We start from the raw sequence: 55,149 nt of genomic DNA, 5'->3' as shown, positions 1-55,149 counted from the left end.
CTGATCGAGATGCTGGGCAAGCCGATCGAAGAATCCGATGCCCTGTTCATTCCGACGGCGCAATGGGGGCAGCCGATGTGCTCGCCCCAGACGGTCTGGCAGTCGACGGCCGACCGATGGCCGGGCGCGACCGGACTCTGCGGCCTCGGGTGGAAGTCCGTGGGCGTGCTCGAGCTCACCGCGCTGCCGACCATCGACCGGGCGCGCTGGGAGGCGTGGGTGCGGGACGCCGACGTACTCCTCGTCGACGGCGGCGAGGCGGTGTATCTCGCGCGGTGGATGCGGGAATCCGGCCTCGCCGACCTGCTGCCCTCGCTCACCGACACCGTCTGGGTGGGGGTCAGCGCGGGCAGCATGGTGATGACGCCGCGGATCGGCGATCACTTCGTCGACTGGCGCCCGGGCGAAGGCGACGAGACGCTGGGCGTCGTCGACTTCTCGATCTTCCCGCACCTGGATTACCCGGGCTGGACGTCCAACACCGCCGAAGCCGCCCGCCGGTGGGCGGCGACGATTCCCGGCCCGTCGTACGCGATCGACGAGCAGACCGCGATCGCGGTCGTCGGCGACGAGGTGCGGGTGATCTCCGAGGGCAGCTGGGAGCACTTCCCCCGTCCGTGACCCGGGGCGCACACCCCGGGGCACAGACAGGGGGCGGCGGATGCTTCGACCCGGCCGGAACCGGCGGGCCGAGGCATCCGTCATTCCTTGTTCATGGCGTCCTGAATCTTGCCCGCCGCCTTCTCCACGACGTTCGGCAGCTCGGTCGTGCCGTAGAAGCGGGAATCGGGATGCGTCGGCGGAGGCACCGGCACGCCGGCCGGAGGCTCAGGCACATACGAGAACTCGCCCTTGCCGTCCGGGGTCGGCCCGCTCGCCCATCGGCCGTCCGCCGCCTTCGGCCCGTTCGAGAAGTTGATGTATTGGTAGGACACGTCGCGGTCCTCCTTGTCGAGCGCGAAGTTGCTCGGCACCGGAAGCGCCTCGACACCCTCCTCCATGAGTTCCGCCGAGGCGGCCAGCCACTGGTTCTGGTGCATCGTGTCGCGCGCGAGCAGGAAGGCGAGCAGATCGCGCACGCCGTGGTCGTCGGTCATGTGGTACAGCCGGGCGACCTGGACGCGTCCCTGCATCTCGGCGTTCGCGTTCGCCTGGAAGTCGGCGAGCAGGTTTCCGCTTGCCGTGATGTAGGAGCCCTGCCACGGGTTGCCCATGCTGTCGACCGCGCGGGCGCCCGCGCCGGCGACGATCCCGTGCTGGATGTCGGCGCCGCCGATGACGGCCGCGACCGTCGGGTCATCCTGCACGGCCTCTTCGGTGATGCCGAGGGGCGACTTCTCGAGCAGCTGCGCGATCATGACCGCGAGCATCTCGACGTGGCCCATCTCCTCGGCCCCGATCCCGAACACGAGGTCGCGGTACTTGCCGGGGATGTGCATGTTCCACGCCTGGAACTGGTACTGCAGCGCCACGGTGATCTCGCCGTACTGACCGCCGAGCACCTCTTGGAGCTTGCGCGCATAGACGGCGTCGGGCTTGTCGGGCGTCGCCTTGTGCTGGAGCTCTTGCCGATGGAAGTACATCTGGGTTCTCCTCTCCGGGCCGCGGGGGGAGGGAGCGCGGCCGGATGGCCCAGCCAACGTGCGGACGCCGGATGGCGCACCGGGGTTGAATCCCGCCGCGGCCGGGGGTAGAACCCGGAGGGGCCGCAGGGGCCTCAGAATCCCTGCGCGAGGCGGTAGTACGCCTGATTCCAGCGCAGCTCCCGCTGGAAGTCCCGCACGGTCGTGGACTCGTCGATCACGAGCAGCTCGGTCCGGGCGATCTCGGCGAAGTCGCGGAAGACCTCGATCCCGACGGCCGTCGTCATCACCGTGTGGTGAGCGGCCCCCGCGGCCAGCCAGCAGGCGGCCGAGGTGGCGAAGTCGGGCGCGGGCTTCCAGATCGCCCGCCCCACCGGCAGCTTCGGCAGGTCGGGGGCTGCGACGTTCTCGACGACGTTCGCGACCAGACGGAAGCGGTCACGCACGTCGCTCATCGCCACGACGAGCGCCGGACCGGGGTCGGCGGTGAAGACGAGGCGCACCGGGTCGTCCTTCCCGCCGATCCCGAGCGGATGCACCTCGAGCCGCGGCTTCGCGGAGGTCAGCGACGGCGACACCTCGAGCATGTGCGCGCCCAGGATCCGCTCCGACCCCGGCACCAGGTCGTACGTGTAGTCCTCCATGAGCGACGCCCCGCCGGGGAGCCCGGCGCCCATCACGTTCGCCACCCGCACGAGGATCGCGGTCTTCCAGTCGCCCTCGGCGCCGAACCCGTAGCCCTCGGCCATGAGCCGCTGCACCGCGAGGCCGGGCAGCTGCTTCAGCGCCCCGAGGTCTTCGAACGAGGTCGTGAAGGCGCCGAATCCGCCTTCCTCGAGGAACGAGCGCAGCCCGAGCTCGATCGCGGCACCGTCGCGCAGCGACTGGTGCCGCTCGCCGCCGTGCCGCAATTCAGGCTGCACGTCGTAGAAGTCCTCGTATTCCGCGACGAGAGCGTCCACCGCTCGGGTGTCAGCCTGAGCTACGGCCTCGGCCAGCTCGTTGACGCCCCACGTGTTGACCTGCACCCCGAACCGCAGTTCTGCCTCGGTCTTGTCACCCTCCGTCACGGCCACGTACCGCATGTTGTCGCCGAACCGGGCCAGTCTGAGGCTGCGAGCGGCCGCCCAGCCTCCGGCGGCGCGCTGCCACTCCTCGATCTGCTGCCGGACGGCGGGGTTCGAGACGTGCCCGACGACGGTCTTGCGCGCGACGCCGAGCCGGGTCTGGATGTACCCGAACTCGCGGTCGCCGTGCGCGGCCTGGTTGAGGTTCATGAAGTCGAAGTCGATGTCGGCCCACGGCAGCTCGACGTTGGCCTGCGTGTGCAGGTGCAGCAGCGGCTTCTGCAGCGCGTCGAGGCCGGCGATCCACATCTTGGCCGGGCTGAACGTGTGCATCCAGGCGATGACGCCGATGACGTCGTCGCGTGCGTTGACCTCGAGCGCGAGCCGTCGGATCGAGTCGGAGTCTTTCAGCACCGGCTTCCACACGACCGTGACGGGAAGGTCGGCGAGACCGTCGGCGACCGCCTGGGACTGCTCGGCCACCTGACGGAGCGTCTCGTCGCCGTAGAGGCTCTGGCTTCCGGTGACGAACCACACCTCGTACGAGGCGAGCGACGTGCGAAGGGTCTGACGGGTCATGGCGGTGTCTTTCTGCGCGGTGGTCAGAGGGCTTGGGACGGCGGCGGGGTCAGAGGGCCGAGACGGCGGCGGCCTCGACGGCGAGCCCGGCTCGGTAGCGGTCGAGGTAGGCGGCGAAGCCGGCGACATCACCGGAGTCGGGGTCGACGGTCGAGAGCGCGGCGCTCGCGAACACGCGCTCGGACAGGAACGAGAAGAGATCGGATGCCTCGTCCCCCGCCACGGCATGCGCGTACGCGGCCAGGACCGCCATGCCCCATGCCCCGCCCTCCGACGCGGTCTCGCCGACCGACACCGGCGCGTCGAGCGCGGCGGCGAGGAAGCGCTGGGCGACCCCCGCGGTGCGGAACATGCCGCCGTGCGCATACATCCGCTCGATCTCGACGCCTTCGTCGTCGAGCACCCTCATGCCGAGCGCGAGGGTGCCGAAGGCGCCGTAGAGCTGCGCCCGCATCACGTTGGCGAGGGTGAAGCTGCTGTCCGGCGAGCGGACGACGAGCGGCCGCCCTTCGGTGAGCCCCGCCACCGGCTCGCCGGCGAGGTGGTTGTAGGCGACCACGCCGCCGGCATCCGGTGCCCCTGCCAGCGCTTCGCGGAAGAGGGTGTCGAACACGTCGTCGTCGGTGACCGGGTGACCGGATGCCTCGGCGAACCGCCCGAACAGCCCGGCCCATGCGGCGAGCTCGCTCGCCCCGTTGTTGCAGTGGACCATGGCGACCGGATCGCCCGCCGGCGTCGTCACGACGTCGATCTCGTGGTGGCTGGCGCGGAGCGACCGTTCGAGCACGACCATCGCGAAGATGCTCGTGCCGGCGCTGACGTTGCCGGTGCGCGGGGCGACGGAGTCGGTCGCGATCATGCCGGTGCCCGCGTCTCCTTCGGGCGGACAGAAGCGGATGCCGGGGCTCAGCGCCCCCGTCGGGTCGAGCAGTCGCGCGCCGTCCGCCGTCAGCTCGCCCGCGGGCTCCCCGGCGGTGAGCACCTGCGGGAGCAGGTCGCGGACGCCGGCGACGGGAAGCCGGTCGGCGGCGAGACGGTCGTATCGGGCGATCAGCTCGTTGTCGTAGTCGCCGGTCGCGGGGTCGATGGGGAACATCCCCGACGCGTCGCCCACGCCGAGCACGTTCCGGCCGGTGAGCGCACGGTGGACGTAGCCGGCGAGCGTCGTGATCGAGCGCACGTGAGGGACGTGCTCCTCGCCGTCGAGCACCGCCTGGTGCAGGTGCGCGATCGACCAGCGCAGCGGGATGTTGACGCCGAACAGCCCGGACAGCTCGGCCGAGGCATCCGCCGTCGTCGTGTTGCGCCACGTGCGGAACGGGACCAGCAGGTCTCCCCGCTCGTCGAACGCGAGGTAGCCGTGCATCATCGCCGACACCCCGATCGTGCCGACGCGGTCGAGGGGGACGCCGTGGCGGCGGCGTACGTCGGCGGCGAGGTCGGCGAACGCCGCCTGCACGCCGTTCCACACGTCGGGGAGCGCGTAGGTCCAGACGCGGTCCTCGTACCGGTTCTCCCACGCGTGCCCGCCGACGGCGAGCACCCGGCCGGGATCGTCGGCGCTCACGAGGCACGCCTTGATGCGGGTCGATCCGAGCTCGATGCCGAGGGCCGTGCGGCCCTGCGCGATCGCCTCAGCGGCTTCCGCCGCCGATTCACGGCTCATCGGTCGGCTCCGGCGTCGCGGCGCTCGTCGCCGGCCTGACCGTAGACGTTCTGGTAGCGGTCGTAGAGGCGGTCGATCGCCTCCTGCGGGAGCGGGATGAGCGGGCCCGCCTCGCGGGCGAGGTGCACGGTGCGGGCGACGTCTTCGACCATGACGGCCGCCTTGACGGCATCCCGTGCCGACACTCCGATGGTGAACGGCCCGTGGTTCTGCATGAGGACGGCGCGGGAGCGGTGGCCGCGCAGGGTCTCGACGATGCCCCGCCCGATCGAATCGTCGCCGATGATCGCGAACGGCCCGACCGGGATGGGCCCGCCGAACTCGTCGGCCATCGCCGTGATCACGCACGGGATCTCCTCGCCCCGCGCGGCCCACGCGACGGCGTAGGTCGAGTGGGTGTGCACGACGCCGCCGACATCGGGCAGGTGGCGGTAGACGTAGGCGTGGGCGGCGGTGTCGCTCGACGGGCTGCGCTCACTGCCCTCGGAGCCCGGGACGACGTTGCCGTCGAGATCGCAGAGGATCATGTTCCCCGGCGCAAGGTCGTCGTACGAGACCCCCGAGGGCTTGATGACGAACAGGTCCGCGCCGGGCACTCGTCCCGAGACGTTGCCGCCGGTCCAGACGACGAGTCCGTAGCGGACGAGTTCCGCGTGGAGCGCGGCGACCTCGGCCCTGACCTCGGCGATCGCGGCGTCGACCGCCGGGCCGAACGTCGGTGCCGACCCGGACGGGATCGGTGCTGGTTCGGGCGGCGTCGTTGCCGCATCGGGGATGACCACGCTGCCTCCAGAAGGGCGCCGCGAGCGGACGCGCTCCTTGCATGTTACCGGTAACACCGGATGCCGCAACCTGGCGTGCGCGTCGCGAATTGAGGTGGCCGCACGGGTTCGGGGCGCGCATTGCGCTCGACACGCCGCGACGCGCGGCGGGTCACGCCGATTCCGCGCCCCGAACCCGGATGCTGGTCAGGGACGGCGGGGCGGGGCCGTCGATCCGCGGACCACGAGGGCCGGGGGCGCGGGGGACGCGGCATCCGTCATCGACAGCACCGCCGCGACGCCGCGACGCGCTTCGCCCAGCAGGTCGAGCCGCACCGTCGTCAGGGCGGGGGCGTAGAACGCGGCGTCCGGGTTGTCGTCGAAGCCGGTGATGCTGACGTCCTCGGGCACCCGTAGACCGGCCGATCGGAGCCCCGCCATGAGGCCGAGCGCCATCTGGTCGTTCGCGACCGCGACGGCCGTGAGCCCGTCGGCGCCCCGCACAGCGACGGCGATGTCGGCCGCGAGGCGGGCGGCGGCCTCGGCGCTCCAGTCGCCCGACCAGCGCGGTCCGGGATCGAGGCCGGAGGCCGCCAGCTCGGCCACGGCGCCCTCGTCGCGGGCTGTGGCTTCGATCCATTCGTCGGGTCCGGCGAGGCGCCCGATGCGGCGGTGGCCCAGCTCGATGAGGTGCCGCACCGCCGACGCGGCACCCGTGCGCTGGCCGGCCGCGGCGTCGTGCATGTGCAGTCCGGCGATCGCGATCCCGGGATACGCGGCGGTCAGCGACGAGAACGTGGGAGCGTGCGGTGCGAGCACGATGAGTCCGTCGACGCCTTGCGACAGCAGGCGGTCGGCTGCGGCGGCGACGGATGCCTCGTCCGCAGCATCCGCGTATGCCGTCGCGATCCACCGGCCAACCTCCCGCGCGGCGGATTCGAGGGCGGCGATGCCGACCGCCGGTCCGTACAGGGTCGCGTCTGACGCGATGACGCCGATGGTGCGGGTCGTGCGGGTGCCCAGCGTGCGGGCGGCGTTGTTCACCCGGTAGTCGAGCGCCGTCATGGCCGCGACGACACGCTCGCGCGTCTCGGGTCGCACGTTGAGCTGGCCGTTGATGACCCGCGACACCGTCTGGGTCGAGACTCCGGCCGCGGCCGCGACCTCGCGCACCCCCGCACGGGAGGGTCGGGCTTTCGCGTCGCTCATCGCGCTCACCTTAGCCCGTCCCGCGCTCGAGACCTCTGCCCGCGCCCGTTCGGGGCGCCCAACCCGCGCGACACGCCGAACCACCCCGCGCGTCGCGCGCACACCACGCCCCAAACCCGATTCCCTGGCTCGGCGCACCCCCAGCACCCGGGCACCCTCGCGCCCCCCGGCCCGGCGCACCCCCGGGCCCGGCCGTTCGGGGCGCGCAACGCCCGCGACGCGCCGAACCACCCCGCGCGTCGCGCGCACACCACGCCCCAAACCCGATCCCCTGGCTCGGCGCACCCCCAGCACCCGCCGTTTGGGGCGCGGTGAGGCGTTCGGGGCGCGATCTGCCTCGCCCCGAACGCCCCGATGCGCCCCAAACCCCCCGACGCACGCCACCCGGAGTCCGCGCCCGCCCCCACAGGCGCGGGATGGCCGGTCGATGTGATCCCTCACTTTTCGTAAGGAGAGCGGCGAGCAGGGCCAGTCTCGCAGACGCCTGTTACAAGAATGTTACCGCTAACACTCTTCCGTCTCGGCAAATGTGAGGGCTAACATCCGTGCAGCGGGTCCCGCGCTGAAGCGGGCCGCACGCAACAGCGCCGGCAGCGATGCCGGACCAGAACGAGGAGGTTTTGGCATGAAGAAGAAGACGCTTCTCGGCGGGTTCGCGCTCTTGGGGGCATTCGCCCTCGTCGCGACCGGCTGCGCAAGCCCCGGCGACGCCGGCGGTGACGGCGGGGACGGCGGCGGCGACGAGATCGTGACCGTCGGCTTCGCGCAGACCGGCTCCGAGTCGGGCTGGCGCTCGGCGAACACCGAGTCGATGAAGGAGGCCTTCTCGGAGGAGAACGGCTTCGAGCTCATCTTCAACGCCGCCGACAACGACACCGCGGCGCAGATCGCCGCCGTCCGCGACTTCATCAACCAGGGCGTCGACGCGATCGTCATCGCCCCGATCGTCGAGGACGGCTGGGACGACGTGCTGCAGGAGGCATCGGATGCCGGCATCCCGGTGATCCTCGAAGACCGCACCGTGTCGGCATCCGACGATCTCTACGAAGCCTGGGTCGGACTCGACTTCAAGAAGGAAGGCGTGATGGCCGGCGAGTGGGCCGCCGAGACGTTCGGCGACACCCCCACCAAGATGGTCGTGCTCGAGGGCACCACCGGGTCGGCTCCCGCCAACGACCGCGCCGCCGGGTTCGACGAGGCGATCGAGGGCACCGCCATCGAGAAGATCGACTCGCAGACGGGCGACTTCACGCGCGACGGCGGCAAGACGGTCATGGAGGGCTTCCTCCAGAAGTACGGGGCCGACGGCATCGACCTGGTCTACGCCCACAACGACGACATGGCGCTCGGCGCCATCGAGGCGATCGAGGCGGCCGGCGCCGAGCCGGGCGTCGACATCCAGATCGTGTCGATCGACGCGGTCAAGGACGGCATGCAGGCCCTCGTCGACGGGAAGATCAACTTCATCGTCGAGTGCAACCCGCTGCTCGGCGAGCTGGCGGCTCAGCTGGTGACCGATGTGCTCGCCGGCGAAGAGGTCGAGAAGAAGGTCTACGTCGAGGACCAGTCCTTCACCCAGGAGCAGGCGGCCGAGGTCATCGACAGCCGCCCCTACTGAGCACGCGACGCATCCTGTAGCAAGGTAGGTCGAAAGCGCGTCCGCCGAGGGCTCCTGCAGCCTCGGCGGGCGCGCCGACGAGGAAGCTCCGAAAGGCTGAATCATGTCCGCGGACACCGCAGTCCACCCGGTCGTCGAGATGACCGGCATCACCATCGGATTCCCGGGAGTGCTCGCCCTCGACCGCGTCGACTTCGTCCTGCGGCCCGGCGAGGTGCACTCGCTCATGGGCGAGAACGGCGCCGGCAAGTCGACGCTCATCAAGGCTCTCACCGGCGTCTACCGCATCGACGACGGCGAGATCAGGGTCGGCGGCGAGCGCCGCCGGTTCACCAGCACGGCGGATGCGCAGGATGCCGGGATCTCGACGGTGTACCAGGAGGTCAATCTCTGCGCGAACCTGACCGTGGGCGAGAACGTGATGCTCGGACACGAGCCGCGCACCCGGGGGGCCATGGACTGGAAGGCCACGCACCGTCTGGCCCACCAGCACCTCGCGAGCCTCGGGCTCGACATCGACACCCGCACCACCCTGTCCAGCCACTCCATCGCCATCCAGCAGCTCGTCGCGATCGGGCGCGCCATGGTGCTCGATGCGAAGGTGCTCATCCTCGACGAGCCGACCTCGAGCCTCGACCGCGGCGAGGTGGAACGGCTGTTCGCGGTGATCCGCGACCTGCGCGACCAGGGCGTCGCGATCCTGTTCGTCAGCCACTTCCTCGACCAGGTGTACGAGATCTCCGACCGCATCACGGTGCTCCGCAACGGGCAGCTCGTCGGCGAGTACCGTGCCGATGAGCTTCCGCGCGGCGAGCTGGTGACGAAGATGATCGGCCGCGAGTTCGACGAGCTGACCGCCCTCGCGTCGGTCGCCGACCGCGCCATCAACCGGTCGGGCACGCCGGTGCTCCGAGCGAGCGGGATCGGACGCCGGGGCGTGCTCGACCCCGTCGACATCGACGTCTACGACGGCGAGGTCGTCGGCATCGCCGGGCTGCTCGGCTCGGGGCGATCCGAGCTCGTGCGTCTGCTGTACGGCGCCGACCGGTCCGACAGCGGCCGGCTCGAGGTGGAGGGGCGCGCCGTCAAGCACGCCACCCCGCGGCACGCGATCGACAACCGGGTCGCGTTCTCGTCCGAGAACCGGCGGGCCGAGGGCATCATCGCCGACCTCACCGTGGCCGAGAACATCATCCTGGGCATCCAGGCCCGGCGGGGGGCGATGAGACGGATGCGTCGGGCCGAGGCATCCGCCATCGTCACGGAGTACATCCAGGCGCTGGGCGTGCGCCCGGCCGACCCCGGCATGCTCGCGGGCAACCTGTCCGGCGGCAATCAGCAGAAGGTGCTGCTCGGGCGCTGGCTGGCGACGATGCCGGAACTGATCGTCCTCGACGAGCCGACCCGCGGCATCGACGTGGGAGCCAAGGCCGACATCCAGCGCAAGGTCGCCGAGCTCAGCGCCGCCGGCCTGTCCGTCATCTTCATCTCGTCGGAGCTCGAGGAGGTGCTCCGCCTCGCGCAGCGCGTCATCGTGATGCGCGACCGGCGCAAGATCGGCGAGCTCGACTCGAGCGACACCGACCTCGACGGGCTCATCGACTACATCGCCAACACCTCCGAGGGGGCCGCCGCATGAAGACCATCGTGAGGCACCGGCTGTTCTGGCCGTCGGTCGCGCTGCTGGCGCTCATCGCGATCAACACCATCGCCCGTCCGCAGTTCATCCTCGTGACCGTCCGCAACGGCGAGCTGTACGGCGCGCTCATCGACATCCTGCGCAACAGCGCCCCGCTGATGCTGGTGGCGCTCGGGATGACGATCGTCATCGCCACCCGGGGGATCGACCTCTCCGTCGGCGCCATCATGGCGGTGTCGGGCGCGGTGGCGCTCACCATCATCGACGGCTCATCCGACCCGGGCGGGCTGGGCACCGTGCTCGTCGCGCTCGCGGTGGCGCTCGCCGTCGCGCTCGTGCTGGGGGTGTGGAACGGGTTCCTGGTCGCCGTCGTCGGCATCCAGCCGATCATCGCCACGCTCGTGCTGATGCTCGCGGGCCGAGGGGTCGCCCTCCTCATCACGGAGGGCTTCATCACGACGGTCAACAGCGAGCCGTACGAGTTCATCGCCACGGGGTACCTCGTCGCACTGCCGTTCGCGTTTCTCATCGCCGTGGCGGCGATCGCGGTCGTCTCGCTCATCGAGCGGCGGACCGCGCTCGGGATGCTGACCGAGGCGGTCGGCATCAACCCCGAGGCCAGCCGGCTCGCGGGGGTGCGGGCGCGGGGCATCGTCTTCAGCGCCTACGTCGCCAGCGGGCTGCTCGCCGGCATCGCGGGCATCATCTACAGCTCGAACATCCGCGCCGCCGATGCGAACGCCGCCGGCCTCTTCATCGAGCTGTACGCGATCCTCGCGGTGGTGCTCGGCGGCACCTCGCTGATGGGCGGGAAGTTCACGATCGCCGGCACGGTGATCGGCGTGCTCATCATCCAGACCCTGGAGGCCACCATCCTGTTCCTCGGAGTGCCGTCGGCGCAAAGTCCCGTGTTCTTCGCGATCGTCGTCATCGTCGTCGTGCTGGTGCAGTCGCCGCGGCTGCACAGCTGGGCTCGCACCGCGATCCGTTCGGCGCGCGCCCGAACGTCGGCGGATGCCGGCGCCCGAGCGGGGGTGGCGTCATGACCCGGGTGCTCGAGGCGCCCACGCGTCGCACGACGACCGCGTCGCGCTACTCCACCTTCATGTCGCGGCACGCCTCGCTCATGCCGACGTTCGCGGCGGTCGCCATCCTGATCGTGCTGCTGATCGGCGCGCAGGCGCGCTTCCCCAGGTTCCTGAGCCCCGGCAACCTGTCGGCGCTGCTGCTCGACAACGCGTACCTCGTGGTCCTCGCCGTGGGACTGACCTTCGTCATCCTCACCGGCGGCATCGACCTGTCAGTCGGATCGGTGATGGCCTTCACGGGCATCCTCGGTGCCAGTCTGCTCGCGCAGGGCATCCCGGCCGTCGTCGTGATGCCCGTGATGATCGTGGCCGGCGCGCTGATCGGCCTGCTGATCGGCATCCTGGTCCAATACTTCGGCGTGCAGCCGTTCATCGCCTCGCTCGCGGGACTCTTCCTGGCCCGGGGCCTCGCCTTCGTCGTGAGTCTCGCGTCGATCCGGGTCGAGGATCCGGCCGTGCTGTGGCTGCAGCGCACGAGATTCAGCGTCGCCGGCTGGTACATCACGCCCACCGGGATCATCGCGCTGCTGGCCGTGGCGATCGCGTTCGTGGTGCTCGTGTGGACGCGGTTCGGCCGCACCGTCTACGCGATCGGCGGCGGCGAGCAGTCCGCGCGGCTCATGGGCCTCAACGTGGCCCGCACGAAGGTCACGGTGTACGTCATCAGCGGCATCTGCGGTGGACTCGCGGGGCTGCTGCTGACCGCGTACTCCGGCGCGGGCTACCCGCGCAACGGCATCGGCACCGAGCTGGATGCGATCGCCGCGGTCGTGATCGGCGGCACGCTGCTCACGGGCGGCACCGGCTACGTGCTCGGTTCGCTCGTCGGCGTGCTGGTGTACGGGACGATCAAGAAGGTCATCTCGTTCATGGGCGCCGAGCAGGCGTGGACGCAGATCATCATCGGGGCCTTGCTGCTGCTGTTCATCGTGGTGCAGCGCGTCATCGTGGCCCGCTCGCAGCGCCGCAGATAGCGGGCGACATCAGCATGCCGCACAGCGGTCGCGGCCTCCTCCGTCGGGATAATGGCCTGATGGAGGAGGCACCGCCGCTGCTGCAGCTCACCGGCGCGACCGTGCGCTTCGGAGCGGATGCCGCGATCGACCGCGTCGACTTCCGCCTCTTCCCGGGCGAGGTCCATTCGCTGATGGGTGAGAACGGCGCCGGAAAGTCCACCCTCATCAAGGCGATCACGGGCGCACTCCCCCTCGACGAGGGCCGGCTCGAGCTCGACGGCCGACCCGTCCGGTTCGCGTCGCCGCACGACGCGCAGCGGAGCGGGATCAGCACCGTCTACCAGGAGATCGACCTGCTGCCGAACGTCTCGGTGGCGGAGAACATCGCGCTCGGGCACGAGCCCCGTCGGGGGGGCGCGATCGACTGGCGGAGGATGCGGCGCGAGGCCCGCGAGACGCTCGCCGAGCTCGGACTCGACATCGACCCCGCGTCGCGCCTGGGCACGCACTCGCTGGCCGTCCAGCAGCTCGTCGCGATCGCGCGGGCGATCTCGGCCGACGTGAAGGTGCTGGTCCTCGACGAGCCGACCTCGAGCCTCGACCTCGATGAGGTGAGCGAGCTGTTCCGGGTCGTGCGCGAGCTGAAGGACCGGGGCGTGGCGATCCTGTTCGTCTCGCACTTCCTCGACCAGGTGTACGAGCTGTGCGACCGGGTGACCGTGCTCCGCGACGGCCGGTTCGTCGGGGAGTATCTGACGCGCGAGCTCCTCCGGATCGATCTCGTTCAGGCGATGCTCGGACGCAGCGCCGCCGCGCTCGAGGCGCACGCCCCCGCCGACGCACCGGCCGAGGGCGGCCGCGCGACCCTCACCGCCCGCGGCGTGACGGCGGGACCCGGCATCCGTGACGCCGATGTCGACCTCGCGGAGGGCGACGTGCTGGGGGTCGCGGGTCTGCTCGGGTCGGGCCGCACGGAACTCGCCCGCGCCCTCACCGGCATCGATCGCCTCGACAGCGGTGTCATCCGCATCGAGGGCGCCGCGAAGGGCCCGCACGGACCCCGCTCGGCCATCTCGCTGGGGGTGGTCTATTCGTCGGAGAACCGTCGCACCGAGGGCATCATCAGCGATCTGAGCGTGTTCGAGAACATCACGCTCGCGCTGCAGGCCGATCGCGGCATCCTTCGCCGTATCCCCCGACAGCGGCAGCGCGAGCTGGCGGCGAGCTGGGTCGAGGCGCTCGACATCCGTCCGCCCGATCTCGACCGCCCGGCCGGAACCCTGTCGGGCGGCAACCAGCAGAAGGTGCTGCTCGCGCGACTGCTCGCCCTGTCGCCGCGTGTGCTCGTGCTCGACGAGCCGACGCGCGGAATCGACGTGGGAGCCAAGGTCGAGATCCAGAACCTCGTCGGCGAGATGGCCGCCAACGGGCTGTCGGTGATGTTCATCTCGGCCGAGCTCGAAGAGGTGCTGCGCGTCGGCCACCGCGTGGCGATCCTGCGCGACGGCCGCATCGTCGACACCCTCCCCTCCGACCAGCTCACCGTCGACTCGCTGCTCGCGCTCGTCGCCCGACCGGACGAGATCGATGAGTGAGACGCGAGCGGGCGCCGACGACGGCGGCAACCGCGCGGCGAACATCTTCGACGTGGCGCGGCTCGCGGGCGTGTCGCACCAGACCGTGTCGCGGGTGATCAACGACCTGCCCAACGTGCGTCCGGCGACGCGGGCGCGCGTCGAACAGGCGATCGCGCAACTGCGCTACAGCCCCTCGCCCGCGGCTCGCGCCCTGGTGACCCGCCGCACGCGCACGATCGGGCTGGTGACGCCGGGCATCTCGGACTACGGGCCGACCTCGATCGCGACCCACTTCAACTTCGCCGCTCGCGCCGCGCGGTACAGCGTCGACACCGTGAGCGCCCTCGACCCGGATCCGGCGGCGATCCGGGGCGTCGTCGAAGGCCTCCTGCGGCAGCGCGTCGATGCCATCGTGCTCATCGTCGTCGACGTGGGCGTGCTCGAAGTGGTGCGCGGGCTCGATCTCAGCATCCCGCTCGTGGCCGCGACATCCTCCCCCCGGCGCAGCCCCCTGATCGTGTCGATCGACCAGTACCGCGGCGCCCGCTCGGCCGTGCGACATCTCGCGGAGCTCGGCCACACCCGCATCCTGCACCTCGCGGGTCCGCTGCGCGCCCCGGACGCGCTCGAGCGGATCCGCGGCTGGCGCGAAGAGCTCTCGGAGCGGCGGCTGCAGATCGTCGAACCCGTGTCGGGCGACTGGACGGCGGCGAGCGGGTTCGCGCGCGGGCGCGAACTCGACGTCGAGCCGGGGTCGGCGATCTTCGTCGGCAACGACCACATGGCGATCGGGCTGATGTCGGCCCTGCGGGAGCGCGGTCTGCGGGTGCCCGAGGACGTCAGCGTCGTCGGGTTCGACGACGTGCCCGAGGCGGGCTACCTGTATCCCGCGCTCACGACCGTGCGTCAGGACTTCAGCACCCTGGGCGAGCTCATCATGCAGAAGGTGCTCATCGCCGTCGAGGAGCCCGACAGCGTCACCGAGGACACCCCGATCCCGACGCACCTGATCGTCCGGCAGTCCACCGCGCCGCCCGGTTCCTGACCCGGTGTTGTTCCGCCGTTCGGGGCGCCGGTTCGGCGGGTCCCGTCGTTCGGGGGGGGTGCGGCACGGCGAAGCTCGGGCGCCTCTCTGGGCGTCCTCGCTTCACTTTCAGAACATGCACGAGACCGCATGCTCGTACAACCCCGACCTGATATCGCGACGGGCGGACGCGTCAATTGAATCCGTAGGTACGACTGCGATCTCGATGACGGAAGCGTCAGGAATGGGTGCATCGGCGCATGCCGCGACAATGCTCCAGACGGATTGGCCGAACTGGTCCGGTCGGTAACGTGGGGGCAAGCCCACGCGGGGGGAAGCATCCTGTACCAGATAGGTGATCTCCGAAGGCAGGTCGTCGGCTACGGCCGCGAACGACTTGCCCACGAGGCTGGACGCGAGCGGTGCCGGTTCAGGGGCGCATCCGCTTATGAGCAGCATGGTCGCGCCGATCGCGCACGCTTTGCGAGCACCCGTCATACGCAGTAGATGTGCGTCCGAGACGGATTGAATGCGGTCAGCCATCCGGTCTTCTGAGTCTTGCTCAAGCCGATCCCGACGTAGGTGATCTTCTGTATCTTGTACTGCCACTTCTCTCCGATGGGATACGCGCGGTAGATCCGTCCCGCGGGGAGCGGAGGCGAGCTGCATGAAGTTCCCACGGACACGGAAGTCGCGGCGTCGATTCCCAAAGACGCGGTCACCGCGCCTCGCGTCATGCCGTAGGCGAGGGAAACGCTTCGCGTCGCTGTCTTGCCCGTCGAGATGCTGCACGTCGACCCCTTGGTGCCGACCTTGCAGGAACCGATCATCTGTCCCATGTTCGTCCAGTACCGGTTGATGACGGACTTGTTGACGACGCTCGTCACGATCTTGGGAGGGGCGGTGCTGCGGTGAGCATCTACGGCGTCGCCTATCGAGAATCCCACCGCCGAGGCCGCGACGATTGCCAAGGTGACTCCTTAGGGTAAGACTTTCAATCTTCTGCTTTTCCAGAGCGACATGAAAGCAACCTTAGCAACTTATTGCTTCTCCATTGACCGCGCCGAGGGTAGCCCGCGCGAGTACGCCGCCCGAACGCGCGAACGCGCCCCGAACTCCTCGGCCGGCGGCCACTTCGGGTGCGGGCGCGTTCCTCTCTCGACACGTCGAACCAGCCCGCGCGGCGAGCCGGGATCGCGCCCCGAACCCGACCAAACGCGAGGTTTGGGGCGGGTTAGGTCGTTCGGGGCGGGCTCGAACGCGCCCCGAACGCGCCAGCGCGCCCCAAAACCCCTCGATCTCACGGCCACCCCGGGTTCGGGGCGCGTTTCTACCCCGACATGCCGGCCCAGCGGGCGAGTCAAGCCCGTAACGCGCCCCATACCCCTCGATCTCGCGTCCACCCCGGGTTTGGGGCGGGTTACTACCCCGACACGCCGACCCGCCCCGCGCGTCGTGCAAAAACCGCGCCCCGAACGCGGATGAACGGATGCCCGGGCGCCGGGGCGCGACGCGCGGTCAGCCCGCGCCGTACCCGCTGTTCATCGCCTCGTGCACGTCGCGGGCGCGCAGGGTGCGGTAGCGGCTGACGGGGTTGGTCGCCAGCACCACCTTGCCGCGGGAGTGCAGCTTCGCGAGGTCCTCGTAAGCCTCGACCAGCTCGTCGAGCGGGTACATGCCCGACACCAGCAGCCGGAACGCGCCGCGCTGCGCGAGGTCGAGCAGCCGGGTCAGCTGGGCGGTGCCGTGGGCGACGGATGCCTCGTCGTCCTCGAGCAGCCGCAGCTCGACGTCGCGTCGGTCGGCGCTCGACCGGTACCGCGTCGGCGCCACTCCGAGCTCGTCGGCGATCTCGCGTCCGTCCTTACCGAAGTTGTCGATGTAGGCGTGTACGGGACCCTCGGCGGCGCGGCGGATGCGGTCGACGATGCCGTCGCCGTACTTCACCGGGCGGATCCCGAGCTGCCGCAGATAGTCGAAGTTCCGCTCGCCGCACGTGCCGATGACCCGCGCGCCGCGGTGCTTGGCGATCTGCGCCTCGATGCTGCCCACGCCGCCGGCCGCCGCCGAGATCACGACGGTGTCGCCGCTCCCGATCTGCAGCTCGTCCAACGTGTCGAGGGCGGTCGCGCCCGCCAGGTACAGCCCACCGGCCACCTCCCACGGCACTCCGCGCGGTTTGGGCGTGACCGCGCCGACCGGCACGTTCATGCGGGTGGCGTGCGCGCCCGCCCGCACGTGCCCGACGACCTCGGCGCCGGGCCGGATACCGACCGTGTCGGCGGCCACGGCGGTCACGATGCCGGCGAAGTCGCTCCCGGAACGGCGCGGCCAGGGGTCGTCGGTCCAACTTGTCTCGCGGCCGTTGCGGAGGAACACCTCCATGTGGTTGATGCCCGTCGCGATGATCTCGACGCTGATCTCACCGGGTGCGGGCGGGGGCAGCTCCGCCGTGCGCATCGACAGCACGTCGGCGTCGCCGTAGTGGTCGTACTCGAACCACGACGCCTGCTGGGTCTTCGTCTTCATTGACGCCTTCCTCTCACTCCGGATGATGAAGGGGGACGGATGCCGCGGCCCGGCGCCGCTGGGGGACAACCCCGGGCCGCGCACCCTGGCGGGGGATCAGGACGCGGGGACGAGAACCCGGTCGATGGTGTGGATCACGCCGTTGCTGGCCTGGATGTTGATGGCCCAGAGAACCAGCCGGGGGTCGGCGAGGGACGGCGTCTCGTCGCGCAGGGTGATGCCGCGCGGCTTGACGATGCCGCCGTTGGCCATCGTGAGCGACTTCGAGGTGAGCACCTTGATCGGCCCGAGCTTCTTGCCCGCGACCACGTGGTATCGCAGGATGTTGGCGATCTGGTCGCCGGTGAAGGCGGTGGTGATCGTGGTGAGAGCCGCGGCCTCGGATTCCGGCGCCGTGCCGGTGAGGTCCTTCACGAGCCGCAGGAACGCCCGGTCGTTAGGAGCGAAGACGGTGAACTTCGTCGACGTGTCGGCCAGCGTGGCGTCGAGCCCGGTCGCGAGGACCGCCTGGACGAGCAGGTCGTAGTCGTAGGGATTGTTGTCGGGAGTTCCGCCGCCGGATGCGGCGACGGCCACATCCACGATCGTTCCGGGCGGCGTCGAGCCGCCGTGCGCCTGCGCGGGCGTGGCCGAGAAGACGAGGGCGGCCGCGGCGACCGCCGCGATGACCAGACGTGACTTCTTCATGTTCCGATCTCCTTCGATGCGAGTGCGGCGCCACCGGTCGGTCAGCGTCAAGGAGGTATTCGCCCGGGGAGGCGGCGTTGGATGCACCGCCTCCCCAGACGATTCGGAATCAGCTGAAGTCGAGCTCTCCGCGCACGATCGAGTCGCCCGAATGGGTCGGATCGCCGTCGAGCGGCTCCTGCGAGACGTCGACAAGCACGTAGTCGTTCAAGTCGACGTCTGCGGGCACCACGAACGTGCCCTCGGATCCTTCCAGCTCGCCGAGGCTCACGAGCGCCGAGGCGTCGGCCTTGATCAGCCACACTTCACGGAAGCCGTCTCCGCTCGCATCGGCATCGAGCCGCACCGTCACGGTCCGCTCGCCGTCGGGGAGCTCCGTGACCTGTGCTTCGCCGATCGCCCCCGGGTGGTCGGGGAACGCCGCGAGGGTCGCCGACGCGATCTCGATCGACTCCGGTGGCCTGACCAGGTTCCACACGCCGACGACCGCGAGCACCGCCACCAGGCTGGCAGCGAGGGTGAACAGGGTGCGCGTCAGTCGTGAGAATCCGCGTCGGCGGGGTGCGGGCGCGTCGGCAGGCGCCTCGGGCTGAGCGCGCGCGGGTTCGGCAGCCGCCTCGGGCTGCGCCGGTGCGGCCTCCGCGGCCACCGGCTCGGGCTCCGCAGCCTCGGGCTCCGCGTCCGCCGTCGCGGCCTTGGCGTGCACCTCATCGAGGATGCGGTTCCAGACGCGCTCGGGAGGCGACTCGAGGGTGCCGAGGCTCACCGTCGACCTGCCCACCGCCACAGTGTGCTCGAGCTCGGCGAGCTCGATCGAGCACTCGTCGCACGCCGCGAGGTGGTCGCGCTCGGCATCGGTCAGATCGTCGCCGAGGGCGAGGAGCGCGAGGCGTTCGGGGTCAAGATGCAACATGACGCACCTCCAATCGGCTGCGCAGGCGGGTGAGACTTCGTCGGATATGGCTTTTCACCGTACCCAGTGGCATGTCCAACCGGGTCGCGATCTGCTGGTGAGTGAGATCGTCATAGAACGCCAGGCGCACCACCCGCTGGGCGTCGGGCTCGAGCTGGTCGATCTCGTCGGCCAGCAGCAGCCGGTCGCCGAGGTCGATGTCGGGCGCGGTGGCCTCATCTGCGGCGGCGAACCTCTGCAGCTGCTCCTGCAGCTCGCGCACGCGGCGGCGTGCCTCGAGCGTGTCGGCGATGCGGCGGCGCGTGATCGTCACGAGCCACGTCGAGATCTTGCCCTTCTCGGGGTCGTACGACGCGCGCGAGGTCCACGCAGAGACGAACGTCTTCTGGGTCACGTCTTCCGCGTCCCCCCGGTCGCCGAGCAGTCGCAGGGCGAGGGTGAACACGATCGGCGACCAGCGCCGGTAGATCTGCTCGAGGGCGCGCTCGTCGCCGGCCCGGAACCGGTCGTACAACTCGCGCTCGTCGTCGTCCACGCTGCCTCCCCTGGTGTCGCCCGGCGCCATCGCCGGGTCATGTGATCGGGGTCGCGATCGCGACCACGTTATCGGCGTATCGTCCGGTGTTCGAGTCGAACGCTCCCCCGCACGTGATGAGCACGAGGTTGCGCGTGCCCGAGCGGGCGAAGAGATCGTCGACCGGGAGCTCCGCTTTCGGATAGTAGGTGACGCTCTCGATCGCGTACCGGTGCGCCTGGCCCGAGGCATCCGTCACCTCCACCGTCTCGCCGACGGCCGCGTCACGGAGCCGGCTGAACGGCCCGATCGGGAACTCGGGGGCGTCCACGTGCGCGGAGATGACGACGTTCCCGTCGGGGGCTGCGGGGTCGGACCCGAAGCGGTACCACCCGGCGATGGCCGGGTCGACGGGAAGCTCCATGAAGCCGCCCTCCTCCACCCCGACCTCGACGACGGGGACGTCGACGCCGATCGAGGCGACGACCACCCTCACCGGCGGGACGGGCCGCCGGACCGGAGACGGGGTGGCCGCCGCGATCGGCACCTCGACGGCCGGCGTTGGGAGCACCGTGACCGTCGGTGATGGCGCCGGCGCCGACGGGGCGGCCCCTGGGGGTGAGCCGCATCCCGTCAGCGCGAGGACGACCGCAAGAGCACCCCCTGCTCCTGCGGTCGCCCTGGCCATGGTGTGGAACCTCAGCGGTCTGCCCGGCTGCGTGCCACGCGGACCACGGATGCCGCGACCAGCGCTGCGACGAGGAGTCCGCCGACGAGCCACATCGCCTGCTGGAGCGCGTCCTGCTGAGCGAGCTGGCCGCCCGTGCCCGAGTTCACGCCGTCGGGCGCGGAGTGCAGGCCGGTGATGGTCTGGACGGCGAGGTCGAGGTTGTCGTCCTCGAGGCTGCCCCACGCGTAGACGATGGTCAGCACACCCTCCTGGATCTCGACGGGCGCCGGGCCGATGACCGGGTCGGTCGTGCCGGCGGCGGCGACGGACGCCTCGATGGTGCCGGCGGTGAGGTCGAGCGACGCCTCCTCCGGGTTGGCGAGGCCCTCGATCACGGGCGTGCCACCGGCGAGCACGTCGACGGCCGGAGCGGCCGCGTCGTGGCGGACGGTCAGGCGGCCCTGGCCGGCCGCGGTCGGCGACGTGTCGTTGACGTAGGGCGTGACGGTCGGGTCGCCGGCCTCGGTGAGGTGCGCGACGGCCGTGTAGTTCGTGCCCGCCTCGAGGGTCAGGGTCACGGGGCCGAGCACGGGCGAGCTGTCGTCGGTCGCGTCGGTCGCCGTCAGGGCGACCTCGTAGTCGCCGGCGGGCAGGTCGAGCGGACCGGCGAGGTCGCCGGGCTGGAAGTCGTCGAGCGTCAGTTCGCCGTTGACGTAGACGTCGACCGGGGTGTCGGGGATGCCGTGCAGCACCGACAGAACTGCGTTGCCGGAGGCTGCCTGCGCGGGAACGACCAGACCGAGGGCGGCGATAGCCCCGGCGGCGATACCCGCGAGAATCTTGTTTCGCACGGTTGTTCTCCTTCGTCGGGACGGCCCATCGCCGCCCATCACAGAGTCATTCCGGGCGCCGCACATATCTGGATGCAGCCGGACGAAATTCAACGCAGGGTGTCGAGGATCTCCCACAGGATCGCGTCGGTCGTGAGAGGCGAGATGATCGCGAAGCGGAGGATCGGCTCGCCGTCGTGCGAGCTCGGCACGACGAAGGCGCGCTGCTCTTCGAGCAGCCGGTCGGACCACGCCTGATAGTCATCGCGCGTCCACCCCTCGCGCCGGAACGCCACGACCGACAGGTCGGGCTCGCGCACGAGCTGCAGTCCGGGGCGTCGCCGGATCTCGTCCGCGACCCGGCGGGCGCGGGCGACGGCGTCGTCGATCGCGTGGCGGTACGCCTCGGTGCCGTGCACCGCGAGCGAGAACCACAGCGGCAGGCCCCGGGCGCGACGGGTGAGCTGGATCGCGAGGTCCGACGGGTTCCAGTCGGCGGACTCGGTGAGCGTGTCGAGGTAGCCCGCCTTCTGCGTGTGCGCGGCGAAGGCGACCGGGGGCTCGCGGTAGAGGAGCGCGCACGCGTCGAAGGGGGCGAAGAGCCACTTGTGCGGGTCGACGATGACGCTGTCGGCGAGCTCGACGCCGGCGAAGAGGTGCCGGGTGGTGGGCGCGAGCATCGCGGCGAGCCCGTACGCGCCGTCGACGTGCAGCCAGACGCCGTGCGCACGGGCGACGGCGGCGACCGAGGCGATGTCGTCGACGATCCCGAGGTTGGTGGTGCCCGCGGTCGCCACGACGGCGAACACCTCGCCGGCGGCCTGGGCGATGGCTGCGGCGACCGCTTCGCCCCGCAGGCGTCCTTCGTCATCGACCGGCGCGGGCACGACATCGACGTCCATCACGGCGGCCGCCGAGGCGATGGACGAGTGGGCCTCGGCGCTGCACACGACCGCCCAGCGCTCCGGCATCCGCTCCCCTTCGTCGCGCCGCCGCCGCCGCGCCTGCTCGCGAGCCGCCACCAGCGCGGAGAGGTTGCCGATGGTGCCGCCCTGCACGAAGACGCCGCCGGCGCTCGCCGGGAGCCCGAACTCGGACGCGAGCCAGGCGAGCACCTCGTTCTCGGCGAAGACCGCGCCGGCCCCCTCCATCCACGAGCCGCCGTAGACGGCCGAGGCCGACACCACGACGTCGAACGCGAGCGCGGCCTTCGTGGGCGCGGAGGGGATGAACGAGAGGTACGCCGGGTGGTCGGTCGAGATGCACGCGGGGGCGAGCACATGCTCGAACACCCCGAGCGCCCGTCGCGCACCGATCCCCTCGGCGCGGATCGAGTCGCCGGCCAGGCGCCGCAGGTCGGCCGGGGACTGCGGCCGGTCGAGCGGGACCGAGGGGTGCAGCGCACGGCGCCGGGCGTAGTCGAAGACGTCGGCGACGAGCGCCTCGGCGTCGGGACCGACCGTGTGCATGGCCGCCACCGGTGGCGCCGCGTCGGGCGCGGTGCGGGGCACGGGCGCGTCGGCGACCGGGGCGAGGGGAGGGGGCGTCATCGGCGACCTTCCGTCGAGGTGTAATGTGCGTTAGATTCTCACACAGCAGACCCGATTCTGTATCCGCTGTTTCAAAGGAGAACCATGCGCACCATTCACCCGACCACGGGGGTGGCGGTCGCGACGCTCGCGGTCGCGATCTCGCTCCTGCCCGCGGCATCCGCTGTCGCGGCACCCGCGAAGCACCCGCATCAGCCGTCCCCGCACGCCGTGCTCATCGGCGGGAACCTCGCCGAGAACGACGAGATCCTCCGCAGCATCGTCGACCTCGCCGACCCCGACGGTGCCGGTCCGGCGAAGGCCCGGATCGCCATCGTCACGGCCGCCGCCTCGGCGGCCCGCACCCCCGCGGACGCCGCAGACCCCACCAAGAACAACGCCGCCGCCAATGGCCTGTACTACTCCGAGCTGTTCCAGCGGTACGGGGCGGAGACCTACGCGGTGCCGATCGACAGCGGCGTCAACTACACCGGCGACCCCTACACGCCCGCACGGGCCGACGACCCCGAGGTGCGCGCGCAGGTCGCGGCATCCACCGGCGTCTTCTTCGGCGGCGGCGACCAGATGCGCTACGTGCGCACGCTCTTCGACTGCACGGATGCCGAGCTCGAGGCCTTCACGGACTGCACCGACACTCCCGTCATGAGCGCGATCCGCGAGGTCGCCGCCCGCGGCGTGGTCGCCGGCGTCAGCGCGGGCCTCACGATCCAGCAGGGACCCGACATGATCACGGGCGGTGAGTCGTACGAGGCCTGGCGCGACGGCGCCACCGCCGGCTACCTCGATGACCCCCGCACCCTGGGCTACCTGCCCTACGGCGGCTTCGGCTTCGTCGACGGGGTGCTCATCGACAGCCACTTCACGACCTGGGGACGCCAGGGCCGGGCCCCGAAGCTCGCGCTCGAGACCGGCCACCCGTTCGTGCTCGGCGTGGACGAGACCACCGCCGTGGTGCTCGACCGGCGCAGCGGCAAGGGCACGGTCATCGGCGAGAACGGCGCCTCGGTGATCGACGTCCGTGCGGCTCAGGACGACGGCGCCGGTGGCGTCACCGGCGTGCGCTGGAGCTACGCGAACGCCGGCGACACCATCGTGATCGGCGACGTCGTGTCGGTGAAGAAGGCGAAGAAGTCCGAGCCCGTGAAGCCGCGAGGGGCGGATGCCGCACCCCGCGCCGATGTCTGGGATTCGCTCGACGGGGCCGGCGGCGTCTACACGCTGCGCGACCTCGCCCGCGAGGTCGTCGCGTCGGCGTCGCGCACCGGGCAGGGGACGAGCTTCGAGTCCGGTCCGCAGTTCGTGAACACGCTCACCCGCGACGACGCCACCGCGGCGTGGCGTACACCGTCGGGGTCGGTGTCGTTCAGCGGCCTGCGGCTCGACATCACCGCCGTTCCGTAAGGCGCGGCCCAGGGCTGCCCGGCTCCTCGCCGCCGGGCAGCCCTCTCGCGCGCGGGTCAGGCCCGGACGCCGGCGGTGAGGAACGACAGCACGGCGTCCGCGGCATCCTGCCATTCCACGCCGTTCAGCAGGTCGGCGGTGGCGAGCGCGGCGACCCCGTGCACGGCGGCGAAGGCGACGAGCGCCTGCCGCTCCGCATCCCCCGCGGCCGCCTCGCCGCTCGCCTGCGCGGCGGTGAAGAGCTCGACGAGCCCCGTCATGCCCACGTGACTGGCGGCGACGAGCTCGTCGGTCGCCTCGGGGTGGTGCTTGGCCGCGTACATCACGTCGAGGATCGCGCCGTGCCGCACGGCGAAGGCGATGTACGCCTCACCGGCCGCGCGCAGCCGGTCGGCGAAGGGCCCCTCTCCCCCGGTCGCTCGGCCCAGCGCGGCGTTGAGCCGCGCGAAGCCCTCGACGGCCACCGCGTCGAGAAGCGCCTGGCGGTCGCGGAAGTGCCGGGCGGAGGCACCGTGGCTCACACCGACGTCGCGCGCGAGCCCGCGGAGCGACAGCGCCTCGACCCCGTCGGCGTCGATGACGTCCCACGCGCGCTCGAGCAGAGCGGTGCGGAGATTGCCGTGATGATAGGGAGCGGATGCCACGTCCCCACCCTACCGCGGATGTAGACGTTGACAACAATGCTGTCACTGTCTACATTGGGTGTCATGACCATGACCTATCGCGGAACCACTGCTCTCATCACCGGGGCGAGCTCGGGCCTGGGCGAGGAGTTCGCCCGCCAGCTCGCCGCACGCGGCGCCGACGTCGTGCTCGTCGCACGGCGCGCCGACCGGCTGCGCGATCTCGCGTCCCGGCTGGAGGCCGAGCACCGCATCACCGCGACCGCCCTCAGCATCGACCTCACGGCCACGGATGCGCCGTCGCAGATCCACCGAGAGCTCGAGAGCCGCGGCATCCGACTCAGCACCCTCGTGAACAACGCCGGCTTCGGCATGAAGGGCGCGTTCGCCGACGCCGACCCCGCCCGTGTCGCCGAGATGGTGCAGGTGAACGTCGCGGCGCTGGTGAACCTGACGCGTGAGTTCCTGCCCGACCTGGTCGCGGCCGGCAACGGCGCGCTCGTCAGCATCGCCAGCACCGGCGCCTACCAGCCGTGCCCCAACATGGCGGTGTACGGCGCCACGAAGGCGTTCGTGCTGAGCTTCACCGAGGCGCTCGCCTACGAGACGAAGGGCTCAGGGCTGTCGGTGCTCGCGGTCAGCCCCGGCGCCACCCGCACCGAGTTCTTCGACGTGGTCGGCACGCCCGACGCCGCCGTCGGCCGGTTCGAGACGCCCGAGAAGGTCGTCACCCGCGCGCTGTCCGAGCTGGACCGCAAGAACACTCCCCCGAGCTTCGTCTCGGGTCGCCTCAACGCGATCACCGCGGGATTGGTGGGCTGGATGCCGCGCCGAATGGCGCTCGCCATCTCGGGCCGCGTGCTGCGCTGACGCCCCGCCGGGGCGCTGTCCGCAGGTGTCGGGCGTGCGGGCTGGGTTCGGGGCGCGGATCGCGCGCGGCGCGCCGCCGCCCCGCCGTCCGGCGGGTCGGGTTTGGGGCGCGAGTTGCGCGCGACACGCCGCCCGACCCGGCGCGCCCCGATAGATCGGCGCCCCAAACCAAAATCGCAGCTGCCGCCAGGCCCCGATCCGCATAGTCACCGCAGCTGGGCGAAGTTCTCCGCGTCGCGGGTGGGCCCGACGATCAGCAGCGTGTCGTCGGGCTGCAGAACGGTGTCGTTGTCGGCGTTGCGCCACTCCCCGTCGTGCTGGAACGCCGCGATCGTGACCCCGTGCGTCTTGCGCAGGCCGGTGTCGCCGAGGCGCTGCCCGACGATCCGCGCCGGAACCGGAGCCTTCACCATCGCGTATCCGGCGGCCACCTCGATGAAGTCGAGGGCGGCCCCCCGCACGAGGTGCGCGACTCGGCGCCCCATGTCCTTCTCGGGGTAGATGACGTGGTGGACGCCGAGCTGTTCGAGGATGAGGCCATGCTGGTCGTCGACGGCCTTCGCCCAGATCACCGGCACGTCGAGATTCAGCAGCAGCGAGCACGTGAGGATGGATGCCGAGATGTTGCCGCCGATCGCCACGACGACGCGGTCGAACTCGTCCACGGCGAGCTGTTGCAGCACTTCCTGCTTGGTCGAGTCGGCGCGCACGACCTGGGTCAGCTGACCGTTCAGGGCCTGCACGAGGTCTTCGTCGAGGTCGATCCCGAGCACCTCGGTGCCCCCGCCCATGAGCTCGAGAGCGAGCGAACTCCCGAACCGGCCGAGCCCGATGACGGCGACCGAGTCCGCTTCGGCGATGCGGCGTGACGTGTCCGCCGCGCCGAACAGAGAGAACCTAGCCAATGGCGGGCCTTTCCTTGGGGAGTTCATACAGGATGCGGCGTTCCCGCAGCGCGATGGCGGACCCCAGTGTCAGCGGCCCGAGGCGTCCGAGGAACATCAGGACGATGAGCACGACCTCCGCCGTCTCGGGCAGGTTCGACGTGATCCCGGTGGACAGCCCCACGGTAGCGAACGCCGAGATCGATTCGAAGATCGCGCGGTCGAGGGCTTCGCCCGTCAGGAGCATGAGCAGGCCCGCCCCGGCGACGACCGCGGCGACGGCGATCAGCACCACGGTGATCGCCTGGCGGTGCACCGCGCGCGACAGGCGCTTGCCGAAGATGTTGACGGCTCCCTCGCCGCGCAGCTCGGTCATCATGATGAAGAACAGCACGGCGAACGTCGTCACCTTGATGCCGCCCGCGGTGCCGGCTGGACCGCCCCCGATGAACATGAGCACGTCCATGCCGAGCCAGGTCTCGTCGTGCATGGCGCCGATGTCGACCGAGTTGAAGCCGGCGGTCCGGGTCTGCACCGAGTGGAAGAACCCCGCGAGCACCCGCGCCCACGGGTCCAGTGGACCGAACGTGCGCGGGTTGTTCCACTCCAGCACGGTGATGTAGACCGTGCCGAGGATCAGGAGGACCACCGACGCCCACAGGACGATCTTCGTGTTCATCGACCAGTGCAGGGGGCGACGGAACTCCTTCCGCAGCTGGAACAGCACGGGGAAGCCCAGGCCGCCGAGGATGATCGCCGCGCAGAGTGGCAGGCAGATGAAGGGGTCGGCCACGAAACCCATGAGGTTGTCGCTGTACAGCGCGAACCCCGCGTTGTTGAAGGCGGAGACCGCGTGGAACAGGCCGTGCCACGCCGCCGCGCCCAGGTCGTACCCGTACCCGAGCAGGAACCGCGGGGTGAGGAGCACGAAGACGCAGGCCTCGATCACGAGCGACGTCAGCACGATCCCCCGGACGAGCCCGCGCACGTCGTCGATGCCGACCGCTTTCGCCTCGGCGGCCGTGTTGAGCCGGGACCGCACCGACAGCCGCCGGGCCAGGACGAGCCCGATCAGCGCCGCGAAGATCATGATCCCGAGCCCGCCGAGCTGGATCATCAGCAGGATCGCGACCTGGCCGAAGGGCGTCCAGTACGTGACGGTGTCGACCACCGTGAGGCCGGTGACGCAGACGGCGCTCGTGGCCGTGAACAGCGCCTCGACGAAGGAGGCGCCGCCGGGTCCCACCTTCGAGATCGGCAGCATGAGCAGCATCGTTCCGACGGCGATCGCCGCTCCGAAGCCGAGCGCGACCGCCTGTGCCGGGTGGATGCGCCGCCCCAGCGATGTCGCGATCCGCCACCTCGCCGTCCCCGGTCGGACGCGCTGCTCCACGCTGAGGACTCTACCCCCGCGCCAGCCCGCGGCTCGACGCCCAGACCTCAGTACAGGCCGAGGTCGTTCGCGGCGCGGTCGGCACGCGACATCCGCTCCACCGCCGCATCGCCGAGGCGGTCGAAGCAGCCGGCGACGACGGTCTCGACGAGCGCCAGGATCGGCGTCAGGGCGTCGAACGGCGACGGGGCCGCGGTCTCGCTCGTCAGCACGACGTCGGCGTCCGACGCGATCGGCGACAGCCAGATGTCGGTGAACAGCACCACCGACGCGTGCCGCGCGCGCGCCGCCTTCGCGAGGCGCTGCGTGTGCTCCTCGTACCGGCGGAAGTCGAACAGCACGAGCACGTCGCGCCGCCCGAGGTCTTCGACGAGCGCCGCGCGAGCGGACGGAGCCTCGGGAAGCACCCTCACCCTCGGCCGCAGCTGCTCGAGGTGCTGCGCGAGCACGCGTCCGAGAAGCCCCGAGTACCGTCCCCCCGCCACGAGAACGGAACCGGATGCCGTCGAGATGAGTTCGACGCACCGGTCGAGGTCGTGCGTGCTGACCTCGGCGAACGTCTGCTGAAGCGTGCGCTGCGAGATCGCCGCGGCGCGGTCGCGCAGGGTGCCGCTGTCGCCGTCGCGGGGACCCTGGCTCTGGTGGATGCGCAGCGGCGACGCCGACCGTTCGTCGAGGTCGCGCCGAAGCGCCTCCTGGAAGTCGGGGAAGCCCTTGTAGCCGAGTCTCTGCACGAACCGGAGCACCGTCGGGCCGCTGACGCTCGCGCGTTCCGCGAGGCGGGCGACGGTCTCGAAGCCGGCCGACGGGTAGGCCGAGAGGAGCACGCGCGCGACCTTGCGCTCGGCGGGCGAACAGTCGGCCATCCCACGCCGGATCGACTCCGCCATTCCGGCTTCGGCCATGTCGGGCACCTCCGGAGACGACAGTAGCGCGCTCATCCCGCGGCGACGCGGATGACGAGCCCGGCCAGCATGGCGACGCGACCCGGCACGCTCGTCAGGTCGAGCCACTCGCTCTCGGCGTGGTCGTCACCGCCGACGGGGCCGAGCCCGTCGAGCACGGGCACGCCGGTCGCCGCGACGAAGTTCGCGTCCGACACCCCGCCGGTGGCCGCGCCGCCGACGACGAGACCCAGTTCGGCGGCGACCGCCTCGACGGCGGCGAAGAGGTCCGCGGTGGCGGAGGTTTCGAGCGGCGGGCAGACGGCCATCCGCTCGGCCTCGCACGAGACACCCTCGACGACGGGGGCTGCGGCGCGGGCTTCGATCGCGGCGAGCGCCCACTCGAGGTCGGCGAGCGTGACGGCGCGCACCTCGCCCGACAGTTCGGCGGCGGCGGGGACGACGTTGGGCCGCTCCCCGGCGGTGACCACTCCGACGTTCACCGTCAGGCCCGGCCGGGCGTCGTTCAACGCCTGCAGGTCGAGCAGCAGGTGCGCGGCCTCGACGGCGGCGTTGCGGCCGCGGTGCGGTTCGACCCCCGCGTGGGCGGCGCGGCCCCGCACGCGGATCCGCACGTCGGCGACGCCCTTGCGGGCGGTGACGAGGTCGCCGTTCTCGCGCGCGCCCTCCAGGCACAGGGCGGCGTCCACGCCGGCGGCGAGCGACGCGAGCATCGCTCCCGAGGCCGGCGACCCGACCTCCTCGTCGGGCGTGAACGCGACGATCAGCTCGCCGAAGTCGTCGAATCCGGTCTCGCCGAGAAGCTGCGCGGCGTGCAGGGCGGCGACCACCCCGGCCTTGTCGTCGCACACCCCGGGCCCGAAGGCGCGGCCGTCGACCTCGCGGTACGGCCGTGCAGCGGCGGTGCCGTCGGCGAAGACGGTGTCGAGGTGCGCGAACAGCAGGATGCGCTTGGTGCCGCGGCCGGTCTTGCGCCCGACCACCACCCCGCCGTATCGGGTGCCGTCGACGGGCGCCGTCGGCATCCGCTCCACTCCGAAGCCGAGCGCCGCGAGACGTTCGACGCACCAGGCGCCTGCCGCGTCGACGCCGTCGGGCGAAGCCGAGCCGGAGTCGATGCCGACGAGCGCACGCAGGTCGTCGCGGAAGCGAGGCATCAGCGCCTCGGCATGGGCGAGCAGCGCGGCCGGTGTCGGAGGGGCCGCGGCGGTTCGGGACGGCACTACAGGACCTTGCCGAGGAAGGCCTGCGTGCGGGCCTCGCGCGGGTTCACCAGCACGTCGTCGGGGCGCCCCTGCTCGACGACGACGCCGCCGTCCATGAACACCGCGATGTCGCCGACTTCGCGGGCGAACCCGATCTCGTGCGTGACGACGATCATGGTCATTCCGGATGCCGCGAGGTCGCGCATGACGTCGAGAACATCGCCGACGAGCTCGGGGTCGAGGGCCGACGTGGGCTCGTCGAAGAGCATGACCTCGGGGTCCATCGCAAGGGCCCGGGCGATCGCGATGCGCTGCTGCTGCCCGCCCGAGAGCGCGCTCGGGTAGGCGCCGGCCTTGTCGGCGAGACCGACGCGGTCGAGCAGCTCGTGTGCGCGCTCACGCGCCGCGGCCCGCGAGGTCCCCAGCACCTGCACCGGAGCCTCGACGATGTTCTCGAGTGCGGTCATGTGCGGGAAGAGGTTGAACCTCTGGAACACCATGCCGACGCCGCGGCGCTGGCGGGCGACCGCCTTGACGGGGAGCTCGTACAGCTTGCCGTTGCGCTCCTCGTAGCCGACCGTGCGACCGGCGACGCGGATCAGACCGGAGTCGATCTTCTCGAGGTGGTTGATGCAGCGCAGGAACGTGGACTTGCCCGAGCCCGAGGGCCCGAGAAGGCAGGCGACCTGACCGCGCTGCACCTGGAGCGTGATGCCCTTGAGAACCTCGAGCGATCCGAAGCGCTTGTGCACGTCGCGGGCGTCGATGATGGCCGAGGTGGTCGTCTCGACCGCGGGTTCGACGGGCTGGGTGGGGATCATGACGGTCACTTCTTTCCGGCCTTCCACGAGCGCCACACGCGCAGCGCACTGCTCTCGCGCGCCCCCGCGACCCCGCGGCCGTAACGGCGCTCGAGCCACGCCTGCGGGACGGCCAGGATGCTGGTGAGCACGAGGTACCAGATCGCGGCGACGACGAGCAGCGGGATGATCTTGAAGTTCTGGGCGTACGCGGCCTGCAGGTTCGACATCAGGTCGCGTCCCGCGATCACCGAGACGAGCGCCGTGGTCTTCAGCATCGTGATGACCTCATTGCCCATCGGCGGCACGATCACGCGCATCGCCTGCGGGAGGATGATGCGCCGCATCGTGCGGCCCGGCGTCATGCCGAGCGAGTGGGCCGCCTCGGTCTGGCCGTGGTCGACGGAGGTGATGCCGGCGCGCACGATCTCGGAGGCGTACGCCATCTCGTTGAGGCCCAGGGCGAGCAGGGCCGCGACGGTCGCCGGGATGAGGTCGCTCGTCGACACCGACCAGAACTCGATGCTGGTGAACGGGATGCCCACGACGATCTTGGGGATGAACGCGCCGATGAAGCCCCAGAAGATGAGCTGGAGCAGCACGGGGGTGCCGCGGAACACCCACACGAAGAGGCCGCTCACCACCCTTAGCACCGGGTTGGGCGAGAGCCGCATGATCGCCACGACGATGCCGCCGGCGAGACCGATCGTCATGGCGGCGACGGTCAGGTAGATGGTGGTCGCGAGCCCCTGCAGGGTGAGCGGCGCGAAGAGGTACTCGCCGACCGTCGGCCAGTCGATGTTCGGGTTCTGGGCGAAGGCCAGCAGGAACGCCGCCGTGACGAGCCCGACGACGATGCCCGACACCCAGCGCCACGGGTGGCGGAGGGGCACGGCCTTGATCGGTGCGGGGCTGTCGGTGGGAGGCGCCGGGGTGCCGGCGAGCGGCTGCGACGTTGCGGCCATGATGCTCCTAGATGTTCAGCGGGTCGGTCGGGGGCGAGGGGTTGTCCGGGGGCGGCGCCGGTTGCGGCATCCGCCCCCGGATTCCCTTCTCAGGACGCCGCGCCGTTGATGGTCGCCTCGTCGATGCCGATGCCCTCGACACCGAACTCGGCGAGGATCGTCTCGTACGTGCCGTCGTCCATCAGCGACTGGAGGGCGGCCTGGATCGCCTCGGCGAACTCCTCGTTCTCCTTCAGCACGCCGATCCCGTTGAGGGTGGCGTCGTAGCCGTTGGGAGCGGTCGGGTCCTCGACCACCATGAAGGTGTTGCCGTCGTTGGTGGTCTTGGCGACGTAGCCGGCGCTGGGCTTGGTGAGCAGCGACGCGGCGGCCTTGCCCGCGGTGATGGCGAGCTGGGCGTCGGAGTCGGACGGGAACTCCGACAGCACGATCGGGTCGAGACCCTCGGCCTCGCACTCGGCCTGCCACACGTCGTTGACGAGTTCGACCTGGCTGGTCGCGGTCTGCACCGCGACGTTCTTGCCGCAGAGGTCGAGATAGGTCTCGATGTCGTCGGGGTTGCCGGCGCGGGTCAGGATGCCGGTGCCCGATGCCGAGTAGTCGACGAAGGTCAGCACGTCCATGCGCTCGACGCTGCTGGTCATCGCCGAGATGGTGAGGTCGTAGTTGCCCGCCTGGAGCGCGGGGATGATGCCGTCGAAGCCCTGCTGGGCGAATTCGACGTCGATGCCGAGCTTCGCGCCGATCGCCTGGCCGAGGAGCACGTCGACGCCGGTGAGCTCCTCGGAGCCCTCCTCGACGAACATCTCGAAGGGGGCGTAGGGCGCGTCGGTCGCGGCGGTGACCGAACCGGCCGAGGCGATGTCTTCGGGGAGGAGCGCGCGCGCGTCGTCGTCGACCGTGATCTCGGTGCCGAGGATCTCGACCGAGTCGCCCGCGTCGGACGATCCCGAGTCCGTCTCGTTGCCGGATGCCGCGGCACAGCCGGCGACGAGGACCCCCGTGGCCGCGAGAGCTGCGGCGGCGAGGGCGAACCGGCGGTGGCGGGGGGTGAGGTGTTCCATTCGGGTACCTTTCTCAGGGGGCGCTCGCCGATGAACGCCGCTCTGAGATTCTGTAGCACGCATTACGGTTTGTCTACTCTGTAACAGATTCGTAATGCGGGATACGCCTTCCGCGCCGGCTAACCGCGACGGATGCGACCGCGCATCGCCAGGATGCACAGCGTGAACGAGACGGCCGCGACGCCCGCGACGGCGACGGCGCCACCGACCAGGACGACGGGATCCCACCCGTCGGAGATGAGCGACCGCAGCGCGGCGAGCACGTACGTGACCGGATTGAACGCCGCCACGGTGGCGAGCCACCCCGTGAGGGCGTCCTCGGGGACGAACGTCGTCGTCAGGAAGGCGAACGGGAAGAACAGCACGAAGCTCGCCCCGACCGCCCCCGCCGAGCCCGTGCGCAGCGCGATGGCGTACGCGAATCCGTTGAAGGCCAGCCCCCACGCGCCCGCGAGGAGGAGGAACACCACGAGCCCGGCGACCCCCGTCACGTACTCGATCCCGAGCAGCGCGCCGAGCACGAGGACCGGGATCGACAGCGCGACGACGAGCACGAAGTCCGCGACGAGCAGTCCTAGCAGCAGCGCCGAGCGCGCGACGGGCGCCATCAGCAGGCGGTCGAAGTAGCCGCCCGCGATGTCCTGCTGCAGCGCCTGCGCGCGGTTGACACCCGTGACGGCGAAGATGATCGCGACCGGCAGCTGGAACGCCCGGTAGTCCGAGATCCCGACGGCCGGAGCGATCTCCTGGAGCGATCCGACGTTGACGGCGAAGAAGAAGATCGGGATGATCAGCGCCGGCACGATCGCCTCGGGCTCGCGCGTCACGCCGCGCAGGGCGCGCCCGGCCACGCTGGCGAGGTCGCGGAAGAACCCGGCGGGCCGGGCCGTGGGCGTGCGGGTGGTGGCGGTGCGGGTCGCGGTGCCGCTCATGGCTTCTCCTCCTCTGCGTCCGACGCGAAGCGCGTTCCGGTCACTTCCAGGAAGACGTCGTCGAGCGATGCCGTGCGCAGCGTCAGCTCCTCGACGTCGACTCCCGCCTCGTGGAGCACCACGGCGACCGGCCCGACGACCTTCGATCCGTCCTGCGCCGCGATGGTGAGACCCGTGTCGTGCACGTCCACCCGATCCACGCCCGGGAGGGCGCGCAGGCGGTCGGCGAGCTCCGGCGCGGGCGATCGCATCGCGGCGAGCACGAGGTCGGTGCCGACCGACCTCTTGAGCGACGACGGCGTGCCCTCCGCGACGATCCGGCCGCGATCGATGATCCCGATCCGGTCGGCGAGCCGGTCCGCCTCCTCGAGGTACTGCGTGGTGAGGAAGACGGTCACGCCCGCGTCGCGGTTCAGCCGGCGCACCTCGTCCCACATACGGGCCCGGCTGATGGGGTCGAGGCCCGTGGTCGGTTCGTCGAGGAAGAGCACCTGCGGTGCGTGCACGAGCGCCGCGGCCAGGTCGAGCCGTCGCCTCATGCCGCCGGAGTAGGTCGAGATGCGGGCGTCCAGGGCGTCGCCGATGTCGACGAGGTCGGCCAGTTCGTCGATGCGGCGCCGGATCTGGGTCCTGCTCAGCCCGTACAGGCGCCCTTGCAGGCGCAGCACCTCGCGACCGGTCTGGTTCTTGTCGAGCGCGGTCGACTGCAGGGCGGCGCCGATGCGCAGGCGGACGTCGGCCGGATGCCGCGAGACGGAGTATCCCGCGACGACGGCGTCTCCCGCGCTCGGCTTCAGCAGCGTCACCAGCATCCGCACGGTCGTGGACTTGCCCGCGCCGTTCGGTCCGAGGAAGCCGTAGATCTCGCCGTCTTCTACCATGAGGTCGACCCCGTCGACCGCGGCGGACTCCCCGAAGCGCCTCGTGAGTCCGCGGGCCTCGATCGCCGGCATCCGATTCACCCTCCTGTCGTCATGGTCGAAGTCACGAGATGGGTGCCGGCTCGCGCTCGGCTGCCTGCCGCTCCTCTACGGTGCGCTCGGCGAGCGCGTCGAGCTCGCGCTCGCGGGCGGCCGCGTCCGACATCACGGGCTTGCGCGGCCACCAGAAGCGGTCGCGGGCGATGAACGCCATCGCCGGCACGATGACGGTGCGCACGAGGAGGGTGTCGATCAGCACGCCGATGCACACGATGACGCCGATCTGGGTGAGCGTGATGAGCGGCAGCACGCCGAGCACGGCGAACACCGCGGCGAGCAGGATGCCTGCGCTGGTGATGACCGCGCCGGTGGCGGCGAGCGCCCGGATCATGCCCTGCGTCGTGCCGAGCTCGCGCGATTCCTCCTGCGCGCGGGTGACGAGGAAGATGCTGTAGTCGACACCCAGCGCGACCAGGAACAGGAAGCTGAACAGCAGCACGTTGGTGTCGATCGCGGGGAACTCGAACAGCGGCGACTGGAAGAGCCACCACGCTGCGCCGACGGCCGAGAAGTAGCTCGCGACGACGGCCACGAGCAGCAGCACCGGTGCGAGCAGGGCGCGCAGCAGCACGACCAGCACGATGAAGACCACCAGCAGGATCAGCGGGATGATGAGCGCCTGATCCCGCTGCTGCGCCTGCGCGACCTCGAGCGATCGGGCGTCGAGCCCGCCGACGAGCGCCTCGCCCGAGCCGACGTCCTGCAGGGCGTCGCGCATGCGCTCCACCGTGGCGTACGAGGCCGGCGTCTCCGCGGCATCCGACAGCACCACGTCGATGCGGGTGAGATCGTCGCTCTCTTCGGAGATCGTCGCGCTGTCGACGCCGTCGAGATCTGTGAGCGTCTCGACCGCCTCCTCCGCGTCGTCGGACGGGAGGACCACGACGGCCGGCGACCCGGCGCCGGCGGAGAACGCGTCGGCGAGGATCTCCTGGCCCTGCACGGCTTCGGGCTTCTGCAGGAAGCGCTCGCTCTGCGAAAGGCCGGTCTGCACGAAGAAGAGTCCGCTCGCGAGCGCTGCCAGCACGACGAAGCCGCTCGTGGCGACGATCACCGGGCGGCGCGAGACGGCGCGGCCGAGCTTGCCCCACGGGCTGCGAGCCACCGCGTCGGCCGACCCGAACCGAGGGATGTACGGCCAGAACAGGCCGCGGCCGAAGAGCACGAGGGCCGCCGGCAGCACGATCAGCGCGAAGGCCATCGCGACGAGGATGCCGACGGCGCAGGCGAGGCCGAGGGCGCGGTTGCCGGCCAGTTCGGCGAGCAGCAGCGTGGCGAGGGCGAGGGCGACCGTCGATCCGCTCGCGATGATGGCGGGGCCGGCGCCACGGAGGGCCTTGCGCATGGCCTCCCGGCGGTCGGTGTGGATGCGCAGCTCGTCGCGGTAGCGGGCGATGAGGAGGAGGGCGTAGTTGGTGCCCGCACCGAAGACGAGTACCGACAGGATGCCGCTGATCGAGGCATCCAGCACGATTCCCGCCGCCGATGCGACGCGCGTGGCGATGATTCCGGCCAGTGCGTCGGCGGTGCCGATGACCACGAGCGGCACGATCCAGAGCCACGGGCTGCGGTACGTGATGATCAGCAGGATGGCGACCACGATGACGGTCGTGAGGAGCAGCGTGAAGTCGGCACCCTCGAACACGGCGGCCACGTCGACCTCGAAGCCTTCGGCGCCGGTGAGGTACACCCTGGCGTCGTCGATGCCCTCGGACGCGGCATCCCGGATCTCCTGCGCCCGCTCCGCTTGAACGGTGACGTCCGACTCGGGCTCGAGCGGTACGACGAGCAGCGCCACCTTGCCGTCGTCCGACACCTGGGCGGGCGGGATGAAGCCGTCGGGGGTGAAGTCGGCGAGGTCTCCCATCGCCGCCTCCTGAATCGCCGCGAGGGTGTCGGCCGAGAGCTCGTCGCCGTCGGCTTCGTACACGAGCAGCGCCGAGGTGGTGTCTGCGCTGGGGAATTCGTCGAGCAGCGCGTCCGCGCGCACCGACTCGGCGGAGTCGGGGAGGCCCACGGGCGGTGCCGTCTCCTCCTCCGCGCCGCTGCCCAGCGCGAAGATCCCTCCCGCCGCGAGCGCGGCGAGCACGAGGACGATCCACGAGGTCTTGGCGGAGGTGACGAATCGGAGGAAACCGTCCATGGCGGAGCGCCTTTCGCTAGTCATGCAGATTGCTAGAAAAACTAGATACGAGATATCTAGCACAACTGCGCTAAAATCTCCACATGGATGCCTCTGCCACACACGCATCGGCCGGTATGGACACCGCCCCACCGCTGGCGGCCGCCGGTGCTGAGCCGCGCACGCCGACGGTGCTGCTCCGCGAGCTGATCGTGGTCAGCGACCTGTTCGAGGAGCGGATGCGTCGTCACCTCACGGTCAACCAGACCGATCTCGAGGCGATGGAGCACCTGCTCACCTCGGGCCCGCTCGCGCCGAGCGAACTGTCACGCCGCCTGGGGATCTCGACCGCATCGACGACGGTCATGGTCGACCGGCTCGTCGCGCTGGGTCACGTGACCCGCGAACGGCACCCCACCGATCGCCGGGCGATCCGCGTCGTTCCCACGAAATCGTCGGCGGCGGAGGCCATGTCGGTGCTCCTGCCCATGATCGGCGACATCGACGCCGTGCTCGACGGCTTCACGGCCGAAGAGCAGGACGTCATCACCGAGTACCTGCGGCAGGTGGTCGACGTCTACCGCCGCCACGCCGAGCCCCCCGTGGGCAGCAACTAGCCGAGCGCCGAGACGAGCGCGTCGATGCGCCGGGCGCGGGTCGCCGCCGTCGCGGCCGACTCGACGGGCACAAGGCGCTGCCGGCGCTTGGCGGGTGGCAGGCCCTCCCAGGCGTCGCGAGCGCCGGCGGCGTCGAACGCTGCGGCGACGTCCGACGGGACGAGGACGAAGTCGGGATCGACGGGCGCGAGCCACCCGCGCACGGGGTCGCCCGGTTCGAGACGCATCCGGCGGAGCAGCGACGCACCCGACCACACGAACGTGTCGTCGATGACCGGCGCGCGCGTCAGAGCGAGATTCACCTCGACCTCGTCGAGCGTTCCGCCGACGCGCCGCGTGCCCGCGGCCTGTGCGGCCGCGACGAGGGCCGTCGGCATCCGGATGATCGCGTACGTCGACGTGCCCCACAGCATCGGCTCGACGAACCCGTCGATCTCGTGCGCCGGGCCGAGGTTCGGCCACTCCTCGCTCATGTCGAGCACACTAGCGCCGTGCTCGTCGCACGCGATGCGATGCGCGAACATCACGTCCGCTATGTCAGGGGTCTCTGCCAGCATCGGGGCATGACGCGCTTCGCGATCGACTCCCCCATCGCCCTCCGGCTCATCCGCGAGAACGTCAACGTGAGCAACGAGCATCAGCTCGTCGCGCCCGCGATCCTGCGCTCGCACGCACTATCGGCGCTGTACCGCGAGGTGCGAGAAGGGCGGATGGATGCCGCCGCCGGCCGCCGAGCGCTCGACGGCGTCGCCGAACTGAAGGTCCGGCTCCTCGGCGACCGGGTGTCGCGGGCCACGGCGTGGAAAATCGCCGAACAGCTCGACTGGGGCGACACCTCCCTGGCCGAGTACCTCGCAGTCGCCAAGCTGCAGGCCGACGCCCTCGTCACCGACGACGACGTGCTGGCCGCCGCCGCCGAGGGGATCGTGCCGCTCGCCTCGTGGGACGACCTCACGCGAACGTGAGCTCGCGCTGCATCACTTGTTGTGGTCGAGGTTCGCGAGGATCTCGCGGTGCCGGCTCCACGTCCCGTTCGGCTCGAACGCACCCGACTGGGGGTTCAGCACCCGCCCGTGGGCGAACTGCACGACATCGCGCGGAATGCCGAGCCCGTCGAGGAGCGCCGTCGCCTGCGCGGCCGAGAGGTCGTGCAGCTCGTCGACACCCGACGTGACTCTCCGCGTGATGTCGGCCTGCTTCGGGTTGCCGTAGTGCGTGATGAACTCGGCGGAAACGCCGAACTGATGCTTCTTGTCGACCCGGATGCTGTACATCTCGTCGCCTTCCTTCACCGTGGTCGTCGGCGCGGAGCCGGCGCCCCTCGGATTCCCCAGGTACTTCCAATGCCACGGCTCGCCGAAGGAGTAACCCTCGCCGAAGTAGTTGAATCGCCGCGCGTCCGCGCGCATCCACTGCGCCCTACTCGACCCGGGGTTGAGGATCCCCGCGTCATGGCCCGAATCGCGGAGGTCGACCGCACCCGTGCCGTTCTCGAGAACATGATTGGCGAGCGGGGAGTCCGGCGCCGCGACGGTGCCGGCCGGCGAGATCCGCCCGTAGAGCACCCCTCGGTACCAGCGCCAGTCGAACACCCGACGACCGGCGATCTGCCCGGCCGGGCGGTACCGCTCGAAGAAGACCCGTTCCTGCTCGGTGAACAGCCGCACACCCGACGAGAGGATCAGGTGCACTTTGAACTCGGCGAAGAAGGCCGCGTCCAGACGATCGAGGTCGGCGAGCATCGGGGCGGTGAGCCGCTGCCCGTCGCGGAACACGTAGACCAGCTCAGTCACCGACGACACCCCCCTCGATCCCCGAGCCGTCCGACACCGAGACCGTGTCAGTGACCCAGGCGCTCGGCCGCAGCTCGAGCCGACCCTCCGCGTCGAGGCCGTAGACGTCGGGCACCCCGTCGCCGTCGACATCGGTGTAGACGGGGATGGTCGGGTCGGCGACGCCGTCGACGTCGCGCCACTGGAGGAGCGCGGCCTGAATGGCCTCTCGCGCCTCATCGCGCGTGGTTGCCACGTCCACTGTTCTAGCCCCCGATCACTCCGCCCACCAGAGGGGAACTCTCGACATGGAGGAGCGATCGACAGCTGATTTCGGACATCGAATCGAGAATCGAGCCCGAGAGCGCCGACGCGCAGGCGTCAGGCGCGCGATGACAGGAACTCGGCCTGCCGCACCCATTGGTAGACGGCGCCGCCCTCGTGCTGGTTGAAGTTGTACACCGCGATGTCTTTGTCCGACGCGGCGCAGTGGTTGAACGCCGCGTACACCGTCGACGGCGGGCACACCGGATCCATGAGGCCGACCGAGAACAGCGCGGGCGCGGTGATGCGCTTCGCCATGTTCACGCCGTCGAAGTACGAAAGGGTCTCGAACACGCGCTCTTCGCGGCCGCGGTACACCGACAGGTACCGCACGATCTCGTGGTACGGGTTCTCGTCGGTGAGGCCGACCGCGCGTTCGAAGTGGCACAGGAACGGGACATCCGGCATCACGGCCACCAGGTCGCCCGACAACGCGCCCGCGGCGAGCGCGATGCCCCCGCCCTGGCTCGCGCCGCAAACCGCCACGCGAGACGCATCGACCACCGGGAGCGATCGCGCCGTGTCGACCGCCCGCACGGCGTCGGCGAAGACCCGACGGTAGTAGTAGTCGGAGGGGTCCTCGATGCCGCGCGTCATCGATCCCGGATGCCCCGAACTCGTCCCGTGCGGGTCAGAGGTCGCGCCGCCGCTGCCCCATCCCGCCCCCTGCCCGCGGGTGTCCATGAAGAGGTGCGCGTAGCCGGCGCTCGCCCACGCGAGGCGCTCCACCGGCAGGCCGCGTCCGCCGCCGTATCCGTTGAACTCGACCACCGCGGGCAGCGGCCCGTCGGCGTTCTTCGGCACGGTGAGCCACGCCTTCACGGGGTCGCCCGCGAATCCCGAGAACGTGACGTCGAACACGTCGAGGGTCGTCAGGGGCGTCTCGACCCGGTCGATGGTGGGGTCGGATGCCGCGACCCGCGCCTCGCGAATCGTGGCGTCCCAGAACTCGTCGAAGTCGGCCGGCTCCCGCACCTCGGGGCGATACGTCTGCAAGGCGCTCAGCGGAAGGTCGAAGTGCGGCACGGGACTCCTCGGCGGTTCAGGGGCGGATCGACGCTATCCCATCACTTCGCCTCCGTCGATCCGCCGTCGCAGGGCGCGAGCGCGTCGGATCGACGAAGATGGCACACAGGCGGAGGGGGAAGGGAAGGTCCGCGGATGTTCCGGCAGGTCGGCCTCGAGAAGCTCCTCGACATGCGCGAGGGCTATGCGCCGCTGCGAGGCGTCCTCGGCATGAGCGACCCCTGCGTGGTGCGCCTCGACGGCCGGTGGACGATGTTCATCGGCGGCATGGGCTGGGGCTTCAAGACCAACATCCTCACGGCGCGGCTCCCCGAGGGAGCTCCCCTCGACTCGCCCGACTGGAAGTTCGACACCGTGCCGGGGCATCCGTCACGCCCTCAGCGCATCATCCGGCAACCCGCGCGCGGAAGCTGGAACCGCTGCCTGCACTCCGTCTGCTACGTGAAGGGCGAGGTCGACGGCCGACCCGTCGAGCGGATCTACCACGCGGGCCGGGCCACCGAAACCGTGCTGTCGACGACAGCCCCGTACCGCATCGGCTTCCTCGAGCGCAGGGACGGCCAGTGGATGTCGCACCCGACGCCCATCGAGGTACAGGGCATCGTCGGGCTCGAGGGCGTCCTCGAGCCGAAGGTCGAGTACGCCGACGGCTTCTGGCACATGCGGTACCTCGCGCTGACCGAGGTCGGTGACGACAAGGACGGCAACCACACGATCCTGTACTCCCGGAGCCGTGACGGCGAGACCGGGTGGAGCGACCCGGTCGTCTTCAGCGACGCGACCGCCGGGTTCTACGACTCCGTGGTCCTTCCCGACGGCGACCGCTTCCTGCTCACCCTCACCCGCGACTCGAACCTGTTCGGCCGGAACCCGTACCCGAAGCAGGGCATCTGGCTCGCGGCATCCGATACTCGTGGAACCCGGCTCGAGGACTGGTCGCCGCCCGATCTCGTGCTCGATCCCGACCTCGATGACGACGGCTGGTACCGCGGCGGGATGTGCAGCCCGTCGCCGCAGTGGTCGGACCGTCCCGAGACGCCGCGACGCCTGCACGTGTTCTTCGTCGCGGCGGCCGCGGCGATGCCGTGGTGGCGTCGGGCCGCCCGCGCGCTGCGGGCCCGGCGGCGGCTGCCGGTCCCTTCGCCGTTCTTCTTCACGATCGGGCGGCTCGACGTGGACGTCGATCCACACGGCGCCTGACCCGCGCTACGCGGTGACCCGGCGGGTGGTGGCGAGCCACGCCGCCAGCCCGAGCAGGATGCCGCCGCACACGCGCTCGATCCACACGGCGCCGCGCTGCTTCAGCAGCCGGATCGCCTGCGACCCGAGCAGCGCGTAGGCGAACATGATGGCGAAGTCGAGGGCGCAGAACACGGTCGCGATGACGAGATACTGCGGCAGCTGCGGCGCGGCCGGCGAGATGAACTGCGGCAGCAGTGCACCGACGAACAGATACCCCTTCGGGTTCGTCACAGCCACGAGGAAGCTCTTCATGAACAGCGCCCGCCGGCCGCCACGAGGGTCGGCCCGAGGATCCGAGTGCAGCAGGGCACCCCGCGACAGCAGCATCCGGATTCCCAGGAACGCCAGATAAGCGACGCCGAGCCACTTCACGACCGTGAACGCCGTCTCGCTCGCGAGAAGCACAGCCCCGAGACCGACCCCGACCGCCGCGACGAGCACCACGTCGGACGCCACCGCGCCGAGCATGCCGAAGGTCGCGCGCCGCACGCCGTACCGCGACCCATTGGCGAGGGCGAGCAGCACCGTCGGCCCCGGGATGGCGATGGCGACGACGGCGGCGAGCGCGAAGGCGAGGACGGTCGTCGGGTTCATGGCACTCCAGAGGGCGAGGGTGCCGCCGAGCCTACAAACCCCGACCTCCTCGGATCAAGGCCTCGTATCAGTGGTTCCATCAGGTCGAGCTGCCGCAGCACCAGTTCGACGAGATCGTGCACATGCTCCAGACCGAGAAGCCGGTGTTCTTCACCGCGTACGAGCTGGGCGCCCCGGCGATCCGTTTCGCCGGCCTGAGCACGAGCGACGAGTCGGTCGGCGAGGGCCTGGTCGACGCCGACGCCTGAGCGCGGCGCGCGGGTGTGGTGTCAGCCGGCCCGGGCGTGAAACCGCGGGGACGGATCGCACCCACGGTCCGCTTTCGCGCGCGAGATCCGCGATTCCGCCCCGCGGTTTGACGCAGGTCGCCGGGCGCCGGCATCAGCCCGCCCGGCGCTCGAGCAGATAGCGGCGGAGCGCCGGGTCGGCGGTGAGGCCGATCGCCACGTCGAGGGCGGCGGTGGCCGCGAGCCGGTCGCCCCGCGCGGCCGCGACCTCGGCACGGCAGATCCAGTACGGCTGGTGCGCTCCCACCGCGTCGGCCGGCAGCGCATCGAGCATGGCGGCCGCCCCGTCGACATCGCCGGCGTGGAGCAGCGCCCCCGCAGCGCCGATGGACGCGCCGACGGAGGGCGCCACCTCCAGCAGACCCCGGTAGAGCGTGACCACCGCCTGCCGGTCGACGCCGACGCCGTCGGCTCGGGCGGAGTGGGCCGCGCTGATCGCGGCCTCGAGCTGGAACCGCCCCGGCCGGCCGAGCGACAGCGCGCGCCGCAGGCACCGGTCCGCACGCTGTCGCAACGCCGGTGACCACAACGCGGTGTCCTGACGGTCCAGCGGCACGAACATGCCGTCGACCACGCGAGCCGCGCGGCGGCTCTCGGTCTGCAGGAACAGCGAGAGCAGACCCCACCCCTCGGGCTCGTCGGGCAGCACCTCGGTGATCACCTCGGCGAGGCGGATCGCCTCGTGCCGCAGGTCGACGTCGCGCTGCGCGACGATCTCGCCGATCGGGTCGGCCAGTCCGTAGGCGCCGTAGACCGCCTGCACGATCGGCCCGATCCGCGCCGGCAGCTCCCCGTCGTCGGGCAGCCGGAACCGGATCCCGGCATCGCGGATCTTCGCCTTCGCCCTGCTCAGCCGCTGACCCATGGTGGCCGCGGGCACGAGGTAGATGGTCGCGATACGCGCGGCATCCACCCCCAGCACGGTCTGCAGCATGAGCGGCGCATGCATGCGCGGATCGATGGCCGGGTGCGCGCACACGAAGAGCAACGCCAGCCGGTCGTCGACGGCGGAGGCGGAGGGCGCCTCGGCCTCGGTCTCGGCGAGTTCGTCGAGGTCGACCAGCACGGCCCGGGCCCGGCGGCCGAGCGCGGTGCGCAGCTGATTGCGCGCGGCGACGCGCAGCCATGCTTCGGGCACGTCGGGGACGGACCCAAACCGCCACGCGGGGACCGCGGCGACGAACGCGCCCGCCACGGCATCCTCCGCCAGCTGCAGATCGCCGCACGCGCGGAACAGCCAGCCGACGAGACGCCCGAAGTACGCCGCGTGCGCGGCGGCGAGCGCCTCGTCTGCCGTGGTGCCGCTCATTGCATGGGAGGGATGAGGGGGCGCACCTCGACGCTGCCACGGGCTGCCGCGGGGCAGCGCGCCGCCCACTCCATGGCCGCATCGAGGTCGGGGACGTCGATGAGGAAGATGCCCCCGAGCGCCTCCTTCACATCGGCGAACGGCCCGTCCTGCACTTCGAGGGACCCTCCGCGCGCGCGCAGAGTGGTCGCGGTGTGCGGCGGCTGCAGGCCGGCCCCGGCATCCATGACCCCGCTCTCGCGCAGGGCGGCGACGTACCCGGCCCACGCCGCCCAGTAGGCGTCGGCGGCTTCGGCATCGGTGCGGTCGGCGAAGTCCGCTTCGGACTCCTGGGCGAGGATCGCGTACTGCATCAGAGGTCTCCGTCGTCGATCACTGTGCGGGGGCAGGCGCCGGAACGAGCGCGTGGCCGGTCTCGAGCAGGGTCTTGAGGCTCGAGAGGATGAGCACCCACCCGCGCTCCACGTTGCGCGCGGCATCCGTGTCGGGCAGACCCTCGTGCGTGAGGGTCAGGTGCGTCAGCCCCGGAACGCGCATCGCCGACTCCCCGAACTCGTAGGTGACGACGCTCTCGGGCAGTTCGGCCACGTCGTCGGCCCACGTGCCCGCGAACGTCATACTGAGCTTGCTGCCCGGCACGACCTCTCGCAACCGCCCGGTGATGACGGGGGCGTCGCCCACCGTGTAGGAGTACGACGCGCCGGGCTCGAGCTGGTCGTAGCGGGCGGTGAAGCCGAAGTAGTAGGCGGGAGTCACGGCGGCATCCGTCACCGCACGCCACACCTCGTCGGGGGTGGCTTCGATCACCAGCTGAATCGTCTGCGTGGGCATGGTCTTTCCTCTCTGTCGAGACACCGAGGTCCGGCGTCACCAGGAAGACACGCGACGAACCGCCGTTTCGACAAACCCGCGAAATCCGATGCGACGGACGACCATGCTCGACTCGAGAACAGGGGACGGATGCCTCGGCCATCGCCTCGGCACGGACGCGCGCGCCCTAGGCTGACTCCGCGCTGTGCAGGAAGCGGGGTGGGCGCATGAAGCTCGCGGCGATCGGTGCGGCGCTGCTCGCGGTCGGCGTCGTCGCGGCCGTGACGGGCGTCGTCCCCGCCGAGACGGTGTGGGCGATCGCCGATCGCACGTGGCCGATCATGCTCTTCGTGATCGCGATCACGGTCGTCGCCGACCTCGCGGCCACGGCCGGAGTGTTCGACGTCGTCTCGGCGTCCCTCGGCCGGTGGGCGCGCGGGCGCACTGTCGCCCTGTGGCTGCTCGTCGTCGTGCTCGCGGTGCTGTCGACGGCGTTCCTCTCGCTCGACACGACCGCCGTGCTGCTGACACCGGTGGTGGTGCGGGTGGCGCGCGCGCACGGGCTTCCTCCGCTGCCCTTCGCGCTGACCACCGTCTGGCTCGCGAACACGGCCTCGCTGTGGCTGCCGGTGTCGAATCTGACGAACCTGCTCGCCGAGCAGCGGCTCGGGTCGATCGGTCCCGCTGGCTTCCTCCAGCTGCTCGGCCCGTCCGCACTCGTCGCCACCGTTGCGACCGTCATCGCACTGGCCGTCGTGAACCGGAGCGCACTCACCGGAAGGTTCGCGCCGGTGGAGCCGCCGTCGATCTCCGACCGCGGCCTCGTCGTCTTCTCCGCGTCGGTCGTCGTCGTGCTGCTGCCCTGGCTCGTGTCGGGAATCGCACCGTGGATCCCGGCATCCGTCGCCGCCCTGTTGCTCGTCGTCGCATTCGCGTGGCGGTCGCCCCACTCGCTGCGGTGGGCGATCGTGCCGTGGCAGGCGGTCGTCTTCGCGAGCGGCCTGTTCCTCGCGGTCGGGGCGGCGCAGTCTCTCGGTGCCGGCGCGGTGGTCGCGGTCGTCGCGGGTGCCGGTGACGACCTGTTCGCGCTGTGGCGCGTGGCCGGGACCGGGATGCTGGGGGCCAACGCGATCAACAACCTGCCTGCCTACCTCGTGGTCGAGAGCGCCGCCGACTCCCCCGCACGCCTTGCCGCTCTGCAGATCGGGGTCAACGCGGGCGCCCTCATCACCCCATGGGCGTCGCTCGCGACGCTGTTGTGGCATCGGCAGCTCACCGGAGACGACGTCTCGGTGAGGTGGGGTCGCTTCGCCCTCCTCGGACTGGCTACCGCGCCCGTCGTCGTACTCCTCGCGGTCCTTCCGCTCGCTTTCGGTCCGCAGGCCAGCTGACGGAAGGGCGGCGGCGCCCGGATGCGGATGCCGCCGCCCGTCCGCCGTCGTCAGCCGGTGACGGCGATCAGCTGGTTCGGGACGATGTCGAGTTCCGCCTCCGTCACAACCTCGAGGTCGTCAAGGTCGACGACGTGGACGGTCGAGGTGGCGGGGTCGGTGATCCAGGCCACGTCATCGAGCACCGTCACGGTGGGGCGCGGCGACCTGTAATCCTCGGGGACTTCCCACTGGTCGATCAGGGGAAGCTCGCCGGTGATCGAACCGGACTCCTCACTGAGCACCCGCAGCACACCGTCGGTGCCGAGCACGAGGCCCTCACCCTCGGGACCACGCGCGAGGGTCGACGACGCGTACCCCGCGGGCAGGGTCACCACCGACATGGCCGCCTCTGAACCGTCGGCCAGGGACGTGTCGACGAGAGCGATCCGGCGGGGACCGTCGGCGTCCTCGGGCGATCCCTCGACGGCATAGTTCGTGAGCACCACGGACGACTCGTCGCTTCCTCGCGCCGTCCCAATCGATGCCTCGGCGTCGGGTGCCGGAACCGTCGCGAAGTCGTCACCCATCCAGACGACGACGCCGCCCGAGCAGCCGAAGACCACCCGCTCGTCCGCCGCGGTCGCCTCGCCGTGCACGTCGGGGCACTCGTCGGTGCGACGGAACTCCTCACGGGAGTCGTCGAGCGCCACGATGCTGCGGCGCTCCTCGTCGTCGCCATCCGTGACGACCAGCGTTCCGTCTTCGAGCAGCACGGCGACACCGTGATGCGGTGCCCGCAGCTCGACGGTCTCGACCTCCGGCTGCCCTTCCGCGAGTTCGTGCGAGTCGAAGATGGTCACGGTGCCGTCGCCGTCGCTGAACAGGGCGGTCTTCTCGCCGTGTGGAACCACGTGGCCCGGCGTCGACATCTCGAACGCGATGTCGGTGAGTCGCGGATCGGCGGTGTAGGAGTGGCCGTGGTCGCCGTGGGCATCCGTCCATGCGCCGGTGTCGAGCATCCCGATCCCCGCTTCGGCGCTCAGTGCCACATGCCGCCCGTCGCCCGCCGAGGAGATCCGCGCCGGCTCGTCGAGCTCGATGTCGGCGAGCACCTGCAGCGTCGCGGCGTCAAGGACCTGCACCCCGCCGTCGTAGGTGATGGCGAGGCGTGCCTGCGGGGAGTCGGTCTCGGTGGCGCCGCTCGCAGCCGCCGTATCCGTCGTCGAAGCCGCGGGCGTCGATGCGCAACCGCTGAGCAGAGCGAGGGCGAGGGCTCCGACTGCGACCTGCGCCGAAAGAGTCTTCTTCATAGATGTCGTGTCCGCCGGGCAAGCGCGCGGCGGCTCCTCTCCAGTCGTGGGATCTGTCGCGCTGATCGCGCGTCACGACCGTATCAGATAACGAGAATCATTCTCATCAAGGGGCGAGCAAGTCCCGAGCCCCATCGGCGGGTTCGACTCAGCCGCTCCCCCGGGCGGCCCACAGCATGCCGCGCTCGATGATGGTGCGCACGCTCGGGTGGTCCAGCACGTCGGGGTCGTGACCGGGGGTCGCGACGAAGACCCGGCCGGCACCCCACTCGCGGGTCCATACCGCCGGCGACTCGTGCGGCCGTCGCCACGGCCGCCCCGGTTCGGCGGGGTGCGTGGTGGTGGCCAGCACGTCGTTGAGCAGGTCGGTCAGCACCCAGTACTGCTCGGTGCGCAGCGTGAAGTCGTCCAGATCTGCCGTGATCGGATGCCTCCGCCCCGCCTCGGTGATCTCGATGACGTGCTCTCGGAAGTACTCCTCGCCCGGCGCCGGCGCCTCATCGGCCGGAACGGCGGGATGAGCCGCGAACACACCGCCGACGAGCTGCAGGTAGTCCGAGCTGGCGCGGAACGAGTCGACGATGCCGCCGTGCCACCCCGCGAGCCCGGTGCCGGCCTCGACCGCGGCCCGCAGGCCCTCGAGCTCCTCGGGCACGATCTCACCCATCGAGACGCACTGCACGATGAGGTCGGTCGTGGCGAGCGCGTCCGCGTCGGCGTACACCTCGGTCGTCTCGGCGACGCGGACCTGGAAGCCGTTCTCACGGAGGAACGGGAGGAAGCGGTCCGTCGCCTCGACCGGTCGATGCCCCTCCCACCCGCCGCGGACGACGAGTGCTGTGCGATTCGCGGTCATGTCGACACCCCCGCCCACCACGATGCCATGCGCGGCCTCCTCGGGCGCGCGCGGCGGATCGCGGAGGTCAGAGCGAGAAGGCGGCGCGCACGGCGGCGTTCACGACCTCGCCGCCCCGCACGTTCAGACCGAGCGCGAGCGACGGATCGGCGTCGGCCGCGGCATCCCACCCCTTGTCGGCGACAGCCGTGACGTACGGCAGGGTGGCGTTGACCAGTGCGCGGGTCGACGTATGCGGAGCGGCGCCGGGCATGTTCGCCACGCAGTAGTACAGCGAGTCGTGCACCGCGAAGGTGGGCTCGTCGTGCGTGGTCGGCCGCGAGCCTTCGAAGCATCCGCCCTGGTCGATCGCGATGTCGACGAGCACCGAGCCCTTCTTCATGGCGGCGACCATGTCGTCGGTCACGAGCTTCGGGGCGGCCGCGCCCGGAATCAGCACCGACCCGATCACGAGGTCGGCGTCGGCCAGCTGCTCGGCGATCTCGTACCGCGTCGAGTAGCGGGTCTGGATGGCGCCCTGGTACCGGGCCTCGAGGGCCCGGAGCTTCGGCAGCGAGATGTCGATCACGGTGACGTCAGCACCCAGTCCGAGCGCGTTCGCCGCCGCGTGCTCGCCGGCCACGCCGCCGCCGATCACGACGACCTTCGCCTTCGGCGCTCCGGGCACGCCGCCCAGGATCATGCCCCGGCCGCCCGACGGGCTGAGCAGGGCGTGGGAGCCGACCGCGATCGACAGGCGCCCCGCGACCTCGCTCATCGGGGCGAGCAGAGGCAGCGCGCGATCGGGGGTCTGGACCGTCTCATACGCGATGGCGGTCGTGCCCGACTGGACGAGCGCGTCGGTCAGCGGGCGATCCGCGGCCAGATGAAGGTAGGTGAAGAGCGTGAGATCGGGGCGGAGGAAGCCGTACTCGGCGGCGATCGGCTCCTTCACCTTGACGACCATCTCGGCCGTGCCCCAGACGTCGTCGGCGCTGTCGACCAGGCGTGCGCCGGCGATCCGGTACGCGTCGTCCGAGAACGCGCTCCCGAGGCCGGCACCGCTCTGCACCGTCACGGTGTGCCCGCGGCGCACCAGCGCGTCGACGGCGGCCGGCGTCATGGCGACGCGGCGCTCGTTGTTCTTGATCTCCTTCGGCACGCCGATGTGCATGTGAGTCCCTCTCTGCGGGGCGGCGGGTCACTCGACCGCCGCCAGGTCGCTACGAGGATCGCAGAACCTTCCGCAAACCGCAGTATGTGCTGAATCTCCTGCTGCGCAGGGTCGATTCTGCGCGGAAGATAGATGACGAATCGTCGCGAGAAAGCGAAGTGTGCGACAGAATCTTCGGCATGACGGAGATACTCGACCCGGTGGATCAGCGCATCCTCGACCTGCTCTCGACGGATGGTCGGATGACGAACGCGGCCCTCGCCGACGCGCTCGGGGTCGCACCCTCGACCGCGCACGCCCGCATGCGCTCCCTCATCGACCGGGGCATCGTCACGGGGTTCCACGCCGCCGCCGATCAGGCTGCGCTCGGCCGCGGACTGCAAGCCGTGATCGGCGTGACCCTGCGGCCGGGCGCCCGGCACGAGAGCATCCGCGCCTTCACGCAGCACGTGCGGCGCCTTCCGGAGGTGCTGCAGGTGTTCTTCCTCGGCGGCGCGGACGACTTCCTCGTCCACATCGCCGTCGTCGACTCGTCGGCCGTGCGGCAGTTCGTCGTCGAGCGGATGTCGGCTCACGCGAGCGTAGCCTCGACTCGCACGAGCCTCATCTTCGAGTACCACCGGAACGGCCTCGCCGCCGACTTCGACTGACCCCTCGAGTACGGGGCGCCGGGCGCGGGACTTCGACCGCGCCGCTTTCCTGCGAGCGCTACGTCGCGCGACGCGGCGCTCGCAGGAAGATGCAGCCCTCGGCAGAGGGCGCGGCGGCGAGGCCGGCCGGGGTCAGGCGGTGAGCTCGGCCGCGAGCTGGTCGAACACCGCGATGTAGGCGTCGATGGCCTCGTCGGTGTGGGTGACCGACAGCGTCCACTCCTCTTCGCGGCCGGGGGTCATGAAGATGCCGCGGTTGAGGTTGTAGAGCCATGCGAGATCGGCGAGCGCGGCATCCTGATTCTCTTTGAAGGTCTCGTAGTCGACGACCTTCTTGGTCGAGAAGGTGACGCAGCCCTTCGATCCGATGCCGACGGCGTAACCGGGCAGGTCGTACTTGTCGACGACGGCCTGGCAGCCCTTCACGATGCGGTCGTTGAGGCGGTCCAGGTGCGCGTAGGCCTCGGGGGTCAGCACCTCTTCGAGCGACGCGCGGGCCGCCGCCATCGTCAGCGGGTTCCCGTTGTAGGTGCCCACCTGATAGACCGAGCCGTCTTCGACGACCGCCATGACCTCTTCCGAGCCGCCGATCGCGCCGGAGGGGAGGCCTCCGCCGAGCGCCTTAGCGAGGGTCACCATGTCGGGCGTGACGCCGAACTTCTCGGTCGCGCCGCCCGGGGCGATGCACAGGCCGGTCTTGACCTCGTCGAAGATGAGCACGATGCCGTGACGGCGGGTGATATCGCGAACCGCCTCGAGGTAGCCCGGTTCGGGGAGCACCACGCCGAGGTTCATCATGGCGGCCTCCATGATGACGCAGGCCGGCTTGCGGCCCTCGGCGGTGAGGCGCTCGATCCGGCGCTCCATGGCGCCGGCGTCGTTGAAGGGGACGGCGACCGTCATGTCCACGACGGACTGCGGGATGCCGGCACCGTACGACAGCGATGCGAGGTTCTCGCGATCGCCGATCTTGTCGTACTCGACGCCGATCGAGACCATCACGGTGTCGTGGTGCCCGTGGTACGAGCCGAAGATCTTCATCACGGTGTCGCGGCCGGTGAAGGCGCGTGCGATGCGGATGGCGTCCATCGTCGCCTCGGACCCGGAGTTCGTGTACCGCCACTTGGGCAGGCCGAACCGGGCGGCGAGGTCGTCGGCGACGACGACGTCGTCCTCGGTCGGGCAGCCGAAGTGGGTACCCTGCGGGTAGCGAGCCGCGATGGCGGCGCCGATCGCCGGGTGCGCGTGGCCCTGCACCATCGAGCCGAAGCCGTTGTGGAAGTCCCACATCTCGTTGCCGTCGACATCCCACACCTTCGGGCCGGAGCCCTTCGCGATGTAGATCGGCCACGGGTCGCGCAGCTGGTACGACGACGCGACCCCGCCCGAGAGGTGCTTGCTCGCGCGCTCGTACATGTCGCGCGACGCGGTGGTGCGCTCGTTCAGCCGGGCGGCCTCGCGCTCGGTCAGCTCGGCGATGCGTGCGCGGTCCAGGGTGATGCTCATGCTTCCTCCCGCATGACGTTCATCGACCGGCCTGGCGTCGACGTATGCAGGTGAAGTCACTCGCCGGTCGGCCTGGCGCCGGGAGGGTCCGCAGACACCAGCACGTTACCAAGTCGCGCGCGAGAGCGCAGTTCGGGTCGGCGGATCAGATGCCCATGACGAGACGGATGCCGTCGGCGACCTTCGCGACCAGGAATCCCGGAAGATGACCGACGGGGTACGGGTCCAGGAACTCGCGGCTGACGGGACCCACCTGAGACACGACGGCGACCGAGTCCTTCTCGAGCCCGGATGCATCCAGCGGGATCAGCACGTTGCCGGGGAACGGCTCCAGTCCGAGGTTCGATGTCAGCGGAGTCACGAGCACCGTCGCGATGTCGGATGCCAGCAGCCAGTTCTCCTGCATCACGACGGCGGGGCGACGCTTCGCCGGCTCGGACCCGCGCGGGAGCCCGAAGTCCACCCACACGACGTCTCCGTGACTGATCACCAGTCCGTGCTCGCGAGAAGCGTGCGCTCCGATTCGCGGAGGAACGGACTGTCACCGGCAGGCTGGCCCGCGCGCGCGATGGTCGCGTTCGCCATCGCGGTGAGGTCGGCTTCGCCCTCGAGCTCATCTGCCAGGTGGCGACCAGCGCGCCGGAAGAACTCCGAGCGGTTCATGCCATGACGAGCCGCGATACGGTCGAACCGCTCGAGGTCACTCTCCGGAAGCGAGATGGCGGTCTTCATGAGTCGAGTATAACCCTTTATACTCGCCGCTCGCGAGGCATGCGCGTCGGGAGGACGCGGATGCGGCCCCCGCTCGGGTCAAGGGGTGGGCGAACCGCCGTTCACGTTCAGGGTCTCGCCCGCGACGTAGCTCGACTCGGGCGACGCGAGGAACACGTACGCCGGGGCGAGCTCGGCGGGCTGACCCGCGCGGCCGATCGGCGTCTGCTCGCCGAAGGTCGGCAGCTTGTCCTGCGGCTGCCCGTCCGACACCTGCAGCGGCGTCCAGATCGGGCCCGGGGCGACCGCGTTCACGCGGATGCCCTTCGGCGCGAGCTGCTGCGCCAGTGCCTTCGTGAAGGTGTTGATCGTCGCCTTGGTCGAGGCGTAGTCGACAAGCGTCTCAGAGGGGTTGTACGCCTGGATCGACGTGGTGTTGATGATCGTCGAGCCGGGCTTCAGGTGCGGCAGCGCGGCCTTGGTGATCCAGAACATCGCGTACACGTTCGTCTTGAAGGTGTCGTCGAACTGCTGGTCGTCGAGGGTCGTGAGGTCTTCGTTGAAGACCTGCTTGCCGCCGTTGTTCACGACGATGTCGAGACCCCCGAGACCCTCGACCGACCGCTCGACGAGCGACCGGCAGTACCCGGGATCCTTCAGGTCGCCCGGCAGCGTCACCACGGTGACGCCGGCGTCCTGCAGGATGCCGGCGATGCGCGAGGCATCCACCTCCTCCTCCGGAAGGTACGACATGGCGACGTCGGCTCCCTCGCGGGCGAAGGCGATCGCGGTCGCGGCGCCGATGCCGGAGTCGGCGCCGGTGATGAGCGCCTTGCGCCCCGCCAGACGCCCGGTCCCCCGGTAGGTGTCCTCGCCGAGGTCCGCCTTCGGGGTGAGCTCGGCGTCGAGGCCGGGCTCGGGCTGGTGCTGCTTCTGCGGATCGAAGTCCGCGTACAGTTCGGCGGGGTTGACGAAGGTGTACTGGTCGCGAGACATGTCGTTCTCCTTTGGGTGGGGGCCTGCGGTGGTGGTCGTCAACGTTCGTCGAGGCGGGCGGGGTCGACGAGGTCGCGGATGAGGAGGGCGGCGCGCACGAGCGCCAGGTGCGTGAGCGCCTGCGGCAGGTTGCCCCAGAACGAGCCGTCATCGGCCGAGATCATCTCGCTGAAGAGTCCGACGTCGTTCGACATGCCGACGAGGTCGTCCATGGCCGCGACGCCTTCGTCGTTACGGCCGACGCACACCAGCGCCGCCGCCCGCCAGAACGCGCACGCGACGAACGTCTCCTCTTCGCGGCGCATGCCGCTGTAGCGGTAGAGCAGCGGCCCCGAGCCGAGCTCTTCGGTCAGCGCGTCGATGGTCCGCGACATCCGCTCCCCCCGGTCGAACCCGCTGAGGGCATGGAGGAGGACGGATGCATCGAGCCGGCCCGACTCGGAATCCATGACGTACGCGCCCCGCTCCTCCGACCAGCCGTGCTCGTCGATCCACCCGCGGATGCGCTCCGCCTCGGCGCGCCAGCGGTCGCTGCTGCCCGGGATCTGGCCGAGTTCCGACAGGTGCACGGCGTCGCGCAGGGCCTGCCAGCATCCCATCTTGGACGAGGTGTAGTGCCGCTGCTCCGGAAGCTCCCACATGCCCGAGTCGGGGTTGCGCCACAGGTCGCACGTGCGGTCGGCCACTTCCGACAGCATCCGCCCGGTCTCGATGTCGAGCACGTTGCCGGCGTCGACGTAGGCGCGGCAGATGGCGAAGAGGTCGCCGTACACGCCGAGCTGCAGCTGCCCCAGGGCCGGATTACCCGTGACGACGGGACGGATGCCTCGCCACCCCGCGACGTCGTGTTCGACGACTCCCGAGCAGACGTCGCCGTCGAGCGTATAGAAGACGTGCAGGTCGGGTCCGTGCGCGCGGATCGTGCGCAGCAGCCACGAGATGGCGGCGTGAGTCTCTTCGCGCAGGCCGAAGCCGACGAGCGCCTCGACGGTGTACGCCAGGTCGCGGACCCACGCGTAGCGGTAGTCCCAGTTCTTGCCGCCGCGGTCGCTCTCGGGAAGCGACGTGGTCGCCGCCGCCGCGATCGCCCCCGTCGGGCTGTGGATGAGGAGCTTCAGCGCGAGAACGCTCCGCTGCACGTGAGCTGCCCAGGGGCCGTCGTACGAGAACTCGCGCGACCAGTCGCGCCAGGCCTTGACGGTGCGATCGATGCCGACGTCCACGTTCTCGGGCACGGGCAGGTGGATGGGCTCGTCGTGGGTTCCGACGACGATCAGCAGGTGTCGCGAGTCGGGCCGGGTGCGGAACGAGCCGCGGAGCAGCGGTCCGGCTTCACCGGTGTCATCGTCGGACGGCGCCGGACCGTGGTCGCTGCCGACGACCCCGATCGTGGTGCGGGCGCTGCGCATGATCGCGTCGCCGTGCGCCTGGTCGATCCATGCCGACGCGGTCTGCAGCGACGTGCCCGGCTGCACTCGCCACTCGAACGCGACGTGTCCCTTCACGCCGTCGATGCGGCGCGCGAGCTCCGCCCACGGCAACCGTCCGGCCAGTCCGGTGACCAGCGCGTCGGTGACCTTGGCGACACCCGACGCGGTCGTGAACGTCGTCTCGAGCACGTTTGTCCGCGGCACGTAGCGGCGGCGCACCGTGAACTCGTCGGTCGGGGCGAGTTCGATGCATCCGCCCGTGTCGTCGTCGAGCAGGCGACCGAAGACCGGCAGATCCGCGATGCCGGGGAGCGGCAGCCAGTCGACCTGGCCGCGCAGCCCGATGAGCGCGACCGTGCGTCCGTCGCCGATGGCCGCGTACGAACGCAGGTCATCGCCGGGGGCGGAGTCGACGGCTGTCATCCCGGGCAACGGTATGCGGGGGCGCGTTCGTCGCCCCGGGGGTTGCACGGCCGGAAGCGACCGGCTAGCTGTTCTTCCCCGTGAGGTTGTGAACGCGGTCTGAGGGGACGGTGCCGCCGATGCCGGTGTGGGGTCTGTGGTGATTGTAGTGATGGA

General features: G+C 70.7%; 55 protein-coding genes (1 of these 55 only partly in view). 15 read left to right on the top strand and 40 right to left on the bottom strand.

Annotation, left to right across the window (positions count from 1 at the left end; all coding sequences use genetic code 11):
* Window positions 1–621: the 3' portion of a Type 1 glutamine amidotransferase-like domain-containing protein gene (locus ACFUTX_RS16095; RefSeq protein WP_378866989.1), read on the top strand. The gene continues 54 nt to the left of window position 1, outside the view; 621 of the gene's 675 nt are visible here — the last part of the coding sequence; its start codon lies off the left edge, out of view; its stop codon occupies window positions 619–621.
* Window positions 622–701: 80 nt separating this feature from the next.
* Here ACFUTX_RS16095 and ACFUTX_RS16090 read toward each other — a convergent pair whose 3' ends face one another.
* The 5 genes from ACFUTX_RS16090 to ACFUTX_RS16070 all read right to left on the bottom strand — a co-directional run bounded on the left by ACFUTX_RS16090 (window position 702) and on the right by ACFUTX_RS16070 (window position 6,865).
* The gene (locus ACFUTX_RS16090; RefSeq protein WP_378866986.1) at window positions 702–1,583 is read right to left on the bottom strand and encodes a manganese catalase family protein; all 882 of its coding nucleotides are present in this window, start codon (window positions 1,581–1,583) and stop codon (window positions 702–704) included.
* 134 nt (window positions 1,584–1,717) lie between these two features.
* Window positions 1,718–3,229 (bottom strand): L-arabinose isomerase, encoded by a 1,512-nt coding sequence (gene araA, locus ACFUTX_RS16085; RefSeq protein ID WP_378866983.1) that lies wholly within the window; start codon window positions 3,227–3,229, stop codon window positions 1,718–1,720.
* A 49-nt stretch (window positions 3,230–3,278) separates the two neighbouring features.
* A complete protein-coding gene (locus ACFUTX_RS16080) occupies window positions 3,279–4,895 on the bottom strand; it encodes a xylulokinase (protein WP_378866980.1) in 1,617 nt (538 codons plus the stop codon).
* The gene (locus tag ACFUTX_RS16075) at window positions 4,892–5,632 is read right to left on the bottom strand and encodes an L-ribulose-5-phosphate 4-epimerase (protein WP_378867019.1); all 741 of its coding nucleotides are present in this window, start codon (window positions 5,630–5,632) and stop codon (window positions 4,892–4,894) included. The genes ACFUTX_RS16080 and ACFUTX_RS16075 overlap by 4 nt, the downstream gene beginning before the upstream one ends.
* Before the next feature lie 231 nt (window positions 5,633–5,863).
* Window positions 5,864–6,865 carry a LacI family DNA-binding transcriptional regulator gene (locus ACFUTX_RS16070; protein ID WP_378866977.1) on the bottom strand — a complete coding sequence of 334 codons (1,002 nt, stop codon included), beginning with the start codon at window positions 6,863–6,865 and terminating at the stop codon, window positions 5,864–5,866.
* A gap of 625 nt (window positions 6,866–7,490) precedes the next feature.
* Between ACFUTX_RS16070 and ACFUTX_RS16065 the strand changes: the two genes are divergently transcribed.
* From ACFUTX_RS16065 to ACFUTX_RS16040, 6 genes are all read left to right on the top strand, one after another.
* Window positions 7,491–8,483, top strand: coding sequence for an ABC transporter substrate-binding protein (locus tag ACFUTX_RS16065; RefSeq protein WP_378866974.1), 993 nt, complete (start codon window positions 7,491–7,493; stop codon window positions 8,481–8,483).
* A 103-nt stretch (window positions 8,484–8,586) separates the two neighbouring features.
* On the top strand, window positions 8,587–10,122 hold the full coding sequence (locus ACFUTX_RS16060) for a sugar ABC transporter ATP-binding protein (protein ID WP_378866971.1): 1,536 nt from the start codon (window positions 8,587–8,589) through the stop codon (window positions 10,120–10,122).
* The gene (locus tag ACFUTX_RS16055; RefSeq protein WP_378866968.1) at window positions 10,119–11,168 is read left to right on the top strand and encodes an ABC transporter permease; all 1,050 of its coding nucleotides are present in this window, start codon (window positions 10,119–10,121) and stop codon (window positions 11,166–11,168) included. Before ACFUTX_RS16060 ends, ACFUTX_RS16055 begins: the two co-directional genes overlap by 4 nt.
* Window positions 11,165–12,184, top strand: a complete 1,020-nt coding sequence (locus ACFUTX_RS16050; protein WP_378866965.1) for a sugar ABC transporter permease YjfF — start codon at window positions 11,165–11,167, stop codon at window positions 12,182–12,184. The genes ACFUTX_RS16055 and ACFUTX_RS16050 overlap by 4 nt, the downstream gene beginning before the upstream one ends.
* 59 nt (window positions 12,185–12,243) lie before the next feature.
* A complete protein-coding gene (locus ACFUTX_RS16045) occupies window positions 12,244–13,761 on the top strand; it encodes a sugar ABC transporter ATP-binding protein (RefSeq protein WP_378866962.1) in 1,518 nt (505 codons plus the stop codon).
* Entirely contained in the window at window positions 13,754–14,788 is a 1,035-nt protein-coding gene (locus tag ACFUTX_RS16040) for a LacI family DNA-binding transcriptional regulator (protein WP_378866959.1), read from the top strand. Before ACFUTX_RS16045 ends, ACFUTX_RS16040 begins: the two co-directional genes overlap by 8 nt.
* A 473-nt stretch (window positions 14,789–15,261) precedes the next feature.
* On the opposite strand, the gene ACFUTX_RS16035 is transcribed toward ACFUTX_RS16040, so the two are convergent.
* The 8 genes from ACFUTX_RS16035 to ACFUTX_RS16000 all read right to left on the bottom strand — a co-directional run bounded on the left by ACFUTX_RS16035 (window position 15,262) and on the right by ACFUTX_RS16000 (window position 22,379).
* Window positions 15,262–15,738 carry a hypothetical protein gene (locus tag ACFUTX_RS16035; protein WP_378866956.1) on the bottom strand — a complete coding sequence of 159 codons (477 nt, stop codon included), beginning with the start codon at window positions 15,736–15,738 and terminating at the stop codon, window positions 15,262–15,264.
* A gap of 547 nt (window positions 15,739–16,285) precedes the next feature.
* Entirely contained in the window at window positions 16,286–17,296 is a 1,011-nt protein-coding gene (locus ACFUTX_RS16030) for an NADP-dependent oxidoreductase (RefSeq protein ID WP_378866953.1), read from the bottom strand.
* Window positions 17,297–17,392: 96 nt separating this feature from the next.
* On the bottom strand, window positions 17,393–17,983 hold the full coding sequence (locus ACFUTX_RS16025; protein ID WP_378866950.1) for a fasciclin domain-containing protein: 591 nt from the start codon (window positions 17,981–17,983) through the stop codon (window positions 17,393–17,395).
* A gap of 109 nt (window positions 17,984–18,092) precedes the next feature.
* On the bottom strand, window positions 18,093–18,896 hold the full coding sequence (locus ACFUTX_RS16020) for an anti-sigma factor (RefSeq protein ID WP_378866947.1): 804 nt from the start codon (window positions 18,894–18,896) through the stop codon (window positions 18,093–18,095).
* The gene (locus ACFUTX_RS16015) at window positions 18,883–19,431 is read right to left on the bottom strand and encodes an RNA polymerase sigma factor (RefSeq protein ID WP_378866944.1); all 549 of its coding nucleotides are present in this window, start codon (window positions 19,429–19,431) and stop codon (window positions 18,883–18,885) included. Before ACFUTX_RS16015 ends, ACFUTX_RS16020 begins: the two co-directional genes overlap by 14 nt.
* A 37-nt stretch (window positions 19,432–19,468) precedes the next feature.
* The gene (locus ACFUTX_RS16010; RefSeq protein ID WP_378866941.1) at window positions 19,469–19,981 is read right to left on the bottom strand and encodes a class F sortase; all 513 of its coding nucleotides are present in this window, start codon (window positions 19,979–19,981) and stop codon (window positions 19,469–19,471) included.
* Between the two features lie 128 nt (window positions 19,982–20,109).
* Window positions 20,110–20,931, bottom strand: a complete 822-nt coding sequence (locus ACFUTX_RS16005) for a DUF4397 domain-containing protein (RefSeq protein ID WP_378866938.1) — start codon at window positions 20,929–20,931, stop codon at window positions 20,110–20,112.
* Window positions 20,932–21,020: 89 nt separating this feature from the next.
* On the bottom strand, window positions 21,021–22,379 hold the full coding sequence (locus tag ACFUTX_RS16000; protein WP_378867016.1) for a pyridoxal phosphate-dependent decarboxylase family protein: 1,359 nt from the start codon (window positions 22,377–22,379) through the stop codon (window positions 21,021–21,023).
* 165 nt (window positions 22,380–22,544) lie between these two features.
* Here ACFUTX_RS16000 and ACFUTX_RS15995 point away from each other — a divergent pair, with 165 nt between their 5' ends.
* Window positions 22,545–23,861 carry a cyanophycinase gene (locus ACFUTX_RS15995; RefSeq protein WP_378866935.1) on the top strand — a complete coding sequence of 439 codons (1,317 nt, stop codon included), beginning with the start codon at window positions 22,545–22,547 and terminating at the stop codon, window positions 23,859–23,861.
* Window positions 23,862–23,917: 56 nt separating this feature from the next.
* Here the strand turns inward: ACFUTX_RS15995 and ACFUTX_RS15990 are convergent, their stop codons facing one another.
* Window positions 23,918–24,505: a TetR/AcrR family transcriptional regulator gene (locus ACFUTX_RS15990; RefSeq protein WP_378866932.1), complete on the bottom strand. Its 588-nt coding sequence runs from the start codon at window positions 24,503–24,505 to the stop codon at window positions 23,918–23,920.
* 63 nt (window positions 24,506–24,568) lie between these two features.
* Here ACFUTX_RS15990 and ACFUTX_RS15985 point away from each other — a divergent pair, with 63 nt between their 5' ends.
* Complete coding sequence (locus ACFUTX_RS15985) at window positions 24,569–25,354, top strand: SDR family NAD(P)-dependent oxidoreductase (RefSeq protein ID WP_378866930.1); 786 nt, start codon at window positions 24,569–24,571, stop codon at window positions 25,352–25,354.
* 206 nt (window positions 25,355–25,560) lie between these two features.
* Here the strand turns inward: ACFUTX_RS15985 and ACFUTX_RS15980 are convergent, their stop codons facing one another.
* The 10 genes from ACFUTX_RS15980 to ACFUTX_RS15935 form a co-directional block, all read right to left on the bottom strand.
* Complete coding sequence (locus ACFUTX_RS15980) at window positions 25,561–26,259, bottom strand: potassium channel family protein (RefSeq protein WP_378866927.1); 699 nt, start codon at window positions 26,257–26,259, stop codon at window positions 25,561–25,563.
* Window positions 26,252–27,631 carry a TrkH family potassium uptake protein gene (locus ACFUTX_RS15975; RefSeq protein ID WP_378866925.1) on the bottom strand — a complete coding sequence of 460 codons (1,380 nt, stop codon included), beginning with the start codon at window positions 27,629–27,631 and terminating at the stop codon, window positions 26,252–26,254. The genes ACFUTX_RS15980 and ACFUTX_RS15975 overlap by 8 nt, the downstream gene beginning before the upstream one ends.
* Window positions 27,632–27,678: 47 nt before the next feature.
* Window positions 27,679–28,536, bottom strand: coding sequence for a MurR/RpiR family transcriptional regulator (locus tag ACFUTX_RS15970; protein ID WP_378866922.1), 858 nt, complete (start codon window positions 28,534–28,536; stop codon window positions 27,679–27,681).
* 32 nt (window positions 28,537–28,568) lie between these two features.
* Window positions 28,569–29,759 carry a M20 family metallopeptidase gene (locus ACFUTX_RS15965; protein WP_378866919.1) on the bottom strand — a complete coding sequence of 397 codons (1,191 nt, stop codon included), beginning with the start codon at window positions 29,757–29,759 and terminating at the stop codon, window positions 28,569–28,571.
* Window positions 29,759–30,562 carry an amino acid ABC transporter ATP-binding protein gene (locus ACFUTX_RS15960; protein ID WP_378866917.1) on the bottom strand — a complete coding sequence of 268 codons (804 nt, stop codon included), beginning with the start codon at window positions 30,560–30,562 and terminating at the stop codon, window positions 29,759–29,761. The genes ACFUTX_RS15965 and ACFUTX_RS15960 overlap by 1 nt, the downstream gene beginning before the upstream one ends.
* Before the next feature lie 5 nt (window positions 30,563–30,567).
* A complete protein-coding gene (locus ACFUTX_RS15955; RefSeq protein WP_378866914.1) occupies window positions 30,568–31,506 on the bottom strand; it encodes an amino acid ABC transporter permease in 939 nt (312 codons plus the stop codon).
* 89 nt (window positions 31,507–31,595) lie between these two features.
* Complete coding sequence (locus ACFUTX_RS15950) at window positions 31,596–32,570, bottom strand: ABC transporter substrate-binding protein (protein WP_378866911.1); 975 nt, start codon at window positions 32,568–32,570, stop codon at window positions 31,596–31,598.
* Between the two features lie 119 nt (window positions 32,571–32,689).
* Complete coding sequence (locus ACFUTX_RS15945) at window positions 32,690–33,502, bottom strand: ABC transporter permease (protein ID WP_378866908.1); 813 nt, start codon at window positions 33,500–33,502, stop codon at window positions 32,690–32,692.
* Entirely contained in the window at window positions 33,499–34,455 is a 957-nt protein-coding gene (locus tag ACFUTX_RS15940) for an ATP-binding cassette domain-containing protein (RefSeq protein ID WP_378866905.1), read from the bottom strand. Before ACFUTX_RS15940 ends, ACFUTX_RS15945 begins: the two co-directional genes overlap by 4 nt.
* A 31-nt stretch (window positions 34,456–34,486) precedes the next feature.
* Complete coding sequence (locus tag ACFUTX_RS15935) at window positions 34,487–36,625, bottom strand: MMPL family transporter (protein ID WP_378866902.1); 2,139 nt, start codon at window positions 36,623–36,625, stop codon at window positions 34,487–34,489.
* Between the two features lie 83 nt (window positions 36,626–36,708).
* On the opposite strand from ACFUTX_RS15935, the gene ACFUTX_RS15930 reads away from it, so the two are divergent.
* The gene (locus tag ACFUTX_RS15930) at window positions 36,709–37,221 is read left to right on the top strand and encodes a MarR family winged helix-turn-helix transcriptional regulator (RefSeq protein WP_378866899.1); all 513 of its coding nucleotides are present in this window, start codon (window positions 36,709–36,711) and stop codon (window positions 37,219–37,221) included.
* On the opposite strand, the gene ACFUTX_RS15925 is transcribed toward ACFUTX_RS15930, so the two are convergent.
* Window positions 37,218–37,694: a YdeI/OmpD-associated family protein gene (locus ACFUTX_RS15925; RefSeq protein ID WP_378866896.1), complete on the bottom strand. Its 477-nt coding sequence runs from the start codon at window positions 37,692–37,694 to the stop codon at window positions 37,218–37,220. The genes ACFUTX_RS15930 and ACFUTX_RS15925 overlap by 4 nt on opposite strands.
* Before the next feature lie 90 nt (window positions 37,695–37,784).
* Here ACFUTX_RS15925 and ACFUTX_RS15920 point away from each other — a divergent pair, with 90 nt between their 5' ends.
* Window positions 37,785–38,186 carry a type II toxin-antitoxin system VapC family toxin gene (locus ACFUTX_RS15920; RefSeq protein WP_378866893.1) on the top strand — a complete coding sequence of 134 codons (402 nt, stop codon included), beginning with the start codon at window positions 37,785–37,787 and terminating at the stop codon, window positions 38,184–38,186.
* Window positions 38,187–38,198: 12 nt separating this feature from the next.
* Here ACFUTX_RS15920 and ACFUTX_RS15915 read toward each other — a convergent pair whose 3' ends face one another.
* From ACFUTX_RS15915 to ACFUTX_RS15905, 3 genes are all read right to left on the bottom strand, one after another.
* The gene (locus ACFUTX_RS15915) at window positions 38,199–39,014 is read right to left on the bottom strand and encodes a hypothetical protein (protein WP_378866890.1); all 816 of its coding nucleotides are present in this window, start codon (window positions 39,012–39,014) and stop codon (window positions 38,199–38,201) included.
* Window positions 39,007–39,249: a hypothetical protein gene (locus ACFUTX_RS15910; RefSeq protein WP_378866887.1), complete on the bottom strand. Its 243-nt coding sequence runs from the start codon at window positions 39,247–39,249 to the stop codon at window positions 39,007–39,009. Before ACFUTX_RS15910 ends, ACFUTX_RS15915 begins: the two co-directional genes overlap by 8 nt.
* A 125-nt stretch (window positions 39,250–39,374) precedes the next feature.
* On the bottom strand, window positions 39,375–40,343 hold the full coding sequence (locus tag ACFUTX_RS15905; RefSeq protein WP_378866884.1) for an acetylxylan esterase: 969 nt from the start codon (window positions 40,341–40,343) through the stop codon (window positions 39,375–39,377).
* Window positions 40,344–40,478: 135 nt separating this feature from the next.
* Here ACFUTX_RS15905 and ACFUTX_RS15900 point away from each other — a divergent pair, with 135 nt between their 5' ends.
* A complete protein-coding gene (locus tag ACFUTX_RS15900) occupies window positions 40,479–41,543 on the top strand; it encodes a hypothetical protein (protein WP_378866881.1) in 1,065 nt (354 codons plus the stop codon).
* A gap of 6 nt (window positions 41,544–41,549) precedes the next feature.
* Here the strand turns inward: ACFUTX_RS15900 and ACFUTX_RS15895 are convergent, their stop codons facing one another.
* Window positions 41,550–42,179: a LysE family translocator gene (locus ACFUTX_RS15895; RefSeq protein WP_378866878.1), complete on the bottom strand. Its 630-nt coding sequence runs from the start codon at window positions 42,177–42,179 to the stop codon at window positions 41,550–41,552.
* Between the two features lie 122 nt (window positions 42,180–42,301).
* Between ACFUTX_RS15895 and ACFUTX_RS15890 the strand changes: the two genes are divergently transcribed.
* Window positions 42,302–42,427, top strand: coding sequence for a hypothetical protein (locus ACFUTX_RS15890; RefSeq protein WP_378866875.1), 126 nt, complete (start codon window positions 42,302–42,304; stop codon window positions 42,425–42,427).
* Between the two features lie 133 nt (window positions 42,428–42,560).
* On the opposite strand, the gene ACFUTX_RS15885 is transcribed toward ACFUTX_RS15890, so the two are convergent.
* Genes ACFUTX_RS15885 through ACFUTX_RS15875 form a run of 3 tightly spaced genes read right to left on the bottom strand, consistent with a single transcriptional unit; the run spans window position 42,561 to window position 44,606 of the window.
* Window positions 42,561–43,775 carry an RNA polymerase sigma factor gene (locus ACFUTX_RS15885; RefSeq protein ID WP_378866872.1) on the bottom strand — a complete coding sequence of 405 codons (1,215 nt, stop codon included), beginning with the start codon at window positions 43,773–43,775 and terminating at the stop codon, window positions 42,561–42,563.
* On the bottom strand, window positions 43,772–44,128 hold the full coding sequence (locus ACFUTX_RS15880) for a YciI family protein (RefSeq protein ID WP_378866869.1): 357 nt from the start codon (window positions 44,126–44,128) through the stop codon (window positions 43,772–43,774). The genes ACFUTX_RS15885 and ACFUTX_RS15880 overlap by 4 nt, the downstream gene beginning before the upstream one ends.
* Window positions 44,129–44,147: 19 nt before the next feature.
* Window positions 44,148–44,606, bottom strand: a complete 459-nt coding sequence (locus ACFUTX_RS15875; protein ID WP_378866866.1) for an SRPBCC domain-containing protein — start codon at window positions 44,604–44,606, stop codon at window positions 44,148–44,150.
* A gap of 206 nt (window positions 44,607–44,812) precedes the next feature.
* Here ACFUTX_RS15875 and ACFUTX_RS15870 point away from each other — a divergent pair, with 206 nt between their 5' ends.
* Window positions 44,813–45,976, top strand: a complete 1,164-nt coding sequence (locus ACFUTX_RS15870) for an SLC13 family permease (RefSeq protein WP_378866863.1) — start codon at window positions 44,813–44,815, stop codon at window positions 45,974–45,976.
* A gap of 50 nt (window positions 45,977–46,026) precedes the next feature.
* Here ACFUTX_RS15870 and ACFUTX_RS15865 read toward each other — a convergent pair whose 3' ends face one another.
* The 3 genes from ACFUTX_RS15865 to ald form a co-directional block, all read right to left on the bottom strand.
* Window positions 46,027–47,268, bottom strand: a complete 1,242-nt coding sequence (locus tag ACFUTX_RS15865) for a hypothetical protein (protein ID WP_378866860.1) — start codon at window positions 47,266–47,268, stop codon at window positions 46,027–46,029.
* A 148-nt stretch (window positions 47,269–47,416) separates the two neighbouring features.
* Window positions 47,417–48,124, bottom strand: a complete 708-nt coding sequence (locus tag ACFUTX_RS15860; RefSeq protein ID WP_378866857.1) for a ThuA domain-containing protein — start codon at window positions 48,122–48,124, stop codon at window positions 47,417–47,419.
* 67 nt (window positions 48,125–48,191) lie between these two features.
* On the bottom strand, window positions 48,192–49,277 hold the full coding sequence (gene ald, locus ACFUTX_RS15855) for an alanine dehydrogenase (RefSeq protein WP_378866855.1): 1,086 nt from the start codon (window positions 49,275–49,277) through the stop codon (window positions 48,192–48,194).
* 179 nt (window positions 49,278–49,456) lie between these two features.
* Here ald and ACFUTX_RS15850 point away from each other — a divergent pair, with 179 nt between their 5' ends.
* Complete coding sequence (locus ACFUTX_RS15850; protein ID WP_378866853.1) at window positions 49,457–49,927, top strand: Lrp/AsnC family transcriptional regulator; 471 nt, start codon at window positions 49,457–49,459, stop codon at window positions 49,925–49,927.
* A gap of 132 nt (window positions 49,928–50,059) precedes the next feature.
* Here the strand turns inward: ACFUTX_RS15850 and ACFUTX_RS15845 are convergent, their stop codons facing one another.
* The 5 genes from ACFUTX_RS15845 to ACFUTX_RS15825 all read right to left on the bottom strand — a co-directional run bounded on the left by ACFUTX_RS15845 (window position 50,060) and on the right by ACFUTX_RS15825 (window position 54,993).
* Entirely contained in the window at window positions 50,060–51,433 is a 1,374-nt protein-coding gene (locus ACFUTX_RS15845) for an aspartate aminotransferase family protein (RefSeq protein ID WP_378866850.1), read from the bottom strand.
* Between the two features lie 145 nt (window positions 51,434–51,578).
* Window positions 51,579–51,923 carry a type II toxin-antitoxin system PemK/MazF family toxin gene (locus tag ACFUTX_RS15840; protein WP_378866848.1) on the bottom strand — a complete coding sequence of 115 codons (345 nt, stop codon included), beginning with the start codon at window positions 51,921–51,923 and terminating at the stop codon, window positions 51,579–51,581.
* Entirely contained in the window at window positions 51,920–52,165 is a 246-nt protein-coding gene (locus tag ACFUTX_RS15835; protein WP_378866845.1) for a CopG family ribbon-helix-helix protein, read from the bottom strand. Before ACFUTX_RS15835 ends, ACFUTX_RS15840 begins: the two co-directional genes overlap by 4 nt.
* A 78-nt stretch (window positions 52,166–52,243) precedes the next feature.
* Window positions 52,244–53,140 carry an SDR family oxidoreductase gene (locus ACFUTX_RS15830; protein WP_378866842.1) on the bottom strand — a complete coding sequence of 299 codons (897 nt, stop codon included), beginning with the start codon at window positions 53,138–53,140 and terminating at the stop codon, window positions 52,244–52,246.
* A gap of 38 nt (window positions 53,141–53,178) precedes the next feature.
* Window positions 53,179–54,993, bottom strand: a complete 1,815-nt coding sequence (locus ACFUTX_RS15825; protein WP_378866839.1) for a glycoside hydrolase family 15 protein — start codon at window positions 54,991–54,993, stop codon at window positions 53,179–53,181.
* Window positions 54,994–55,149: the final 156 nt, after the last annotated feature.

This window comes from Microbacterium sp. NPDC057407, from assembly GCF_042803895.1.
Taxonomy (GTDB): Bacteria; Actinomycetota; Actinomycetes; order Actinomycetales; family Microbacteriaceae; genus Microbacterium.
This window is presented reverse-complemented; position numbering and strand designations above follow the sequence as displayed.

Excerpts from the sequence above, each read along its gene's own strand:
- ACFUTX_RS16055 (WP_378866968.1), top strand. The coding sequence starts at position 10,119 with ATGAAGACCATCGTGAGGCACCGGCTGTTCTGGCCGTCGGTCGCGCTG.
- ACFUTX_RS15830 (WP_378866842.1), bottom strand. The coding sequence starts at position 53,140 with ATGTCTCGCGACCAGTACACCTTCGTCAACCCCGCCGAACTGTACGCG.
- ACFUTX_RS15875 (WP_378866866.1), bottom strand. The coding sequence starts at position 44,606 with ATGCCCACGCAGACGATTCAGCTGGTGATCGAAGCCACCCCCGACGAG.
- ACFUTX_RS15845 (WP_378866850.1), bottom strand. The coding sequence starts at position 51,433 with ATGAGCATCACCCTGGACCGCGCACGCATCGCCGAGCTGACCGAGCGC.
- ACFUTX_RS15895 (WP_378866878.1), bottom strand. The coding sequence starts at position 42,179 with ATGAACCCGACGACCGTCCTCGCCTTCGCGCTCGCCGCCGTCGTCGCC.
- ald (WP_378866855.1), bottom strand. The coding sequence starts at position 49,277 with ATGCACATCGGCGTGCCGAAGGAGATCAAGAACAACGAGCGCCGCGTC.
- ACFUTX_RS15955 (WP_378866914.1), bottom strand. The coding sequence starts at position 31,506 with ATGGCCGCAACGTCGCAGCCGCTCGCCGGCACCCCGGCGCCTCCCACC.
- ACFUTX_RS15880 (WP_378866869.1), bottom strand. The coding sequence starts at position 44,128 with ATGCAGTACGCGATCCTCGCCCAGGAGTCCGAAGCGGACTTCGCCGAC.
- ACFUTX_RS15835 (WP_378866845.1), bottom strand. The coding sequence starts at position 52,165 with ATGAAGACCGCCATCTCGCTTCCGGAGAGTGACCTCGAGCGGTTCGAC.
- ACFUTX_RS16060 (WP_378866971.1), top strand. The coding sequence starts at position 8,587 with ATGTCCGCGGACACCGCAGTCCACCCGGTCGTCGAGATGACCGGCATC.
- ACFUTX_RS15870 (WP_378866863.1), top strand. The coding sequence starts at position 44,813 with ATGAAGCTCGCGGCGATCGGTGCGGCGCTGCTCGCGGTCGGCGTCGTC.
- ACFUTX_RS16065 (WP_378866974.1), top strand. The coding sequence starts at position 7,491 with ATGAAGAAGAAGACGCTTCTCGGCGGGTTCGCGCTCTTGGGGGCATTC.
- ACFUTX_RS16030 (WP_378866953.1), bottom strand. The coding sequence starts at position 17,296 with ATGAAGACGAAGACCCAGCAGGCGTCGTGGTTCGAGTACGACCACTAC.
- ACFUTX_RS16025 (WP_378866950.1), bottom strand. The coding sequence starts at position 17,983 with ATGAAGAAGTCACGTCTGGTCATCGCGGCGGTCGCCGCGGCCGCCCTC.
- ACFUTX_RS15985 (WP_378866930.1), top strand. The coding sequence starts at position 24,569 with ATGACCATGACCTATCGCGGAACCACTGCTCTCATCACCGGGGCGAGC.
- ACFUTX_RS15920 (WP_378866893.1), top strand. The coding sequence starts at position 37,785 with ATGACGCGCTTCGCGATCGACTCCCCCATCGCCCTCCGGCTCATCCGC.
- ACFUTX_RS15865 (WP_378866860.1), bottom strand. The coding sequence starts at position 47,268 with ATGAAGAAGACTCTTTCGGCGCAGGTCGCAGTCGGAGCCCTCGCCCTC.
- ACFUTX_RS15935 (WP_378866902.1), bottom strand. The coding sequence starts at position 36,625 with ATGGACGGTTTCCTCCGATTCGTCACCTCCGCCAAGACCTCGTGGATC.
- ACFUTX_RS16045 (WP_378866962.1), top strand. The coding sequence starts at position 12,244 with ATGGAGGAGGCACCGCCGCTGCTGCAGCTCACCGGCGCGACCGTGCGC.
- ACFUTX_RS16040 (WP_378866959.1), top strand. The coding sequence starts at position 13,754 with ATGAGTGAGACGCGAGCGGGCGCCGACGACGGCGGCAACCGCGCGGCG.
- ACFUTX_RS15940 (WP_378866905.1), bottom strand. The coding sequence starts at position 34,455 with ATGCCGGCGATCGAGGCCCGCGGACTCACGAGGCGCTTCGGGGAGTCC.
- ACFUTX_RS15850 (WP_378866853.1), top strand. The coding sequence starts at position 49,457 with ATGACGGAGATACTCGACCCGGTGGATCAGCGCATCCTCGACCTGCTC.
- ACFUTX_RS15900 (WP_378866881.1), top strand. The coding sequence starts at position 40,479 with ATGTTCCGGCAGGTCGGCCTCGAGAAGCTCCTCGACATGCGCGAGGGC.
- araA (WP_378866983.1), bottom strand. The coding sequence starts at position 3,229 with ATGACCCGTCAGACCCTTCGCACGTCGCTCGCCTCGTACGAGGTGTGG.
- ACFUTX_RS16090 (WP_378866986.1), bottom strand. The coding sequence starts at position 1,583 with ATGTACTTCCATCGGCAAGAGCTCCAGCACAAGGCGACGCCCGACAAG.
- ACFUTX_RS16070 (WP_378866977.1), bottom strand. The coding sequence starts at position 6,865 with ATGAGCGACGCGAAAGCCCGACCCTCCCGTGCGGGGGTGCGCGAGGTC.
- ACFUTX_RS16020 (WP_378866947.1), bottom strand. The coding sequence starts at position 18,896 with ATGTTGCATCTTGACCCCGAACGCCTCGCGCTCCTCGCCCTCGGCGAC.
- ACFUTX_RS15995 (WP_378866935.1), top strand. The coding sequence starts at position 22,545 with ATGCGCACCATTCACCCGACCACGGGGGTGGCGGTCGCGACGCTCGCG.
- ACFUTX_RS15925 (WP_378866896.1), bottom strand. The coding sequence starts at position 37,694 with ATGAGCGAGGAGTGGCCGAACCTCGGCCCGGCGCACGAGATCGACGGG.
- ACFUTX_RS15970 (WP_378866922.1), bottom strand. The coding sequence starts at position 28,536 with ATGGCCGAAGCCGGAATGGCGGAGTCGATCCGGCGTGGGATGGCCGAC.
- ACFUTX_RS15860 (WP_378866857.1), bottom strand. The coding sequence starts at position 48,124 with ATGACCGCGAATCGCACAGCACTCGTCGTCCGCGGCGGGTGGGAGGGG.
- ACFUTX_RS15930 (WP_378866899.1), top strand. The coding sequence starts at position 36,709 with ATGGATGCCTCTGCCACACACGCATCGGCCGGTATGGACACCGCCCCA.
- ACFUTX_RS16080 (WP_378866980.1), bottom strand. The coding sequence starts at position 4,895 with ATGAGCCGTGAATCGGCGGCGGAAGCCGCTGAGGCGATCGCGCAGGGC.
- ACFUTX_RS15890 (WP_378866875.1), top strand. The coding sequence starts at position 42,302 with ATGCTCCAGACCGAGAAGCCGGTGTTCTTCACCGCGTACGAGCTGGGC.
- ACFUTX_RS15950 (WP_378866911.1), bottom strand. The coding sequence starts at position 32,570 with ATGGAACACCTCACCCCCCGCCACCGCCGGTTCGCCCTCGCCGCCGCA.
- ACFUTX_RS15960 (WP_378866917.1), bottom strand. The coding sequence starts at position 30,562 with ATGATCCCCACCCAGCCCGTCGAACCCGCGGTCGAGACGACCACCTCG.
- ACFUTX_RS15825 (WP_378866839.1), bottom strand. The coding sequence starts at position 54,993 with ATGACAGCCGTCGACTCCGCCCCCGGCGATGACCTGCGTTCGTACGCG.
- ACFUTX_RS16000 (WP_378867016.1), bottom strand. The coding sequence starts at position 22,379 with ATGCACACGGTCGGTCCCGACGCCGAGGCGCTCGTCGCCGACGTCTTC.
- ACFUTX_RS15885 (WP_378866872.1), bottom strand. The coding sequence starts at position 43,775 with ATGAGCGGCACCACGGCAGACGAGGCGCTCGCCGCCGCGCACGCGGCG.
- ACFUTX_RS16050 (WP_378866965.1), top strand. The coding sequence starts at position 11,165 with ATGACCCGGGTGCTCGAGGCGCCCACGCGTCGCACGACGACCGCGTCG.
- ACFUTX_RS15945 (WP_378866908.1), bottom strand. The coding sequence starts at position 33,502 with ATGAGCGGCACCGCGACCCGCACCGCCACCACCCGCACGCCCACGGCC.